35 protein-coding genes and 1 tRNA gene are annotated in these 44,455 nt (G+C 69.1%); 19 read left to right on the top strand and 17 right to left on the bottom strand.

The features are described from left to right. Both F1599_RS18250 and F1599_RS18245 read right to left on the bottom strand, forming a co-directional pair. On the bottom strand, window positions 1-1,016 hold a 1,016-nt coding region (locus tag F1599_RS18250; RefSeq protein WP_150084053.1), incomplete at its 3' end, for an AAA family ATPase. After that, window positions 1,013-2,317 (bottom strand): exonuclease SbcCD subunit D C-terminal domain-containing protein, encoded by a 1,305-nt coding sequence (locus tag F1599_RS18245; RefSeq protein WP_150084052.1) that lies wholly within the window; start codon window positions 2,315-2,317, stop codon window positions 1,013-1,015. The genes F1599_RS18250 and F1599_RS18245, both read right to left, overlap by 4 nt. Window positions 2,318-2,530: 213 nt before the next feature. Between F1599_RS18245 and F1599_RS18240 the strand changes: the two genes are divergently transcribed. Beyond that, a tRNA-Cys gene (locus F1599_RS18240) sits at window positions 2,531-2,604 on the top strand. 43 nt (window positions 2,605-2,647) lie between these two features. Here the strand turns inward: F1599_RS18240 and dmeF are convergent. Continuing rightward, window positions 2,648-3,697, bottom strand: a complete 1,050-nt coding sequence (gene dmeF, locus F1599_RS18235; RefSeq protein ID WP_150084051.1) for a CDF family Co(II)/Ni(II) efflux transporter DmeF — start codon at window positions 3,695-3,697, stop codon at window positions 2,648-2,650. 520 nt (window positions 3,698-4,217) lie between these two features. On the opposite strand from dmeF, the gene F1599_RS18230 reads away from it, so the two are divergent. Further along, window positions 4,218-4,790 (top strand): acyloxyacyl hydrolase, encoded by a 573-nt coding sequence (locus F1599_RS18230; RefSeq protein WP_150084050.1) that lies wholly within the window; start codon window positions 4,218-4,220, stop codon window positions 4,788-4,790. Window positions 4,791-4,952: 162 nt separating this feature from the next. Here F1599_RS18230 and F1599_RS18225 read toward each other — a convergent pair whose 3' ends face one another. Continuing rightward, window positions 4,953-6,395 (bottom strand): aminotransferase-like domain-containing protein, encoded by a 1,443-nt coding sequence (locus F1599_RS18225; RefSeq protein WP_150084049.1) that lies wholly within the window; start codon window positions 6,393-6,395, stop codon window positions 4,953-4,955. A 362-nt stretch (window positions 6,396-6,757) separates the two neighbouring features. Here F1599_RS18225 and F1599_RS18220 point away from each other — a divergent pair, with 362 nt between their 5' ends. The 3 genes from F1599_RS18220 to F1599_RS18210 all read left to right on the top strand — a co-directional run bounded on the left by F1599_RS18220 (window position 6,758) and on the right by F1599_RS18210 (window position 10,619). Further along, entirely contained in the window at window positions 6,758-8,089 is a 1,332-nt protein-coding gene (locus tag F1599_RS18220; protein WP_150084048.1) for an aspartate aminotransferase family protein, read from the top strand. 340 nt (window positions 8,090-8,429) lie between these two features. Then, entirely contained in the window at window positions 8,430-9,818 is a 1,389-nt protein-coding gene (locus F1599_RS18215; protein WP_149317179.1) for an amino acid permease, read from the top strand. Between the two features lie 453 nt (window positions 9,819-10,271). Next, complete coding sequence (locus F1599_RS18210) at window positions 10,272-10,619, top strand: DUF2917 domain-containing protein (RefSeq protein ID WP_149317178.1); 348 nt, start codon at window positions 10,272-10,274, stop codon at window positions 10,617-10,619. Window positions 10,620-10,816: 197 nt separating this feature from the next. Here the strand turns inward: F1599_RS18210 and F1599_RS18205 are convergent, their stop codons facing one another. After that, entirely contained in the window at window positions 10,817-11,881 is a 1,065-nt protein-coding gene (locus F1599_RS18205; protein ID WP_150084047.1) for a hypothetical protein, read from the bottom strand. A gap of 281 nt (window positions 11,882-12,162) precedes the next feature. Between F1599_RS18205 and icmF the strand changes: the two genes are divergently transcribed. The 4 genes from icmF to F1599_RS25945 all read left to right on the top strand — a co-directional run bounded on the left by icmF (window position 12,163) and on the right by F1599_RS25945 (window position 19,663). Then, window positions 12,163-15,495: a fused isobutyryl-CoA mutase/GTPase IcmF gene (gene icmF / locus F1599_RS18200; RefSeq protein ID WP_150084046.1), complete on the top strand. Its 3,333-nt coding sequence runs from the start codon at window positions 12,163-12,165 to the stop codon at window positions 15,493-15,495. Window positions 15,496-15,745: 250 nt separating this feature from the next. Next, on the top strand, window positions 15,746-16,162 hold the full coding sequence (locus tag F1599_RS18195; RefSeq protein ID WP_223819740.1) for an HIT family protein: 417 nt from the start codon (window positions 15,746-15,748) through the stop codon (window positions 16,160-16,162). An 88-nt stretch (window positions 16,163-16,250) separates the two neighbouring features. Beyond that, complete coding sequence (locus F1599_RS18190; RefSeq protein ID WP_150084045.1) at window positions 16,251-17,111, top strand: 3-hydroxybutyryl-CoA dehydrogenase; 861 nt, start codon at window positions 16,251-16,253, stop codon at window positions 17,109-17,111. 404 nt (window positions 17,112-17,515) lie between these two features. Continuing rightward, window positions 17,516-19,663 (top strand): hypothetical protein, encoded by a 2,148-nt coding sequence (locus F1599_RS25945; protein WP_190286401.1) that lies wholly within the window; start codon window positions 17,516-17,518, stop codon window positions 19,661-19,663. Window positions 19,664-19,673: 10 nt separating this feature from the next. On the opposite strand, the gene F1599_RS18180 is transcribed toward F1599_RS25945, so the two are convergent. After that, window positions 19,674-20,342 (bottom strand): Crp/Fnr family transcriptional regulator, encoded by a 669-nt coding sequence (locus F1599_RS18180; RefSeq protein ID WP_006578248.1) that lies wholly within the window; start codon window positions 20,340-20,342, stop codon window positions 19,674-19,676. A 258-nt stretch (window positions 20,343-20,600) separates the two neighbouring features. On the opposite strand from F1599_RS18180, the gene F1599_RS18175 reads away from it, so the two are divergent. The 7 genes from F1599_RS18175 (at window position 20,601) to F1599_RS18145 (ending at window position 29,405) form a co-directional block, all read left to right on the top strand. Further along, complete coding sequence (locus F1599_RS18175; protein ID WP_150084043.1) at window positions 20,601-22,610, top strand: AMP-dependent synthetase/ligase; 2,010 nt, start codon at window positions 20,601-20,603, stop codon at window positions 22,608-22,610. A gap of 13 nt (window positions 22,611-22,623) precedes the next feature. Continuing rightward, the gene (locus F1599_RS18170) at window positions 22,624-23,574 is read left to right on the top strand and encodes an ABC transporter ATP-binding protein (RefSeq protein ID WP_149317173.1); all 951 of its coding nucleotides are present in this window, start codon (window positions 22,624-22,626) and stop codon (window positions 23,572-23,574) included. Window positions 23,575-23,640: 66 nt separating this feature from the next. Next, window positions 23,641-24,555: a branched-chain amino acid ABC transporter permease gene (locus F1599_RS18165; RefSeq protein ID WP_149317172.1), complete on the top strand. Its 915-nt coding sequence runs from the start codon at window positions 23,641-23,643 to the stop codon at window positions 24,553-24,555. A 36-nt stretch (window positions 24,556-24,591) separates the two neighbouring features. After that, a complete protein-coding gene (locus tag F1599_RS18160) occupies window positions 24,592-25,668 on the top strand; it encodes a branched-chain amino acid ABC transporter permease (RefSeq protein ID WP_149317171.1) in 1,077 nt (358 codons plus the stop codon). 94 nt (window positions 25,669-25,762) lie between these two features. Continuing rightward, window positions 25,763-27,100 carry an ABC transporter substrate-binding protein gene (locus tag F1599_RS18155; RefSeq protein WP_149317170.1) on the top strand — a complete coding sequence of 446 codons (1,338 nt, stop codon included), beginning with the start codon at window positions 25,763-25,765 and terminating at the stop codon, window positions 27,098-27,100. 116 nt (window positions 27,101-27,216) lie between these two features. Then, a complete protein-coding gene (locus F1599_RS18150) occupies window positions 27,217-28,032 on the top strand; it encodes an ABC transporter ATP-binding protein (protein WP_149317169.1) in 816 nt (271 codons plus the stop codon). Window positions 28,033-28,157: 125 nt separating this feature from the next. Beyond that, on the top strand, window positions 28,158-29,405 hold the full coding sequence (locus F1599_RS18145; RefSeq protein WP_150084042.1) for a phenylacetate--CoA ligase family protein: 1,248 nt from the start codon (window positions 28,158-28,160) through the stop codon (window positions 29,403-29,405). 123 nt (window positions 29,406-29,528) lie between these two features. On the opposite strand, the gene F1599_RS18140 is transcribed toward F1599_RS18145, so the two are convergent. The 10 genes from F1599_RS18140 to F1599_RS18090 all read right to left on the bottom strand — a co-directional run bounded on the left by F1599_RS18140 (window position 29,529) and on the right by F1599_RS18090 (window position 39,639). After that, window positions 29,529-29,951, bottom strand: coding sequence for a YbaN family protein (locus tag F1599_RS18140; RefSeq protein WP_149317167.1), 423 nt, complete (start codon window positions 29,949-29,951; stop codon window positions 29,529-29,531). A 132-nt stretch (window positions 29,952-30,083) separates the two neighbouring features. Beyond that, window positions 30,084-31,061, bottom strand: a complete 978-nt coding sequence (locus F1599_RS18135) for an NAD(P)H-dependent flavin oxidoreductase (protein WP_149317166.1) — start codon at window positions 31,059-31,061, stop codon at window positions 30,084-30,086. Between the two features lie 483 nt (window positions 31,062-31,544). Further along, window positions 31,545-32,753, bottom strand: a complete 1,209-nt coding sequence (locus F1599_RS18130; RefSeq protein ID WP_150084041.1) for a class I SAM-dependent rRNA methyltransferase — start codon at window positions 32,751-32,753, stop codon at window positions 31,545-31,547. 169 nt (window positions 32,754-32,922) lie between these two features. Then, window positions 32,923-33,213, bottom strand: a complete 291-nt coding sequence (locus tag F1599_RS18125; protein WP_053820987.1) for a DUF493 family protein — start codon at window positions 33,211-33,213, stop codon at window positions 32,923-32,925. A 23-nt stretch (window positions 33,214-33,236) separates the two neighbouring features. Next, complete coding sequence (locus F1599_RS18120) at window positions 33,237-34,442, bottom strand: D-alanyl-D-alanine carboxypeptidase family protein (protein ID WP_149317164.1); 1,206 nt, start codon at window positions 34,440-34,442, stop codon at window positions 33,237-33,239. Between the two features lie 114 nt (window positions 34,443-34,556). Further along, window positions 34,557-35,201 carry an alpha/beta hydrolase gene (locus F1599_RS18115; RefSeq protein WP_149317163.1) on the bottom strand — a complete coding sequence of 215 codons (645 nt, stop codon included), beginning with the start codon at window positions 35,199-35,201 and terminating at the stop codon, window positions 34,557-34,559. 83 nt (window positions 35,202-35,284) lie between these two features. Beyond that, complete coding sequence (locus tag F1599_RS18110) at window positions 35,285-35,605, bottom strand: (2Fe-2S) ferredoxin domain-containing protein (protein ID WP_006578238.1); 321 nt, start codon at window positions 35,603-35,605, stop codon at window positions 35,285-35,287. Between the two features lie 328 nt (window positions 35,606-35,933). Continuing rightward, window positions 35,934-38,078 (bottom strand): ATP-dependent helicase, encoded by a 2,145-nt coding sequence (locus tag F1599_RS18105; protein ID WP_150084040.1) that lies wholly within the window; start codon window positions 38,076-38,078, stop codon window positions 35,934-35,936. A 259-nt stretch (window positions 38,079-38,337) separates the two neighbouring features. Continuing rightward, a complete protein-coding gene (locus F1599_RS18100; RefSeq protein WP_149317161.1) occupies window positions 38,338-38,883 on the bottom strand; it encodes a TlpA disulfide reductase family protein in 546 nt (181 codons plus the stop codon). A 282-nt stretch (window positions 38,884-39,165) separates the two neighbouring features. Continuing rightward, a complete protein-coding gene (locus tag F1599_RS18090; RefSeq protein WP_395896359.1) occupies window positions 39,166-39,639 on the bottom strand; it encodes a thioredoxin fold domain-containing protein in 474 nt (157 codons plus the stop codon). Window positions 39,640-39,949: 310 nt separating this feature from the next. On the opposite strand from F1599_RS18090, the gene F1599_RS18085 reads away from it, so the two are divergent. From F1599_RS18085 to F1599_RS18075, 3 genes are all read left to right on the top strand, one after another. Next, the gene (locus tag F1599_RS18085) at window positions 39,950-40,534 is read left to right on the top strand and encodes a hypothetical protein (protein WP_150084039.1); all 585 of its coding nucleotides are present in this window, start codon (window positions 39,950-39,952) and stop codon (window positions 40,532-40,534) included. After that, window positions 40,534-42,012 (top strand): MFS transporter, encoded by a 1,479-nt coding sequence (locus F1599_RS18080; RefSeq protein WP_150084038.1) that lies wholly within the window; start codon window positions 40,534-40,536, stop codon window positions 42,010-42,012. The genes F1599_RS18085 and F1599_RS18080 overlap by 1 nt, the downstream gene beginning before the upstream one ends. A gap of 241 nt (window positions 42,013-42,253) precedes the next feature. Beyond that, window positions 42,254-42,913, top strand: coding sequence for a LysE family transporter (locus F1599_RS18075; protein ID WP_150084037.1), 660 nt, complete (start codon window positions 42,254-42,256; stop codon window positions 42,911-42,913). A gap of 435 nt (window positions 42,914-43,348) precedes the next feature. On the opposite strand, the gene F1599_RS18070 is transcribed toward F1599_RS18075, so the two are convergent. Then, on the bottom strand, window positions 43,349-44,455 hold a 1,107-nt coding region (locus F1599_RS18070), incomplete at its 5' end, for a YifB family Mg chelatase-like AAA ATPase (RefSeq protein WP_150084036.1).

The following is a 44,455-nucleotide window of genomic DNA, read 5'->3' as shown; positions in this document are numbered from 1 at the left end:
GCCTGCGCCTCGGCGGCGCGCGCGAGTTCCTGGCGCTGTGCCTCGCGCTGAGCGGCCAGGCGGTCGATCTCGGCCACCAGCGGCCGCGCGGCCTGGGCCGCATGTGCGTCCGCCAGCCGGGCTCGCCGCGGTGCGGCGGCATCGTGCGCGGCGACGGCCACCCGATGCTGCTCAATCGCCTGCTGTTCGAGCTTGGCGAGTTCCGCCGCGTCGGCGTGCCAGCGCAACTGCGCCTCGTGTTGCCGCAGCCGTTCGTCCAGCGCCGTCACCGCGTCGTGCTGCTGCTGGCGTTGCAGTTCGTATTGCGCGCGCGTCTCGGCTTCCAGCGGCTGGTGCTGCGCGGCCTGCTCGCGCAGCTGGCGCAACGCTTCCTGCTCGGCCTTGTTGCGTTCGAAGGCGCGCCGCGAAATCGCCTCGAAGCGGCCGGTGCCGGTCAGCGCCTGCAGAAGTGCCGCGCGTTCGTCGTCGCCGGCCTTCAGGAAGGCAAAGAACTCGTTCTGCGCCAGCAGCACCGCGCGCGTGAACTGCTCGAAGGTCAGCCCGACGCGCTCGACGATCGCGGCCTGGACCTCGGTCTTCAGCCCGCCGCCGACCGGCTCCTCGCCGGGCAGCCGCGCCAGCGACATCTGCGTCTGCTGCAGCTTGCCGCCGGCCTTGGAGCGCGCGCGGCGCACGCTCCAGCGGGCGCGGTAGGCCTGCCCGTCGCCGCCGACGAAGTCGACCTCGGCGTGGCCCTCGGCGGCGCCGCGGCGCAGCAGCGTGCGCGTGTCGTGCGCGCCGATGGTCTCGCCCGCGACGTCGGGCAGCACCGTGGCGCGGCCACCGACGCGGGCCACGCGCGGGGTCTCGTCGTACAGCGCGAGGCACAGGGCATCGAGCAGCGTGCTCTTGCCCGCGCCGGTGGGGCCGCAGATCGCGAACAGGCCGGCCGAGGCCAGCGGTTCGGCGGTGAGGTCGATGGCGAACTCGCCCGACAGCGAGGCCAGGTTGCGGCCGCGAATGGCGAGGATCTTCATGGCGCTGCCACCTCGTCCGGCGCGTGCAGCAGTTCGGCCAGCGCGGCCGCCAGCGTGGCGGGCGCCTCGGCGCCATGCCGCTCGCGGTACAGCGAGGCGAACACCGCGGCCGGGTCGAGCCGGTTCAGGTCGTCGAGCGACAGCATCGGCGCGGGCGCCTCGCCGGCCGCGGCGGCGGTGCTGACCTCGATGCGCGCGAGGCGCACCGGCTTGCCGTCGAGCGCGGCTTCCACCTTGGCGCGCAGCGTCGGCTCGGGGCCGTCCAGCGCGACGCGCACCTGCAGATAGGGCTGCAGCGCGTCGGGAAACGGCGGCAGGTCGAGCGCGCGCAGCGCGTCCAGCGCCTGTTCGAGCGGCCGGGGCGTCAGGGGCACGCGCATCAGGTCGACGGGTCTGGGCACCGGGATCGCGCGCCACTCGGCCAGCGTCTCGCCCTCGAGCCTGGCGCTGACGACCTGGTGCGGATAGTGGATCTCGGAGAACGACATCGGCAGCGGGCTGCCGCTGTAGCGGATGTGCTCGTGGCAGCCGACCTTCTGCGGCCGATGCAGGTGGCCCAGCGCGACATAGGCGATGGCCGGGTCGAAGATGCCGGCCGGCAGCGCTTCGGCGCCGCCGATCACGATGCGCCGTTCGGAGTCCTCCGAGACCTCGCCGTCGCGCATATGGCAGTGGCCCAGCGCGACGATGGGCTGGCCGGGTTGCCGGCGGGACAGCGCCAGTTCGAGCGCGCTGCGATAGAGCGCGGCGACGCCGGCCTGGTAGGGGTCGGTGCCGGTCTCGGTATCGATGCCGGTATCGAAGCCGGTATGGATGCCGGTATCCGTGTTGTCCCGCGCGGCCTCGACCCGCGGCACGTCGCTGGGGCGCAGGAACGGGATGGCCAGGCACCACGCCGCGATCCGGCCGCCCGCATCGCGCACGGGCACCACCAGCTTCTCCACGTCGATCGTGCCGTCCGGCAAGCGATGGACCTGGCCGACGCAGGCCGCGCCGAACCAGTCGAGGAAGGGCGCCGGGGCCTCCAGCCGCGCCGGCGAGTCGTGGTTGCCGGCGATCATCACGATCGCCAGATGGGGGCGCCGGCGCCGTGCCTCGGTCAGGAAGCGGTACAGCTGGCGCTGCGCCGCGGCCGACGGGTTGGCGGTGTCGAAGATGTCGCCGGCGACCAGCAGCAGGTCGGTGGCCTCGGCGTCCAGCGTATCGAGCAGCCAGTCGAGGAAGTGCTGATGTTCGTGGGTACGGTCGTAGTGATGCAGGGTCTGGCCGAGATGCCAGTCCGAGGTGTGCAGCAGTCGCATGCTGGGGGAGGGCCTTTCAACGTTGGCCGAGACGATAGCAGAGATCGGTGGGGGGCCGGCTCGGCCGCACGTTGGCTCGGGCTCGGGCTCGGCTCAAGCTCAGGCTCAGGCTCAGGCTCGGGCTCGGCCGCGATGCGGCGGCCTTCTGCACGAGCGGGCGAATCGGGCTACACTTCGGCCCGCGCTGTTCGCAGCGCACCGCTTCAAGACAGCGGCGGGGTGGCAGAGTGGCATGCCACGGCCTGCAAAGCCGTGTACGACGGTTCGATTCCGTTCCCCCGCCTCCAGCTTTCCTGCCCGCGCCAATGCAATCGGCGCGAGCGGCGTGGTTCAGCCGGCCTTCTTCATCGCGCCATCGTCGCAGCGCGCGATTTCCACCGTGACATGCGCCAGTTCCTCGTGCACGCCGAGGGCGGTACGCACGCGCGCCGGCGTCAGCGTCGGGTCGTGCGTGACCAGCGCGACGATGCAGGCGAACTTGTCCTTGCCGACCCGCCAGACATGCAGGTCGGTCACGCGGGTGCCGTCGCGGCCCTGGTCGAAGCCGGCCAGCACCTCGCGCACCTCGTCGACCACCGGATGGTCCATCTCGCGATCGAGCAGCACCGCGGAGGTCTGGCGGATCAGGCCGAGCGCCCAGTGTCCGACCAGCACCGCGCCGACGATGCCCATCACCGGATCGAGCCAGTTCCAGCCGAGCCACCAGCCGCCCGCGAGCGCCAGCAGCGCCAGCACCGAGGTGGCGGCGTCGGCCAGCACGTGCAGGTAGGCCGAACGCAGGTTCAGGTCGTGGCCATGGGCGTGGCCATGCGCGTGGTCATGCGCGTGGTCATGGCCGTGCCCGTGGTGGTGGCCGTGATGGCCGTGATGATGATCGTCGTGGTGATGGTGGTGGTGATCGTGCCCGTGCCCGTGGTGATGGTGGTGCGCGCCGCCCAGCAGCCAGGCGCTGGCCAGATTGACCAGCAGGCCCAGGCAGGTGACCGCCATCGCTTCCGGATAGCGGATCGCCGCCGGGGCGAACAGCCGCTCGATCGAGGCGAAGCCCATCAGCGCGGCCACCCCCATCAGGAAGACCGCGCTGGCGAAGCCGGCCAGCACCTCGATCTTCCAGGTGCCGAAGGCGAAGCGGCGGTCGTTGGCGAAGCGGCGGGCGGCCGCATACGCGAACACCGACAGGCCGATCGCCAGCGCGTGCGAACTCATGTGCCAGCCGTCGGCCAGCAGCGCCATCGAGCCGAACCACCAGCCGGCGGCGATCTCCGCCACCATCGCCGCGGCCGTCAGCAGCAGCACCAGGCGCGTACCGCGTTCGCCGGCGGCGTTGCCACGGTCGAAGACATGCGAGTGGGTCCAGGGGGAGAGATCGTGGGTATGCATGGCTTGGCCTCTTTTCGATGGCCGCAAGGGTAGCAGCATGCATGCGTGGGCAGGCGCAAATCCCTGCTGCAAGTGCGCCGACTCCCGGTCGGCAGTGGCAGTCGGGACCCGGTCAGGACTCGCAGTCTGGCCTCGCCGCCGCGGCTTGGGGCGGCACCCGCGGTTGGAACCGCCAGCAGCCGGCGCCCTCAAGTTTCCCGGATGGCCGATCGTTTACCCCCAGGCGCAAAATGGATTTGTCGCCGCTTAACATACATTCATGAATGCATGTATCATCGCGATCACGATTTTGCGTAATTTCGCTCTTTGCTTGCCAAAAGTACGATGACTTATCGATTCATTGCCGGTTGCATGGCGGCGTGGCTCGGCTTGTGCGCCACCGCCGGTTGGCTGATCGAACGGCTCTGGGCCTGACCTCCAGCCCGTTCGCGCGGCGCCGATGAGGGTGGCCTTTCCTGCCTGGCACGGACTGTGCCAGTGCCTTCGCCGGCATCTTTCAACTCCTCCTCTCCCCTCGACCATGACACAACAACAAGAACGCACGGCGCGTTCGCTGCGCCGCTCGGCCGCCCTTTGCTGCGCCGCAGCAACGCTGATCGCCGCGGCGCCCGCCCAGGCCGACCCCGCCGTCCATGTGGCCTACGGCCGCGACCCCGGCCACGGCCTGAACAAGTACGAGGTGGGCCTGAACTGGGATTCGGGCTTCGCCTACGGCAATCCGCAGGGCTGGCTGGCCAAGCTGCAATGGGAAGTCGAACTGGCGCGCTGGAACGCGCGCAGCGGCAACAACCGCCGCGACGTGACCGAACTCGGCTTCTCGCCGATCCTGCGCGTCGAGAAGCACGGCTGGAGCGTGGTGCCGTTCGCCGAGCTGTCGGTGGGCCTGCGCCTGATGAGCGCCACCTCGACCTCGGACTCGCACGACTACAGCACCGCCTTCCAGTTCTCGGACATGGTCGGCGTGGGCGTGGCCTTCGGTCCGCAGAAGCGTGCCGAGGCGGGTTTCCGCTTCCAGCACATCTCGAATGCCAGCATCAAGCGGCCGAACCCGGGTACCAACTTCTACACCGGTTACGTGCGTTACCGCTTCTGAGCGCTGCCTCCGGGCGCGCGCGTCCGGGCCCCGGCCTCTCCGCGGGCCCATTCCCGGCCGGACTCTGCCGGTCCCGGCCTCTCCCGGGCCCACTGCCTGGGGCTTGCTTGGAGACCCGCTTCGGGGCCGCTCCGGGCCTGCCGGGCGCCAAAGCGTGCGCGGCTAGCTGCCGCCGCGCACGCCATCGATGAACTCCCACAGCGCCGGCGCATCGCTGGTCGCGACATTGAAACGGATCCACGGCGAATCGGTCTCGTCCGGCGCGAAATAGCTGCCGGGCGCCAGCCATACGCCGTGCGACAGCGCGCGCGTCGCCAGCTGGCCGCCGGACAGCCCCTGCGCGGCCGCGGCCGCGCCGTCGGGCGCCCCACGTACCCGTGCCCAGGCGAACATGCCGCCTTCCGGGCGCAGCAGCACTTCGAGGCCGTGCGCCTCCATCTTCTCGGTGACGCGGTCCTGCTGCGCGCGCAGCCGCGCGGCCAGCGCGTCGACGTGGCGCGCGTAGTGGCCGCCCGTCAGCACCGCATAGACCAGCCGCTCGGTGACCTCGGACGAGGTCAGCCCCACCGCCATCTTGGTGCGGGCGAAGGCCTTGGCCAATTCCGGGCTGGCCGCCAGATAGCCGACCCGCAGCGACGGCGTGATGGTCTTCGAGAAGCCGTTGACGTAGACCACATGCGACAGCCCGTCCATCGCCGCCAGCATCGGCGCGCCGGCGGGAGCCAGCTCGCGATAGATATCGTCCTCGACCACCAGCAGCCGGTGCTGCTCGGCCAGCTGCAGCACGCGGTGCGCGTTCATGCTGGTCAGCGTGCCGCCGGTCGGGTTCTGCAGCACCGTGTTGACGAACAGCGCGCGCGGCCCGTGCCGGCGGATGGCCGCGTCGAGCGCGTCCGTATCCAGCCCCGCCGCGCCACGCGGCACACCCACCACCTTCAGCCCGGCCAGTCGCAGGATCTGCAGCAGATTGCAGTAGCACGGGTCCTCGACCAGCACCGTATCGCCGGCGCGCAGCAGCGTGCGCACCACCAGGTCCAGCGCCTGGGTCGCGCCCTGCGTCAGCACCACCTGCTGCGCCTGCATCGGCATGCCGTACTGCGCGAGCCGCGTGGCGATGTGCTCGCGCAGCGCGGCGAAGCCGTAGGGATGGCCGTAGCCCGACACTTGGCCGGCCGGCACGCGGGCGGCGGCGCGGATGGCCTGGTGCAGCCCTTCCTCGTTGAGCCAGTCGCCGGGCAGCCAGCCGGCGCCGGCCTTGATCGGCACCGAATGGTCGGCGAACACGTCCGACAGCAGCCACGCGGCGTTCAGGGCAGGGGTCTCCCAGCGTGGGCTCGGCGCCTGCTCGGTGCTGGCCTGGCGATGCGCGACCGTATAGCCCGAGCCCGCGCGCGCGGCCAGGTAGCCGAGAGCGGTCAGCCGGCCGTAGGCTTCGGCCACCGTAAAGGTGCTGACGCCATGCTGGGCGGCGAAACGCCGCACCGAGGGCACCGCGATGCCGGGGCGCAGCGCGCGCCGGTCGACCAGCGCCGCGATGCCGGCGACGATCTGTTCGGTCAGCGTGTCGCCGCCGCGGCGGCTGCGGGTCAATTCGAGCTGGATCATGCGACCGCATTGTGCGGGGGATGCCTGTACAGTTCAAGCGCGGCGAGGGGCGCTGCCGGCCACCCCGGCCATGCCGCGATGCCGCATGCTTCCGGCGGATACGGGCGCATCGCGATGATGCCGCGGCGCCGGGACTGGGATTGACCTGTACGGTTCGAGCCGCAAAATCAGTACGGTAAGGCGAGCATTTCACAACCGTATATTTTTAGGGAGCGCCGGGCTCGCTACAGTGGCCGGATCGCTATCCCGCGCCATCGGCCGCTGTTGCCCGGCGGCGCGACACCCCGAACCGACCGGACCAGGCCCTGCACAAGGCCCCGGACCCAGCCCGACCAAGCCAGGACGAACCCAAGGAGGAAGTAATGGACGCCGCCAAGACCGTGATTCCCGATCTCGATGCGCTGTGGATGCCGTTCACCGCGAACCGCCAGTACAAGGCGGCGCCGCGGCTGCTGGCCTCGGCCAGCGGCATGTATTACACGACCCACGACGGCCGCAAGATCCTCGACGGCTGCGCCGGCCTGTGGTGCGTGGCGGCCGGGCACTGCCGCAAGGAGATCGCCGACGCGATCGCGCACCAGGTGCAGACGCTGGACTATGCGCCGCCGTTCCAGATGGGCCATCCGCTGTCGTTCGAGGCGGCCAGCAAGGTCGCGGCGATCATGCCCTCGGGCCTGGACCGCATCTTCTTCACCAACTCGGGCTCCGAATCGGTCGATACCGCGCTGAAGATCGCGCTGGCCTATCACCGCGCCCGCGGCGAGGGGCAGCGCACCCGCTTCATCGGCCGCGAGCGCGGCTATCACGGCGTCGGCTTCGGCGGCATGGCGGTCGGCGGCATCGGCCCGAACCGCAAGGCCTTCTCGGCCAACCTGATGCCGGGCACCGACCATCTGCCGGCCACGCTCAATATCGCCGAGGCGCCCTTCTCCAAGGGCCAGCCGACCTGGGGCGCGCATCTGGCCGACGATCTCGAGCGGATCATCGCGCTGCACGATCCGTCCAACGTCGCCGCCGTCATTGTCGAGCCGCTGGCGGGCTCGGCCGGCGTGCTGGTGCCGCCGGTCGGCTACCTGGAGCGGCTGCGCGAGATCACCAGCAAGCATGGCATCCTGCTGATCTTCGACGAGGTGATCACCGCCTTCGGCCGGCTGGGCGCGGCCACCGCGGCTGAGCGCTTCAAGGTCACGCCGGACCTGATCACGATGGCCAAGGCGATCAACAACGCGGCCGTGCCGATGGGCGCGGTGGCGGTCCGGCGCGAGGTCCACGACACGGTGATCGACGCCGCCGCCGCCGGCGCGATCGAGCTGCCGCACGGCTATACCTATTCGGGCCACCCGCTGGCGGCCGCCGCGGCGATCGCCACGCTGGACCTGTATCGCAGCGAGGACCTGTTCGGGCGCGCCGCGAAGCTGGCGCCGCTGTTCGAGGAGGCCGCGCACGGCGTGCGCGGCGCTCCGCACGTCAAGGACATCCGCAACCTGGGCCTGGTGGCCGGCATCGAGCTCGAGCCGCGGCCGGGACAGCCGGGCGCGCGCGGCTACGAGGTCTTCCTCAAGTGCCTGGAGCGCGGCGTGCTGGTGCGGTACACCGGCGACATCCTGGCCTTCTCGCCGCCGCTGATCGTCACCGAGGCGCAGATCGCCGAGCTGTTCGACACGGTGCGGCAGGTGCTGAAGGACGTGCAGTAAGGCAGCGCCGGCGCGGACGCCCCGCGCCGATCCCTCTCCTCTCCCCGCTGCGGGAGAGGGGAGCGAAAACTCCCACCCCACCTCCCGCTCCCTTCTTCTGCTCCGAACCCCGAAGCCCGCCTCCATAAGTGACGGTTTGGCCAGAGCGGTTCGATAAACTAGGCGCCTTTTTTGCCCCGGCCGGCCCACCTTGCCGAGCCGCGGGCGGCCCTGCGCGTCCACCCAGGCGGTGGCGCCCGCGGGCATTGGCGACCGGTCATCCACGGGCCGGCCAAACTCGATCCTGGCGACACCGCCCGGCCGACCCCGGGCGGATGCCGCCAATGCAGGAGATCCCTTCATGAGCTTGTTCCGCACCAAGGACATCGAAACGATGCTGGCCGCGAGCCGCGACGATGGCTTGAAAAAGGTGCTCGGCCCGGTCGACCTGGTGATGATGGGCATCGGCGCCATCATCGGCACCGGCATCTTCGTGCTGACCGGTACCGGCGCGCTGACCGCGGGCCCGGCGCTGACGCTGTCCTTCGTGATCGCCGCGCTCGCCTGCGGTTTCGCCGCGCTGTGCTACGCCGAATTCGCGACCGCGATCCCGGTGTCCGGCTCGATCTACACCTACAGCTACGCCACGCTGGGCGAGATCGTCGCCTGGATGATCGGCTGGGACCTGCTGCTCGAATACGGGCTGGCGACCTCGGCGGTGTCGGTCGGCTGGTCGGGCTACTTCCAGTCCCTGCTGTCGGGCTTCGGCGTGCAACTGCCGGCGGCGCTGACCGCCGCGCCCGGCGCGGTGCCGGGCGTGCAGACCGTGCTGAACCTGCCGGCGGTGCTGATCATGCTGGCGATCACCTGGGTGGTGTCGTATGGCGTGCGGGAGTCGGCACGGGTCAACAACATCATGGTGGCGATCAAGGTCGCGGTGGTGCTGCTGTTCATCGCGGTCGGCGTCTGGCACGTCAAGCCGGTCAACTGGCAACCCTACGCGCCGTTCGGCTTCGCCGGCATCGTCAATGCCGCCGCGCTGGTGTTCTTCGCCTTCATCGGCTTCGATGCGGTGACCTCGGCGGCCGAGGAGGTGCGCAATCCGCGCCGCGACCTGCCGATCGGCATCATTGGGTCGCTGGCGGTCTGCACGCTGCTGTATGTCGCGGTGGCGGCGATCATGACCGGCATCGTGCCGTTCCCGAAGTTCGAGGGCATCGACCATCCGGTCTCGCTGGCGCTGCAGTACGCGGGCGAGAACTGGGTCGCGGGTTTTGTCGACCTCGGCGCGATCCTCGGCATGACCACGGTGATCCTGGTGATGACCTACGGCCAGACCCGCATCCTGTTCGCGATGTCGCGCGACGGGCTGCTGCCGGCCCGGCTGTCGCGGGTGCATCCGGTGCACGCGACGCCGTTCCAGGCGACGTGGGCGGTCGGCATCGTTTTCTCGTCGATCGCCGGCCTGGTGCCGCTGAACGTGCTGGCCGAGCTGATCAATATCGGCACGCTGTCGGCGTTCGCGCTGATCTCGATCGCGGTGCTGGTGCTGCGCAAGACCCGGCCGGACCTGCCGCGCACCTTCCGCTGCCCGGGCGTGCCGGTGGTACCGCTGCTGTCGGTCGGCTTCTGCCTGTTCCTGATGGCGCATCTGCAGCCGTTCACCTGGGTAGCCTTCCTGCTGTGGCTGGCGCTGGGCCTGGTGATCTATTTCGGCTATGCGCGGCGCAACGCCGTGCTGCATCGGTAGGGCTCGCCAGGGCCTCGTCGGCCGGGCGTCGTCAGGGGCTCGTCAGGGCGTCGTGGGTCCGGCCTCGTCGGGGCCTCGACAGGGCGTCGCGGGTCCAGCCTCGTCACCGCCTCGTCGGCAGGGCCTCCGCCGCCCAGCGCCCCAACTGTCAGAAAAAACGCCGGAACAGTACCTGGGAAACTGTTCGGAACTGTCCCTTTGATGGCCGCGCCGGCCGTCCATAATGAAATCGTGCATCGAAGCACGCCGTGGCGAGGCCGTCCGTGCGGTCGCCCACATTGGCAAGAGGCCCGGCGCAGCGGGCAAAAACCGCCGCGAAATACCGAAAGGCTTCAGGACCATCGGCGCCGACCATGCCCGCCTGGACAACATCCGGTCCCGCCGTTGCGCGACCGGCAGGCGGCGGGCCGGACGAGCCGGCTCCGCTCGATGCCCATCGACAGGAGCAGCACCATGCAGGAACTCAGGGATTACGAACTGGACCAGGCCGGCACGCCGGTCAGCTGGCGCGCGCGGCCGGGGCAGCGCATCGTCGCGCGCGACGGCAACATCTGGTTGACGGTGGAAGGGCAGCGCGGCGATATCTGGCTGGCACCGGGCCAATCGTTCGACCTGCCCGAGGGCGCCTGGGTATGGATCTCGGCCGACGCGCCGGGGGCGCGCTTCACGGTGGCCCAGCAGTCGGCGCCGCTGTCATGGCGCGGGCTGCTCGCCCTGCTGCGCCCGCGGCCGCGGCCCGACCCGATACGGCTGCCGGAGCCGTCCGCCGGCTGGTGGCCGGCACGGCATCTGTCGCGCTAGCGGGAATGGCTCGAAGGGATTGAAGCGTTCAAAGCGTTCCAAGCGCTCGAAGCCCTCGAAGCCCTCGAAGCCCTCGAAGCCCTCGAAGCCCTCGAAGCCCTTGAAGCCCTTGAAGCGCTCGAAGCCCTCGCAGCGTTTGGAACGTTGGACGTTTGGAGCGTATGGGCCGGAAGGATGGAGCGCGGCGCCGGCGGCGCTCAGCGCGCCGGCGTCGCGGTCGACAGCGTGGCGGCGACCGCCTGCCACAACGGCTCCAGCCGCTGCCGCTCGTTGTCGGCGGCCTGCGGCGCCAGCGACGGCGTGCGGCACAGCAGCACTGCGGTCTGGCCGGCCTCCGGCAGCGGTACCCACCAGACGCGGCCGTACTGCAGGCGGCCACCGTCGCTGGCGATGGAAAAGCTGGCCCAGTTGGCGCGGTGATTCGCCAACCGTACGGTGCCCTGGGCGATCACCTTGGCGCTGGCGCCGGTCAGCGCCTTCAGTTCCTCGGCCGCGCGCGCGGCGGCCACAGCGCCCGAGCCTTCCTTCCCGCCTTCCTTTGCGCCTTCCTTCGATCCTTCCCTGGCCGCGTCCTTCGGCAGCGGGCGCGCCAGCAGATCGATGGTCGACAGGCCGTTGCCGCCCTGGCTGGTGAAGGCAAAGATGGCGTTGTCCGGCAGCAGCTTTTCCCGGGCCGCATCGCGCTCCCAGGACAGCGGCATGCGCAGCATCAGGTCGATCGCGCCGGCCTGCCGGACGCCCCTGGTGGTGTAGGTCCTGGCCATCGGCGAGGCCAGTTCGGCGGCGGGTTTGTCCTCGTAGACCGCGGCCAGCAGCAGTTGCAGCGAGGCCTTTTCCATGTCGCCCTGGGCGCTTTCGCGCACGCGCTGCAGATAGGCCTGCATCGCGGGCTCGGAGGCCAGCGCCGACTGCATCGCCTCGCGGTCCATTTCCAGCACCTTGGTCGCCAGCCGGGCACGGTCTGTGGCGGGCAGCGGAATGTCCTGGAACAGCCGGGTCACCGTGGCCAGCGCATCGGGATACTGGCGGTCGAACGCGTTGCGCACCTGCTGGATGTCGTTGCGCAGCGACGGGTATTTGGCCGCGGCGCGCTCGAGCGTGGCGTTCTGGTTGGTCAGGTAGCCGTACAGGCTGGTCAGACCCGAGATGGCCGCGGGCGTGTAGTCCCACGCGATGGCACTGGCGGGCAGGCCGATCAGACCTGCGAGCAGCGCAAGGCGCGGCAGCCACGGCACGCAATGCCGCATAGGAATCCCCTTCAATAGGTCGACACGGCCGGCTGTGCGTGTCCTTTGTTGTGCCGACCGGAGGTCCGAGTCCCGGCGGATGTTCTCGATTGTAGCCGAAGGCAGGGGGCGTCACGTGCCGTTTGCTGCCCGCTGGTCACGCCCGGCGGGATGGGCCTACAATCGACTGGCCCACCGGCGGCACCGCCGGCGCGGGCAACCCCAGACAATATGGCCAGCAATGGCCGCACAACGCGATGGCCGGTGCTTCGGCGGCGCAGTCTGTCCGCCGCTCCCGGCCTCACCGGGTGGAGACCATGACCGATCTGTCCGACCTGCGCAAGGCAGGCGCCGAAGCCGAAGCCGCCACCGTGGCGCTGGCACCCGCGCCCGCCGGCGCGCCGACCCACAAGGTCCGTTTCGTGACGGCCGCATCCTTGTTCGACGGCCACGATGCTTCGATCAACATCATGCGCCGCATCCTGCAGGCGCAGGGCTGCGAGGTGATCCACCTCGGCCACAACCGCTCCGTCGAGGAAGTCGTCGCCGCCGCGCTGCAGGAGGACGTGCAGGGCATCGCCGTCTCGAGCTACCAGGGCGGCCACGTCGAATACTTCAAGTACATGGTCGACCTGCTGCGCGAGCGCGGCGGCGCCCATATCCAGGTGTTCGGAGGCGGCGGCGGCGTGATCGTGCCGGCGGAGATCCGCGAGCTGCAGGACTACGGCGTGGCGCGCATCTACAGCCCTGAGGACGGCCAGCGCCTGGGCCTGGCCGGCATGATCGCCGACATGGTGCGGCGCTGCGACTTCGACCTGTCGCGCCATGCGCCCGCGACGCTGGACTCGCTGCGCGCGGGCGATCGCCGCGCGCTGGCGCAATGGATCACCGTGCTGGAGAACGGCAAGGCCGATCCGGCCCTGGCCGCCGCGCTGCATGCGGATGCCGCCCGCATCGCGACCCCGGTGCTCGGCGTGACCGGCACCGGCGGCGCCGGCAAATCGTCGCTGACCGACGAGCTGATCCGCCGCTTCCGGCTCGACCAGCAGGACAGCCTGCGCATCGCCGTGATCTCGATCGACCCGTCGCGCCGGCGTACCGGCGGCGCGCTGCTGGGGGACCGGATCCGCATGAACGCGATCCACCATCCGCAGATCTACATGCGCTCGCTGGCCACGCGCGATGCCGCCAGCGAGGTGTCGCGCGCCCTGCCGGACGCGCTGGCGGCCTGCAAGGTCGCCGGCTTCGACCTGATCGTCGTCGAGACCTCGGGCATCGGTCAGGGCGACGCGGCGATCGTCCCCCATGTCGACCTGTCGCTGTACGTGATGACGCCCGAGTTCGGCGCCGCCAGCCAGCTCGAGAAGATCGACATGCTGGACTTCGCCGACTTCGTCGCGATCAACAAGTTCGACCGCAAGGGCGCGCAGGACGCGTGGCGCGACGTCGCCAAGCAGATGCAGCGCAACCGCGAGCAATGGCACGCGCGCGCCGAGGACATGCCGGTCTACGGCACCCAGGCCTCGCGCTTCAACGACGACGGCGTGACGATGCTGTACCTGGGCCTGCGCGAGGCGCTGGCCCAGCGCGGCCTGGTGCTGCGCGACGGCACGCTGCCGCGGCTGGCGGGACGGCAGAGCACCGGCCGCAACGCGATCGTGCCGCCGGCGCGCAGCCGCTATCTGGCCGAGCTGGCTGATACCGTGCGGGCGTATCACAAGCGGGTTGCGGCGCAGAGCGCGATCGCGCGCGAGCGGCAGCAGTTGCGCGAGGCACGGCGGATGCTGGCGGAGGCCTCGGCTGCCGCGGGCGCCGATGCGCGGCAGGCACCGCAGGCCTTGCAGGCATTGGAGACGCTCGAAGCCGCGCGCGACGGCGCGCTGGGCGAGACCGAGCGCGCGCTGCTGGCCGGCTGGCCCGCGCTGCGCGAAGCCTACAGCGGCGACGAGCACGTGGTGACGATCCGCGGCAAGGACCTGCGCACCGGGCTCGTCACCACCACGCTGTCGGGCACGCGGCTGCGCAAGGTCGTGCTGCCGCGCTTTACCGACGAGGGCGAGCTGCTGCGCTGGCTGATGCGCGAGAACCTGCCGGGCTATTTCCCCTACACCGCGGGCGTGTTCCCCTTCAAGCGCGAGAACGAGGACCCGACGCGGATGTTCGCCGGCGAGGGCGATGCCTTCCGCACCAACCGCCGCTTCAAGCTGGTTTCCGAGGGCATGCCGGCCAAGCGGCTGTCGACGGCCTTCGATTCGGTCACGCTGTACGGCGAGGACCCGGACCTGCGACCCGACATCTACGGCAAGGTCGGCAATTCGGGCGTCTCGATCGCGACGCTCGACGACATGAAGGTGCTGTACGACGGCTTCGACCTGATCGATCCGCAGACCTCGGTGTCGATGACGATCAACGGCCCGGCGCCGGCGATCCTGGCGATGTTCATGAACACCGCGATCGATCAGCAGCTCGACCGCTTCCGCCGCGAGCAGGGCCGCGAGCCCGATGCCGGCGAGGCGGCGAAGATCCGCGCGATGGTGCTGCAGAACGTGCGCGGCACCGTGCAGGCCGACATCCTGAAGGAGGACCAGGGCCAGAACACCTGCATCTTCTCGACCGAGTTCTCGCTGAAGGTGATGGGCGACATCCAGCAGTACTTCGTCGATCATCAGGTGCGCAACTTCTACTCGGTGTCGATCTCCGGCTATCACATCGCCGAGGCCGGCGCGAATCCGATCTCGCAGCTGGCCTTCACGCTGGCCAACGGCTTCACCTATGTCGAGGCCTATCTGGCGCGCGGCATGCATATCGACGACTTCGCGCCCAACCTGTCGTTCTTCTTCTCGAACGGCATGGACCCCGAGTACAGCGTGCTGGGCCGCGTCGCGCGCCGCATCTGGGCCGTCACGCTGCGCGACAAGTACGGCGCCAACGAGCGCAGCCAGAAGCTGAAGTACCACATCCAGACCTCGGGCCGCTCGCTGCATGCGCAGGAGATCGACTTCAACGACATCCGCACCACGCTGCAGGCGCTGATCGCGATCTACGACAACTGCAATTCGCTGCACACCAACGCCTACGACGAGGCGATCACCACGCCGACGGCGGAGTCGGTGCGGCGCGCGCTGGCGATCCAGCTGATCATCAATCGCGAATGGGGCGTCGCCAAGTGCGAGAACCCGAACCAGGGCAGTTTCCTGATCGAGGAACTGACCGACCTGGTGGAGGAGGCGATGCTGCAGGAGTTCGAGCGGATCGCCGAGCGCGGCGGCGTGCTCGGCGCGATGGAGACCGGCTACCAGCGCGCCAAGATCCAGGAAGAGTCGATGCTCTACGAGCAGCGCAAGCACGATGGCTCGCTGCCGATCATCGGCGTCAATACCTTCCGCAATCCCGACGGCGATCCGACCCCGGCCACGCTCGAACTGGCACGCTCCAGCGAGGACGAGAAGCAGAGCCAGCTGCGGCGGCTGCAGGCATTCCACGCCCGCCACGCCGACGCGGCGCCGGCGATGCTGGCGCGGCTGCGCCAGGCGGTGATCGACGACGAGAACGTGTTCGCGGTGCTGATGGACGCGGTGCGGGTCTGCTCGCTCGGGCAGATCACGCATGCGCTGTTCGAGGTTGGCGGACAGTATCGGCGGAACATGTAGCGTCCGCCGAACAGGCGGCGACTGCGGGGAGCGACCGCGCGGGACCGCCACGTCCCGCGCGGTCGTTTGCTTCGGCCGCTTGCTGCGGTGGCCTGCTGTTGCCTCGCCCTTGGACGGCGAATTCGCACGACCGTGCGTTAAACTCGCAAGCGGCGCTGCCTTGCCGCCGGGCTGTCGATCCATCGCTGCCAGTCCAGCGGCCCCCGGCGCGATTCCGGCGCAGTCGCGCATTCCCGAACCGGAGCTCACGGTGTACGACCCGAACAATATCTTTGCCCGAATCCTGCGAGGCGAGCTGCCTTGCCACAAGGTCTACGAAGACGCCGACACGCTGGCCTTCATGGACATCATGCCGCAGTCGGACGGCCACGTGCTGGTGCTGCCCAAGGAGGCCGCCGCCGAGCTGTTCGACCTGTCCGAAGCCGCCGCGCAGGCCGCGATCCGCACCACCCAGCGCATCGCCCGCGCGGTGCGCGACGCGTTCGGCCCGGACGGCCTGTCGATCGGCCAGTTCAATGGCGCCGCCGCCGGCCAGACCGTACCGCACGTGCACTTCCATATCGTGCCGCGCTACGCCGACCGCCCGCTGCGCGGCCACGCCAGCGAGCCGCAGGACCCGGCGGTGCTGCAGCAGCATGCGGCGCGCATCGTCGCGGCGCTGGGCTGACGCCCGTCCGCATTCACGCGATCCGCATTCACGCGATCCGCATCCATACCCATTCCATTTCCATTCCATCCGCAAGCAGGGAGACAGCATGACAATCCACACCGTCGGCATCATCGGCGCAGGCACCATGGGCAACGGCATCGCGCAGGCGTGCGCGGTGGTCGGGCTCGATGTCGTGATGGTCGATATCAGCCAGGCCGCGGTCGACAAGGGCATCGCCACCATCGCCGGCAGCCTGGACCGCCTGATCAGGAAGGACAAGATCACCGAGGCCGACAAGAACGCGGCGCTCGCGCGCGTGCGGGGCTCGACCGCCTACGAGGACCTGAAGGCCGCCCAGATCGTGATCGAGGCCGCCACCGAGAACTACGAGCTCAAGCTCAAGATCCTGAAGCAGATCGATGCGCTGGTCGGCGAGGACACCATCGTCGCGTCCAACACCTCGTCGATCTCGATCACCAAGCTGGCCGCGGCGATCAGCCGCCCCGAACGCTTCATCGGCATGCACTTCTTCAACCCGGTGCCGATGATGGCGCTGGTCGAGCTGATCCGCGGCCTGCAGACCAGCGACGCCACGCACGCGGCGGTCGAGCAGCTGTCGAAGCAGCTCGGCAAGTATCCGATCACGGTGAAGAACAGCCCGGGCTTCGTCGTCAACCGCATCCTCTGCCCGATGATCAACGAGGCCTTCTGCGTGCTCGGCGAGGGCCTGGCCTCGCCGGAGGAAATCGACGAAGGGATGAAGCTCGGCTGCAATCATCCGATCGGCCCGCTGGCGCTGGCGGACATGATCGGGCTCGACACCATGCTGGCCGTGATGGAGGTGCTGTACGCCGAGTTCGCCGATCCGAAGTACCGCCCCGCCATGCTGATGCGCGAGATGGTGGCCGCCGGCTACCTCGGCCGCAAGACGGGCAGGGGAGTCTACGTCTACAGCGCGGCGAAATAGCGATCCGCTGCCGGCATGACGGACACCGCGCCGTGTGACGGAATGCGTAACGGAGTGCGTAACGGAGTGCGTAACGGAACGCGTAAGCGGCCGCCGACTCCGACGCGGGGCAGGTCCTTCATGCCGGCGAAACCCGATACCTTCGCAACGCCGCCTCGGGCGACCTGTTCCAGCGCCATGCGGTGATGTTGCGACAACCACATGCACACCGCGGTGGTGCCGGCCGTGCGGCATGCCGTCGATGATGGACGCATGACGCACGGCGCAAGCCGAATGCGAAGGTCGCGCGACGACGCGTTCGGCGAGGCCGGACGGCATGGGAAAGGATCGTTCGCTTTCCGAAAAGTGGTCTGGCCTTGATCCGTACGATGACCGCCTCATTCACTCTATGAGGATTGAAAGTCATGGCGACCTTTATCGGAACGGTGAAGAAGACGGACTACGAGCAGTTCTACAACGAGGTGCGGAACAATCCAGGCGACTTCGTGAAGCGCGTCCTGGGGCAGAACGCCGCCGGGGCGGAGCCGAGTGGCAGGTTTCAGATCGGCGAGAACATCTTCACGCTGACGTGGGCCACAAAGGGGAAAACACGGCAACTGTGCATCCGGCGCGAGTTCGAGAACGGCGAGTCGTTGGTGCAGACGCGACTGATGCAGTTGATGGACTTTCTGTTCTTCCGCAGCAGCACGCGCACCATGGAGCGGGCGCTGCGCAGCGGGTCCACCATCACGACTGGCCTGGTCAAGGACATGCGCGCGCATGTCGATCGCATCGTCGACGAACTGTGGCCCGACATCGAGGCGCGGAACGCCGAAGCCGGCCAGGGCCCCTCCGACCGGCGCGGCAACGCGGTGCCGACGAACCGCGCGATATCGGAACGCACGCTGGGATCACTGGCGCCGCTGAACCCCGGGGAAATCGATGCGTGGATCCGCTGTGCCGAGGGCGGTCCGGTGGGCCTGGCGCATATCGACCGAAGCAAGACCAGGATCGAGGGCGACATCCTGGTGCTGTCCTTCAAGAGCGGGGGCGATGCCATCGAGTTTCGCCTTCACGCGCCGAGCGTCGCAACGCACGGGAAGGAGCGCGTCCAGCGCGACATGGAGCGGTTGCTGCGTATTGCCAAGGGCCAGAGACAGGGCTGCGATTATCGGAACATGGCCGAATTGATGGGTCGTTTCATGGTGGCGACGATCGAAGACGAAGCGCCCCGGCTGCTGGAAGCGTCGGCCAGCGCGATCGTCCGGGATGACCAGGATAACGACGTCAGGCCGCTGATGATCTGCACGGTGAAGAAGGGCAGGCCGGAGCCGACCCGGACAACGCGGCGCGCCCTTGCCCGCGCGGTCGACAAAGCCATGGCATCCTGCCGTGCGTCCGCGGCACAGCGCTTTCAGACCATCCTGAATGGCGTGTGTCGCGACAAGGGCGATCCCGTGGTATCGACGGTGCTGGATGCGCGCGAGAGGCTGATCGAGAAAATCCAGCAGAAGGTCAAGCCCCATCTCGCCGGAAAGCGGCTCGCCGCCTTCGTGCGCGAGGTCGTGCGGCAATGCGGTCTGAATGGCGAGGCGGCGCAGGCCCTGCATGCCGATCGCGCGGCGGGCTCCGCCTTGCCGGCGCGCGTACGGCTGGTGCACTTCACACGCAAGCCGGGACTGCTGGAGCGCCTGTCCGGCGACGCGCCTGGCGAGGAAGTGCTTGCGGTCGCATCGCGCGAGGATGGCGAGGCATTGCGCTTCGTGCCGCTGGGACAGCGCAACATGGCGAAGTGGGCCTGGAAGACCATCAAGCTGGCCGAGGTGCCGAAGGATGTCGAAAGCGATGCCAGGGCACTGCATCAGACGGTTTTCGACAGCTCGCTCGGGCGGTTCTACCAGAACGAAATCCTGCCGCTTGTCATGGAAAGCGTCCAGGCGCTCCGCGAGGATTTGCGTTTCCAGGACACGCCCGAAGGCGACGCGGCGAAAGATCTGTTGCTCAAGCTGACCGGCAATCTGCGGATCGGCAATACGACCTTCGCCTACCTCCATCGCTGGGCAGGCGAGGCGGACCGGGCAGCCCGTGTCGCCCCGGGCCAGAACGACTTCTCCGCGGACCGCGTCATCATGCGGGACGAGGACGCGGCGCGTTCGGGCCCGGTGGCGGCGGATCCGGTCTCGCAGCGCCAGGCTGCGGCGTACGCGCTCAGGCAGGATCTCAAGAACGTGTTCCCGCGGCTTGCCAACGTGACGGAGGCCGACTGCAACAAGCCCGTCACCCTCTATAAGGACGGCAAATTCGAATCCTTGCCCGTGTTTCACCCGACCGGGCCAAACCAGCAGGGCGATCAGCGGCAGTGGCGTTCGCTCGGCAACGGCAGCGCACCGAACCAGCAGTCGGAGCCGTCCTCCTCCGCAAGCAAGGTGCCGGCCGAAAAGGTGCCGGCCGAAAAGGTGCCGGCCGAAAAGGTGCCGACCGAAAAGGTGCCAACGGAAAAGGTGCCCACCGAAAAGGTGCCGACCGAAAAGGTGCCAACGGAAAAGGTGCCCACCGAAAAGGTGCCGGTCTGAATCCGATGCCTCATTCGCCGTACTGGCGCAGTCCCTCGAGATCGAGCACTTCGATCTCGCCATAGTCGACCCGAACCAGGCCCTGCTGCTCCAGCACCTTCAGGGCCTGGTTCGCCCGCTGGCGCGAAATGCCGGCCAGCAGTCCGATCTCCTCCTGCGAAATCTCCAGCTTGGTGCCGATGCCCGGATAGAGGTGCTCGTTGAACAGCGACGACACCGCGCGCGCCACGCGCGAGTCGATATCGAGCAGCCGCTCGTATTCGACCGCGGCAATGAACTGGCCGAGCCGCTCGTTCAGCTGGGTCAGCAGAAAGCGCGTGAAGGGCAGGCTGGTATCGAGCAGCCATTGGAAGGTCTCGCGCGGCAGGAAGGCGATGCGCGAATGGCGCAGCGCCATCACGTCGTACTTGCGGATCTCCTGCTTCAGCGCGGCCCCTTCGCCGAACCATCCGCCGGTCGGCACGCCGGTGAAGGTCACCGACTTGCCCGATGGCGACACCGTGGTGATCTTGACGATCCCCTCCAGCACGCCCAGCCAGTGCTCGGCCATTTCGCCCTTGTGGCAGACGTAATCGCCGGGGTTGTATTCGCGCACGAACATGGCCTGCCGCACCCGCTGGCGCTGTTCGTCGCTGAGGTCGGCGGCCCAGATGCACCGGTCGAGAAAGTCGTTGAGCATGCCTGCTTGGCTCCGGTCGGGAGTCCGGCGGGGACTCCGCTAGGGATTAACCCGGAATTGTCACCGACGTGACAACCGGGGGGAGGGGCATCGGCTATCTTACGTTCACCACGGACCGACCCGCGCTCAAGGCGCGGCCACGATATCCCTGGCGCGCGGCGGCCTGCCGGCCTTCGGACGACCAGGGGCAAGTATAACGATCGGCACCGGCGCTTGGCACCGGCGGGAACCCACCCGTCGGAGGGACAGGAGACAGCGATGCAGGACAGGTCGGCAACGACCTTCCCGCGACTGCTGCTGGCGCACGCGCAGCAGCGGCCGGATCATCCGGCCTATCGCGAGAAGGATCTCGGTATCTGGCAGACGAGCAGCTGGTCGCAGGCGGCGCAAGAGGTACGTGCGTTGGCCTGCGGACTGGCCGCGCTCGGCTTCGGCCGCGGCATGAACCTGGCGGTGGTCGGCGACAACCGTCCCCGGCTGTACTGGGCCATGACCGCCGCGCAGGCGCTGGGCGGCGTGCCGGTGCCGCTGTACCAGGACGCGATCGCCAGCGAGATGGTCTACGTGCTGCGCGATGCCGAAATCGCCTTCGCGGTGGTCGAGGACCAGGAGCAGGTCGACAAGCTGCTCGAGGTCGAGGAAGAGCTGGCAGCCCAGGGTGGCGCGGTGCGCCATCTGGTCTACGAAGACCCGCGCGGGCTGCGCGATTACGACCATCCGTCGCTGATGTCGTACGAGCGCCTGCAGGAGATCGGCCGCGAATTCGACCGCGCGCATCCGGGCTTCTTCGACGAGGCCGTGGCGGCCGGCGACCCGGACGATACCGCGATCATCCTGTACACCTCGGGCACCACCGGCAAGCCCAAGGGCGTCTGCCATTCGCACCGCGGCCTGATCGGCGCGGCGATGCACGGCTGCGAGTTCGACGGGCTCGGTCCCGACGACGACGTACTGTCGTACCTGCCGATGGCCTGGGTCGGCGACAACCTGTTCTCGTACGCGCAGGCGCTGGCCGCCGGCTTCACCGTCAACTGCCCCGAGTCGCGCGAGACCGTGATGACCGATCTGCGCGAGATCGGCCCGACCTACTACTTCGCGCCGCCGCGCATCTACGAAAGCCTGCTGACGCAGGTGATGATCCGCATGGAGGACGCCGGCTGGCTCAAGCGCAAGCTGTTCGGCTGGGCCATGGACGTGGCGCGCCGCTGCGGCGCCGACATCCTCGATCGCCGCCCGGTGCCGCTGCTCGAGCGCATGTGCTACGCGCTGGGCGAATCGCTGGTCTACGGCCCGCTGCGCAACGTGCTCGGCATGAGCCGCATCCGCGTGGCCTATACCGCGGGCGAGGCGATCGGTCCGGACCTGTTCCGCTTCTATCGCTCGATCGGCATCAACCTGAAGCAGTTCTACGGCCAGACCGAGACCTGCGCCTATGTCTGCCTGCAGCCCGACGGCCAGGTCAAGTTCGATTCGGTCGGCCCGGCCGCGCCCGGCATGGAGATCCGCATCGCCGAGAACGGCGAGGTGCTGGTGCGCGGCGTCGGCCTGCTGAAGGCGTATTACAAGCGCGACGACGCGACACGGGAGGCGATCAACGACGAGGGCTATTTCATGACCGGCGACGCCGGCGTGATCGACGCCGACGGCCATCTGAAGATCATCGATCGCGCCAAGGACGTCGGCAAGCTGGTGGACGGCTCGATGTTCGCGCCCAAGTACATCGAAAACAAGCTCAAGTTCTTCCCGTACATCAAGGAAGCGGTGGCCTTCGGCACCGGCCGCGACCGCGTCTGCGCCTTCGTCAACATCGACTTCGAGGCGGTCGGCAACTGGGCCGAACGGCGCCACCTGCCCTACGCCGGCTATATCGACCTGGCCGCGCAGCCGCAGGTGATCGACCTGATCGCCGAATGCGTGGAGCAGGTCAATGCCGATCTGGCCAAGGATCCGGCGCTGTCCGGCTCGCAGATCGCGCGTTTCCTGATCCTGCACAAGGAGCTCGATCCCGACGACGACGAGCTGACCCGCACCCGCAAGGTGCGCCGCGGCTTCATCGCGGAGAAGTACGGGGTGCTGATCGACGCGCTGTACGCCGGACGCCCGGAGCAGTTCATCGAGACGCGCGTCAAGTTCGAGGACGGGCGCGAAGGCAGGGTCAGCGCGACGCTGAAGCTGGTGGATGCCAAACGCTTCCCGCCGGCCGGATCGGCGCAGGCCGCGCAGGCAACGCAGGCCGGCGCGGCAACGCCCGCCGAGCAAGCGGCATAGCAGGGGCAGGAGGATGACACAGATGGCGTGGCAAGGCGTGGAGCGGCGGGCCGACGGCTCACCGGAGTGGGCGGGCGCAGGGACCAGCGCAGGCACGAGCGCCGGCACCGGCGCGGCCGGCGAGCCGCTGGCCGAGGGCGGCGTGGCGATCGCGGCGGAGTCGGTGCCGGGCCGGCGCGCGGCATCGACGCGGCATGGCGAGGTGATTCTCGATCTGCAGCATATCTCGCTGGCGTTCGGCGGCGTCAAGGCGCTGACCGATATCTCGTTCGATGTGCGCGAGCACGAGATCCGCGCGATCATCGGCCCGAACGGCGCCGGCAAGAGTTCGATGCTGAACGTGATCAACGGCGTCTATCACCCGCAGCAGGGACGCATCGTGTTCCGCGGCGAGGAACGGCGCAAGATGAATCCGACCGCCGCCGCGCGCCAGGGCATCGCCCGCACCTTCCAGAACATCGCGCTGTTCAAGGGCATGACCGTGCTCGACAACATCATGACCGGTCGCAACACGCGCTTCCGCTCCGGCCTGCTGGCCAATGCGCTGTGGTGGGGACCGGCCCGCAACGAGGAGATCGCGCACCGGCGCAAGGTCGAGGAGGTGATCGACTTCCTGGAGATCCAGTCGATCCGCAAGACGCCGGTGGGGCGCCTGCCCTACGGGCTGCAGAAGCGCGTCGAGCTGGCGCGCGCGCTGGCCGCCGAGCCCTCGCTGCTGCTGCTCGACGAGCCGATGGCCGGCATGAACGTCGAGGAAAAGCAGGACATGTGCCGCTTCATCCTCGACGTCAACCAGCAGTTCGGCACCACCATCGTGCTGATCGAGCACGACATGGGCGTGGTGATGGACATCTCCGACCGCGTGGTGGTGCTCGACTACGGCAAGAAGATCGGCGACGGCACGCCCGAGCAGGTCAAGTCCAACCCCGAGGTGATCCGCGCCTACCTGGGCGCGTCGCACTGAACGGCCCGCCCGCCAGCTCGCTCGCTTGCCCAACGCCGACCCCCGTCCTTCACCGAGGCCACGCCGATGACCTTCTTCTTCGAAATCCTGCTCGGCGGACTGCTGTCCGGGCTGATGTACTCGCTGGTAGCGCTCGGCTTCGTGCTGATCTACAAGGCCTCCGGCGTGTTCAACTTCGCGCAGGGCGCGATGGTCTATTTCGCCGCGCTGGCCGTGGTGGGCCTGATGGACAAGGGCATGCCGATGTGGGCGGCCGTGATCGGCGCCTTCTTCGTGATGACGCTGGTCGGCATCGGCACCGAACGCTTCGTGCTGCGCAAGCTGGTCAACCAGCCGCCGATCACGCTGTTCATGGCGACCATCGGCCTGTCGTTCTTCCTCGAAGGGCTGGGGCCGCTGCTGTTCGGCAACGAGGTGCGCCCGATCCAGCTGGGCATCGTCGACGAACCGATCGAGGCGATCCTGACCCGCTTCAATATCGTGATCTCGAAGTTCGACCTGGCCGCGGCGGCGATCGCCGGCGTGCTGGTCGCCACGCTGGCGCTGTTCTTCCAGTACACCAAGGTCGGCCGGGCGCTGCGCGCGGTCGCCGACGACCACCAGGCCGCGCTGTCGCTGGGCATTCCGCTGCAGCATATCTGGGCGATCGTCTGGGGCGTCGCCGGCTTCGTCGCGCTGGTGGCCGGCATGCTGTGGGGCTCGCGCAATGGCGTGCAGTTCGCGCTGACGCTGACCGCGCTGAAGGCGCTGCCGGTGCTGATCCTCGGCGGCTTCACCTCGGTGCCGGGCGCGATCGTCGGCGGGCTGATCATCGGCGCCTCGGAGAAGCTGGCGGAGATCTACATCCCGCCGGTGTTCCAGTCGATGTTCGGCGGCAACTTCGGCGGCATCGAAGGCTGGTTCCCCTATGTGTTCGCGCTGCTGTTCCTGCTGGTGCGGCCCGAGGGGCTGTTCGGCGAAAAACATATCGACCGCGTGTGACGGTCCGTCAGGTGGCACGACGCCAAGGAGTCGCCCATGTTCTATCGTGAAGCCGGCCAGTTCAAGACCGACTATGTCGCCGACAGCCAGATCTTTCCAATCCGGCAGGACCGCATCGGCTTCGCCGTGCTGCTCGCGCTGGCCTTCGTCGGCGTGCCGCTGATCGGCAGCGAGTACTGGTTCTCGGCGATCCTGATCCCGTTCCTGATCTTCTCGCTCGCCGCGCTCGGGCTCAATATCCTGACCGGCTACGCGGGGCAGCTGTCGCTGGGCACCGCGGCCTTCATGGCGGTGGGCGCCTACGCGGCCTACAACTTCCAGCTGCGGATCGACGGGCTGCCGGTGCTGCTGACCTTCGTGCTGGCCGGGCTGTCGGCCGCGGTGGTCGGCGTCGCCTTCGGTCTGCCCTCGCTGCGGATCAAGGGCTTCTACCTGGCGGTGGCGACGCTGGCGGCGCAGTTCTTCGTGGTGTGGGCGCTGACCAAGTTCCCCTGGTTCTCGAACAACAGCTCGTCGGGCGTGATCACCGCGCAGCAGCTGGACCTGTTCGGCCTGCCGATCGACACGCCGATGCGCAAGTACCTGTTCGTGCTGGCGATCGTCACGGTGCTGGCGCTGGTCGCCAAGAACCTGGTGCGCTCGTCGACCGGACGCGCGTGGATGTCGGTGCGCGACATGGACGTGGCCGCCGAGGTGATCGGCATTCCGCTGATGCGCACCAAGCTGCTGGCGTTTGCCGTCAGCTCGTTCTACTGCGGCGTGGCCGGCGCGCTGTATGCGTTCTGCTACCTGGGCTCGGTCGAGCCGGACGGCTTCTCGCTGGACCTGTCGTTCCGCGTGCTGTTCATGATCATCATCGGCGGGGTCGGCAGCATCCTCGGCTCCTTCCTCGGCGCCGCGTTCATCCTGCTGCTGCCGATCCTGCTCGACAACATGCTGCCGCCGCTGGCCGCGCTGCTGCATCTGCCGTTCACCAACGCGACGGTGTCGCACATCCAGATGATGGTGTTCGGCGGCCTGATCATCTTCTTCCTGATCGTCGAGCCGCACGGCCTGGCTCGGCTTTGGCAGATCGGCAAGGAGAAGCTGCGGCTGTGGCCGTTCCCGCATTGACGCCGTGTCGACGGGGCACGCGCCGATGTCATGCAAACGGGTCGTTGGACAACAACGCCATAACAATGCACCTGCCAAGGTGAAGGAGACAGTGATGAGCAACCTGATTCGCAATGCCCAGCGCGTCGCGCTGGCAGTCGGCGCGGCCGCCGCGCTGCTGGTGCCGGCGCTGCCGGCGCAGGCCCAGAGCGGCGAGCAGTTCATCGCGCTGCCCAGCTACCGGGTCGGGCCGTATGGCGCCAACGGGCAGTCCTGGTACGGCGGCTTTATCGACTATCTGAACTACGTCAATCTGAAGGAAGGCGGGGTCAACGGCGTCAAGCTGACCTGGGAAGAGTGCGAGACCGAGTACAACAACGCCAAGGGCGTCGAGTGCTACGAGCGCCTGAAGGGCAAGAACCCGACCACCAGGGGCACCGCCTACCATTCGATGTCGACCGGCATCTCGTACGCGCTGGTCGACAAGACGGCGGCCGACAAGGTGCCGCTGGTGATGATGGGCTATGGCCGCACCGACGCGGTGGACGGCTCGGTGTTCCCCTACGCCTTTCCGCTGGTGACCACCTACCAGATGCAGGTGTCGGCGATCGTCAAGTACCTGGCCGGCAAGAGCGGCGGTTCGCTGGCCGGCAAGAAGATCGTCTACCTGTACCACGACTCGGCCTACGGCAAGGAGCCCATCGTCGCGCTGCAGGCCGAGGCCAAGCTGAACAAGTTCGACCTGATCGAGATCCCGGTCGCGCATCCCGGCAACGAGCAGGGCGCGCAGTGGTTGCGGATCCGGCAGGAGCGTCCCGACTACGTGATCTTCTGGGGCTGGGGCGTGATGAACCAGACCGCGCTGAAGGCCGCGCAGAAGGTCGGCTATCCGCGCGACAAGATGATCGGCTCGTGGTGGGCCGGCTCCGAGGAGGACACCGTGCCCGCCGGCGACGCCGCCAAGGGCTACATGAGCGCGACCTGGAACGTGGCCGGCAAGGGCGTGCCGCTGATCGCCGATATCGAGAAGGTGGTCTACGGCGGCGGCAAGGGCAATATGCAGGACCGCAACAAGATCGGCTCGGTGCTGTACAACCGCGGCGTGTCGGCGGCGGTGGTCACGGTCGAGGCGATCCGCGTGGCGCAGAACAAGTTCGGCAAGGGCAAGCCGATGAGCGGCGAGCAGATGCGCTGGGCCTTCGAGAACCTGAACCTGACCAATGCGCGGCTGCAGCAGCTGGGCGCCACCGGCCTGCTGCCGGAGATCAAGACCAGCTGCGAAAACCACGAGGGCTCGGGCAAGGTCAAGATCCAGCAATGGGACGGCGCCAAGTGGACCGTGGTGTCGGACTGGATCGAAGGCAACAAGAGCCTGATCCACCCGCTGTTCAAGGCCAACGCGGCGCAGTACGCGAAGGAGAAGGGCATCACGCCGGCCTGCGCGAAGTCGTGATGCGCATATTGATGCTTGCGTAAGGCGTTCTCCCTCTCCCCGGCCTCTCCCCCGCTTTCCCCCGGACGGGAGAGGGAGAACACCACCGCGCCCCGCTATCCCTACCGAGGTCCACCATGACCCTGCTGTCCATCAACAACATCGAAGTGATCTACGACCACGTGATCCTGGTGCTCAAGGGCGTGTCGCTCGACGTGCCCGAGGGCGGCATCGTGGCGCTGCTGGGGGCCAACGGAGCGGGCAAGACCACCACGCTGAAGGCGATCTCGAACCTGCTGCGCGCCGAGCGCGGCGACGTGACCAAGGGTTCGATCGAATACCGCGGCGCGCGCGTCGACCAGCTGACGCCGAACGATCTGGTCAAGCGCGGCGTGATCCAGGTGATGGAAGGCCGCCACTGCTTCGCCCACCTGACCATCGAGGAAAACCTGCTGACCGGCGCCTATACGCGCGGACTCTCGCGCCGCGAGACCCGCGACGAGCTCGACAAGATCTACACCTACTTTCCGCGCCTGAAGACCCGGCGCAAGTCGCAGGCCGGCTATACCTCCGGCGGCGAGCAGCAGATGTGCGCGATCGGCCGGGCCATGATGGCCAAGCCCAGCATGGTGCTGCTCGACGAACCGTCGATGGGACTGGCGCCGCAGATTGTCGAGGAGATCTTCGAGATCGTGCGCGACCTGAACCAGCGCGAGCGCGTCAGCTTCCTGCTGGCCGAGCAGAACACGATGGTCGCGCTGCGCTATGCCGACTACGGCTACATCCTCGAGAACGGCCGCGTGGTGATGGATGGTGCCGCCGAGGCGCTGCGCACCAACGAGGACGTCAAGGAGTTCTACCTCGGCGTGGCGGCCAACGATGCCGACGGCGGCGGCCGCAAGTCGTTCCGCGACGTCAAGAGCTACCGCCGGCGCAAACGCTGGCTCGCCTGAGCGGCGCACGGACCAGCGCGCGGACCGGCCGGCCCGCGCGGCGATCGGCGCCGACATCATGCCTTGGCCCGCCGCGGCCGTGACCCGTATCGCCCGGCACCCCATCCTCACCGACATCCGTCATCATGTCCGAATACTTCGACGCTCTCGAGACGCGCGACCCCGCCGCGCGCGAACAGGCCCTGCTGGCCGCGCTGTCGCGCCAGGTCGCGCATGCCAGGACGCACGCGCCTTACTTTGCCCAGGCGCTGCGCGATGTCGATCCGCAGGCGCTGACCTCGCGCGAGGCGCTGGCCGCGTTGCCGGTCACGCGCAAGGCGCAGCTGAGCGCGCTGCAGCAGGCCAATGCCCCGCTCGGCGGGCTGAACGCGACGCCGCTGGGCGCGCTGCGCCATATCTTCCAGTCGCCCGGACCGCTGCACGAGCCCGACGGCCACGGGCCGGACTGGTGGCGCACCGCACGCGCGATGTACGCGGCGGGCTTTCGCCGCGGCGAGCTGGTCTACAACACCTTCTCCTACCACTTCACGCCGGCCGGCATGATGATGGAAACCGGCGCGCACCGGCTGGGCTGCTGCGTGTTTCCGGCCGGCGTCGGCCAGACCGAATCGCAGGTGCAGGCGCTGTCGATGCTGCGGCCGGCCGCCTACGCCGGCACGCCGTCCTTCCTGAAGATCCTGCTCGAACGCGGTGCCGAGCTCGGCCAGCCGTGCAGCCTGGCCAAGGCGCTGGTGTCGGGCGAGGCCATGCCGCCTTCGCTGCGCGCCTGGTTCGTCGAGCGCGGCATCAAGGTGCACCAGATGTACGGCACCGCCGATGTCGGCCTGATCGCCTATGAGAGCGAGGGTGCCGACGGCTGGGTGGTCGACGAGGGCGTGCTGGTCGAGATCGTCGAACCGGGCGGCACGCGCCCGATGCCGGAGGGCGAGGTCGGCGAGGTGGTGGTCACGGTGCTGGGCAACGAGGACTATCCGCTGATCCGCTTCGGCACCGGCGACCTGTCCGCCGTCGTGCCGGGCTCGTCGTCGACGCCCAGCCCCTGCGGGCGCACCAATATCCGGCTGCGCGGCTGGCTCGGCCGCGCCGACCAGACCACCAAGGTCAAGGGGATGTTCGTCCATCCGGGCCAGATCGGCGAGGTGATGCGCCGCCATCCCGAGCTGCGCGCGGCGCGCCTGGTCGTGACCGGCGCGCCGGGCGCCGACGTGATGACGCTGCATTGCGACGCCACGCGGCAGGACGCGGGGCTGGCCGATGCGATCGCGGTGTCGATGCGCGACGTGATGCGGCTCAAGGGCGAGGTCCGGTTCGTGCCGGCCGGTTCGTTGCCGCAGGACGGCAAGGTCATCGAGGACGCGCGCAGCTACGACTGAGCGCGTTCACGAGCGCGTTCACAGGGCGCGTTCACAGGGCGCGTTCACAGGGCGCGTTCACAGGGCGCGTTCGCAGGGCGCGTTCACAGGGCGGGTTCGCAGGGCGTTCGCGACAGCGCGCGTTCAGCCCTGCCGCGGCGGCTCCGGCTCGGACGGCGGCGCGGTGCTTGCCGGTCCGTGGCCGCCGCGCGGCCGCGTCGGCAGGTACAGCAGATAGGCGGTGGCCACGGCGCCCAGCACCAGCAGCGCGATCGACAGCGCGGGCCGGGCGCGCAGCACCCAGGCGGTGGTCGGCAGCGAGATCCACATCGTCGCGATCGCCACGATCTTGGCGCGCAGCGGGATGCTGCGATGGCGCTGCCAGTCGTGCACGATCGGGCCGAGCCGGGGATGGCGCATCAGCCAGTCATGGAAGCGTTCGGAGCCGCGCGCGAAGCAGGCCGCCGCGAGCAGCACGAAGGGCGTGGCCGGCAGCACCGGCAGGAAGACGCCGAGCACCGCCAGCACCATGCAGACGATGCCGAGCGTGGCCCAGGCCGCGCGCACCAGGCGTTCGCGGCGGCTGCGCCGGACCTCGGCAATGACGACAGGGGGCTTATCCAGCGGGGAATCTCCAGCGGTCTGCAGCGGCGACCGCGGCGGCTATGGCAGCGGCTACGGCGGTTGCTGCGGCTGCGGTCAGTTGACGGCGCACAGGCGCGCCTTGGCCGCATCGTACTCGGCCTTCATGCGCGCGACAATCTCGCCGGCCGACTGGATCGCGTCGATCTGCCCCACGCCCTGGCCCGCGCCCCAGATGTCCTTCCACGCCTTGGCCTTGGAGCTGCCGCTGGAGAAATCCATCTTGCTCTTGTCGGCCTGCGGCAGGTTCTCCGGATCGAGCCCCGAATTGAGGATGCTCTCGCGGATGTAGTTGCCGTGCACGCCGGTGAACAGGTTGGTGTAGACGATGTCGGCGGCCGCCGCATCGGTGATCGAGCGCTTGTAGGCTTCGCTGGCATGCGCTTCCTGCGAGGCGATGAAGCGCGTGCCGACATAGGCGAAATCCGCGCCCATCGCCTGCGCCGCCAGCACGGCGTCACCGGTGGCGATCGAGCCCGACAGCGCGATCGGGCCATCGAAGATGCGGCGCACCTCGCCGACCAGCGCGAACGGCGACAGCGTGCCGGCATGGCCGCCGGCGCCCGCGGCGACCAGGATCAGGCCGTCGACGCCGGCCTCGAGGGCCTTCTCGGCATGGCGCAGGTTGATCACATCGTGCAGCACGATGCCGCCGTAGCTGTGCACCGCGTCGATCATCTCCTTGACCGGCGCGCGCAGCGAGGTGATGAAGATCGGCACCTTGTGTTCGACGCAGACGCGCACGTCCTGCTCCAGCCGCGCGTTCGACGCGTGCACGATCTGGTTGACCGCGATCGGGCCAATCGTGGCATCGGGATTGGCGGCGCGGAAGGCCGCCAGCTCCTGCTGCATCTGCGTCAGCCATTCGTCGAGCAGTTCGGCGGGGCGCGCGTTCAGCGCCGGAAACGAACCGACGATGCCGGCCTTGCATTGCGCCAGCACCAGTTCCGGATAGCTGACGATGAACATCGGCGACGCGATCACGGGCAGCGTCAGCTTCTGCAGGGCGGCGGGGATATGTTTGGCGGCGGGCATGGTGTCTCCTTGACCCACGGCAAGCGTGGCGCTGCGTGGCATCGATGTTCTGAACGATCGTTCGATTATAGGGACTTCCCTTGTTGGGGCGTTATCGCGGCATTAGAAGCGCGGGTCTAGCCGAAGTGCAATTCCGATCCAGCCCCACCAATCTAGCGCGAATCCGGCCCTGCCCCGCGGTCGGCGCCCTTGCGGAACACGCGAGGCAAAAAAAAGCCCCGCGTCCGGGGCGGGGCAATTACCACGAAGACTGATACATCGACGGCGGGCACCTGCCAATGCCGAAGCCGTCAACGGCATGGTAGAGGGGCAATATGACGATCCGGGGACGAGGCGGTGACGTCTCGATGAAGCGGCCGGCGGCGCGCGCAACGCGGCGCGCTCCTATGCGCTGGTACGCGGTCCCATGCGTTCCTGCACGGCTCCTGCGCGGCGCATGCGTGCCCATGCGTGCCCATGCGCGCCCATTGCGTCCGTCGGTGCTTACACACGCTGCAGCAGCAGCCCCTTCAGATATTCGCCCTCGGGGAAGGCCGCCAGCATCGGATGGTCGGTGCCGGCCGACAGCCGCCGCAGGATGCGCGCATCGACGCGGGCGTCGGTGGCCGCGCCGGCCACGATCTTGTGGAACAGCTCCATGCCGATCGCGCCCGAGCACGAGTAGGTGAACAGCAGCCCGCCCGGGCGCAGCAGCTGCATGCCGACCAGGTTGATTTCCTTGTAGGCGCGCGCGGCGCGGTCGATATGCTGGGCCGACGGCGCGAACTTCGGCGGGTCCAGCACGATCAGGTCGAACTGCCGGCCCTCGGCGCGGAACTGGCGCAACGACTTGAACACGTCCGCGTCGAGCCAGGTCGCACGTCCCGCATCGAAGCCGTTCAGCGCGACATTGCCCTCGGCAATCTTCAGCGCCTCGCCCGACGAATCGATCGACACCACCGAGGCCGCGCCGCCGCGCAGCGCCGCCAGCGAAAAGCCGCCGGTATAGCAGAAGCAGTTCAGCACCTCGCGCCCTTCGGCGAGATCGCCGACCAGCTTGCGGTTGTCGCGCTGGTCGACATAGAAGCCGGTCTTGTGGCCGTTGCGCACGTCGACGTAGTAGCGCACGCCGTGTTCGGTGACCGAGAGCTCGGGGTCGGGCTCGGCGCCGGCCAGCACGCCGGTCACCAGCGCCAGCCCCTCGCGCTCGCGCACCGCGGCGTCGGAGCGCTCGTAGACGTTGGGGCAGCCGGTCTCCCGGATCAGCGCCTGCACGATCGCGTCCTTCCACTGCTCGACGCCGGCGGCGTTGAACTGGCAGACCAGCTGGGCGTGCTCGGCGCCGCGGCCGGCGCCGTAGTAATCGACCACCAGCCCGGGCAGCCGGTCGGCCTCGCCGAACACCAGCCGCACCGCGTCGCTGTCGCTGTCGCTGACCCATTGGCGGCGATGCGCCACCGCGGTGGCGACGCGGCGCTTGATCAGCGCATGGTCGACCGGCTCGTTCTCGTCAAAGGTCCACACGCGCGCGCGGATCTGCGAGTGCGGGCTGTAGGCCGCCTTGGCGAGGAAGCGGCCGTCGGCGGCGCGCACCGTGATGGTGGCGCCGGGCTCGGCACGGCCCTCGACGCGGTCGATGCCGGTCGCATAGATCCAGGGATGGCGGCGCAGCAGGGACTTTTCCTTGCCGGGCTTCAGGGTCAGGGTATTCATGATTCAGGGAAGGGAGGCCGCGCAGCGGCGGCCTTCTGGTTCACCGCGCGGTTCGCTTTCCTCCCCGGCCTGCGGGACAGGGCCTGGAGGGAACGGTAAAGCGGCGCGGTAAGAGCGGCGCGGTGGAAAGGGACAGGCACCGCCGGCCGAAGCCGGCGCCATCGTCGCGTTACAGCACCACCTTGACCATCGGATGCGCGGTCAGCGCGCGATACAGGTCGTCCAGCTGCTCGCGGCTGGTGACCCAGACCGTCACGGTCAGGCCCAGGTAGTTGCCGTTGCGCGAGGGGCGCATCTCCATCTTGCCGGCATGAAAGCCGGGGTCGAATTCCTGCACCAGCGTGACGATGGCCTCGGCAAAGCCGTCCTGCATCGCGCCCATCACCTTGATGGGGAAATCGCTCGGGTATTCGATCAGCGAAGGCTGGTCGCGCCCGTTGTCGGTGTTGTCGGCGCTCATGGCGGCGGCCTCCTTGTTGCGTGTTACTTGCGCTTGAACCACAGGCGGATGGTGTCCCAGATGCGGCCGAAGAAGCCGGCTTCCTGCACCTCCTCCAGCGCGACCACCGGGAACTCGGCCACCTTGGTGGTGCCGTCCATCAGCTTGACGGTGCCGACCTGCTGGCCGGCCGTGATCGGCGCCACCAGCAGCTCCTGGCGCTCCAGCACCGGCTTCAGACGGCCCGCGGTGCCCTTGGGCACGGTCACGTAGGTCTCGTCGCGGACGCCGATCTTGATGGTGTCGTTGCTGCCCTTGTAGATGTCCGGCGTGGCCAGCACCTGGCCCTTGTCGTAGAGGCGCAGCGTGTCGAAGAACTGGAAGCCGTAGTTCAGCACCTTCAGGCTTTCCTGCGTGCGGACCTGTTCGCTGGTGGTGCCGATCACGATCGAGATCAGGCGGCGCGAGCCGTTCGGCACGTTGGCCAGCGGGCGCTTGGCCGAGGAAATCAGGCAGTAGCCCGCGGACCGGGTGTGGCCGGTCTTGACGCCGTCCACGGTCGAATCGATGTACAACAGGCGGTTGCGGTTGGGCTGCTTGATCTTGTTATAGGTGAACTCCTTTTGCGAGTACATGCCGTAGTACTCGGGGAAGTCCTGGATCAGGCGCGTGGTCAGGATCGCCAGGTCCGCCGCGGTGGTGTAGTGGTTCGGGTCGGGAATGCCGTCGGTATTCGTGAAGTGCGTGCTCTTCATGCCCATGCGCTGGGCCTCGCGGTTCATCATCGCGACGAAGCCTTCCTCCGAGCCGCCGACCGCCTCGGCCAGCGCCAGCGCGGCATCGTTGCCCGACTGCACGATCAGGCCCATCAGCAGGTCCTGCACCGTGACCGGCTTGTTCGGCTCGATGAACATGCGCGACTCGTCGCTCTTGACCTTCAGCACCAGATTGGTCGGCACCACGGCCTGGTCCAGCGTCAGGCGCTTTTCCTTCAGCGCCTGGAAGGCCAGGTAGGCGGTCATGATCTTGGTCAGCGAAGCCGGCTCGATGCGGGCATCGGCATTCTGCGAGCCGAGCGCCTGGCCGCTGGTGACGTCGTAGAGCATCCACGCCTTGGCCGCCACCTGCGGCATCGGCACGGCCTGCGCGCGCACCGTCAGCGGTGCGCTGGCGAGCGCGAGCACGGCGGCGCTGGCCAGCAGGGTGTGGGCGATGCGGTGGGAGAACAGCGGCGAAGCTTGATTGAACATGTTTTCAGGTTCCGACAAGAGAGAAAGGGCAGCGTCGCGCCGCCACGCGGGCGTGGCGGCAGGGCAAGGAACGGCGGCCACGGATTGCCATGGCCACCCGCTCAATGCCCGGGCTCAGCGCTGCCACGCATTGACGACGAGCTGCTTGATCAGATGCAGCTTGCGATGGAAGAAATGGTCGGCGCCCGGAATCACCGTGACTGGCAGTTCCTGCGGCCGCGCCCAGTCGAGCACGCTGGCGAGCGGCACGGTCTCGTCCTGCTCGCCGTGGATCACGATGGTGTCGGCCGGCACCGGCGCGACCTGCCAGCGCGAGGCCGCGGTGCCGACCATCGCCAAGCGCTCGGCGGGCGTGCCGGCCTCGGCCAGGCGCCGCGCCACATGGCTGACGACGAAGCTGCCGAACGAGAAGCCGGCCAGCGCCAGCGGCAGCGTTGCCGCGTCGGCGGACCAGTCGCGCTGCTGGCGCATCCAGTCGATCACCGCCAGCAGATCGTCCTGCTCGCCCTGGCCGTTGTCATGCTCGCCGGCGGTGCCGCCGACCCCGCGGAAGTTCGGCCGCACGGTGGCGTAGCCCAGCTGCACGAAGGCGCGCGCCAGCGTCTGCGCGACCTTGTTGTCCTTGGTGCCGCCGAACAGCGGATGCGGATGGCCGACCAGCGCGAGGCCGCGCACCGGGGCGGCCTGCGGCAGGTCGACCGAGACGTCGATCGCGCCGGCGGGACCGGCAACGGTGAGTACCTGGGTATGCGCGTTCATGGCAGGAAGGGCGGAAATCCGGGGTCGAAACGAAAGTGGGCGTGGGCGGCGGATGGATGCGGATGCGCCTGCGCGCGCGGCGCTCAGCGATCCACCATCAGGCGTTCGACCGGCTTGCCGTGGATCAGATGGCTGTCGATGATCTCGTCGATGTCCTGCTCGTCGACGAATGTGTACCAAACGGCCTCCGGGTAGACCACCAGTACCGGACCGAGTTCACAGCGGTTCAGGCAGCCCGCCTTGTTGATCCGCACCCGTCCCTCGCCGCCGGCGATGCCCAGCTCCTTGCAACGCTTCTTGGCGTATTCCTGCATCGCCTTCGCGTTGTGGTTGGCGCAGCAGTTTTCGCCCGGCTCGCGCTGATTCAGGCAGAAGAAGACGTGGTGCTGGTAGTAGCTGCTCATGCGTGGGAGGGCGCGGCGCGCTCGGCTGGGCCGCGCGCGCGGCTTGGCGCCGGTCGGAACGGTGGGAAGCTCGGAATTATACGGCGAGCCGGGGGCCGTTTCGACCGCATGGCGGCGTCTGCAGCGCCACGCCGCGGTGGGTGTTAGCTATGGCGCACAGGAGGCGCTGGTTTGAGGCCCTCGTCGCGAGCGCAGCATAACGGGCACGGCGGCTACGGCCTACGGCCCCTATGGTTGCTGCGGACGCCATGGCGGCTACGTCGCCTATGGCAACTACGGCCGGCGCGGCAACGACGGCTGCTACGGCCCTACGACCACTACGCCCGGCTCACCGCCACATATTGCGCATCCGCGCGGCCAGGTCGACCGCCGGCAGCGACGCGCGCTGCGGCGCCGCGTCGACCGGCGGAGGCGGCGGCCACGCGCGGCTGTGGAAATGCGGCATCACGCGATTGGGCAGGAAGCGCGTGCGCGACGCGTACACGTGGCGGTCGCCCATGCCGGGCTGCTGATGCACGTAGAAGCGCTGCGGCACGACGATGTCGAGATGGTCGCGTGCGCGCGTCATCGCGACATAGAGCAGCCGGCGCTCCTCCTCGATCTCCTCGGTGGTGCCGGTGGCCAGGTCGGACGGCAGGCAGCCGTCCACGGCGTTCAGCACGTAGACCGCCTTCCATTCCTGGCCCTTGGCCGAATGGATGGTCGACAGGATCAGGTAGTCCTCGTCGCGCAGCGGCACGCCCGATTCGTCGCTGGAGGCGTCCGGCGGATCCAGCGTCAGCTCGGTCAGGAAGCGTTCGCGCGAGCCGTAGGTCGCGGCGATGCGCGCCAGCTGCTGCAGGTCGGCGGCGCGCGCGGCGGCATCGTCGTGCAGGCGTTCCAGATGCGGCTCGTACCAGCGCAGCACGCGCTCGAAGTCGACCGGCCATGCCGCCGCGGGCGCCATCGCCTCGCGCGCCAGCGCGACCAGTTCCGCCCATGCCTCGGCCGCGGCCGGCGGCGCCTCGAACGATTCGAGCGCGAACAGCGGATCGCTGGCGAGCTCCAGGCCGTCGAGCACGCGGGCGGCGGTCTTGGGCCCGACGCCCGGCATCAGCTGCAGCGTGCGGAAGCCCGCCATGCGGTCGCGCGGATTCTCCAGCCAGCGCAGCGCCGCCAGCATGTCCTTGACGTGGGTCGACTCGAGGAATTTGAGCCCGCCGAACTTGACGAAGGGGATGTTGCGGCGGACCAGTTCCAGTTCGAGCTGCGCGCTGTGGTCGGCGGCGCGGAACAGCACCGCCTGCGCCATCAGCGCCAGCCCTTCCTCGCGCCGCGCGAGGATGCGCTCGACCACGAAGCGCGCCTGCTCGGTCTCGTCTCCCACCACCACCACGCCGGGCTTCTCGGCACTGGCGCGGTCGGACCACAGGTCCTTGGTGAAGCGCTCGGCCGCCAGCCCGATCACCGCGTTGGCGGCGGCCAGGATCGGCTGCGTCGAGCGATAGTTGCGCGACAGCGTGACCTGTCCCGCCGGCGGCGAGAAGCGGTGCGGGAAGTCGAGGATGTTGCGCACGGTGGCGCCACGGAACGCGTAGATCGACTGCGCGTCGTCGCCGACCACGGTCAGGCCGCGGCCGTCGGGCTTGAGCGACAGCAGGACCGCGGCCTGCAGCGCATTGGTGTCCTGGTATTCGTCGACCAGCACATGGTCGAAGCGCTCGCCCATGTCGCGCGCCAGCGCCGGCTCGGCCAGCGCCTGCGCCCAGTACAGCAGCAGGTCGTCGTAGTCGAGCACCTGCTGCTTCTGCTTGGCCTCGACATAGCCGGCAAACAGCGCCCGCAGCGCGTCCACCCACATCGCGTAGCGCGGAAACTGGCGCTGCAGCACCTCTTCGAGCGGCAACTGGGTGTTGACCACGCGCGAATAGATCGCCAGGCACGTTTCCTTGCGCGGGAAGCGCGCGTTCTGCGCCGACAGGCCGAGGTCGTGCCGCACCACGTTCATCAGGTCGGCCGAGTCGCCGCGGTCGCTGATGGTGAAGGAGGGCGACAGCCCCAGCGTCTCCGCGTATTCGCGCAGCAGGCGCGCGCCGATCGCGTGGAAGGTGCCGGCCCATTGCAGCGCGGCGCGGCCCGGGTTGGCCGACGAGGTGGTGCCGTTGCGGGCCGCGAAGGCCTGGTCGACGATGCGCTCGACGCGCCGGCCCATCTCGACCGCGGCGCGCCGCGAGAACGTCAGCAGCAGGATGCGCCGCGGATCGGCACCGCCCAGCAGCAGATGCGCGACGCGGTGCGCCAGCGTATTGGTCTTGCCAGAGCCTGCGCCGGCGATGATCAGCAGCGGCCGGTCGGTGGCGTGCTCGACCGCTTCACGCTGCTCGGGGTTGAGCGCGGCGAGATAGTCGGCCGGAGCGGCCGGGTCGGCCGGAACGCTCGGAGCGATCGGATCGGACAGTGCTGCGGCGGGAGCGAGGGCGAGATCGGCGGACACAGGGGCGGGCGAGGGCGAAAACCGGAAATGTTCGCCGCAGACTGTATATCCATACAGATGTGTTGGGCAAGCGGGGGATGGTTGAAGGGACTTGAAGGGCGCTTTTGGTGGAGCTTGCGCCGGGAATGCCTTCTCCCCGATCCTCTTCCGCCCGCGGGAGAGGGCGAACCCAATCGCCGTTGGGACGCTGCGGGTTTGCGCCCCTCTCCCGCTTGCGGGAGGGGCTGGGCGAGAGGGCAGCCCCTCCCCCGTCAGCGCATCAGACCGCCTTGGCCAGCGCCTCGTCCAGCAGCCGGTGCAGACTGTCCCATTCCGGCTCGCCGACGTAGCGCTTCAGGATGCGGCCGTCCTTGTCCACCACGAAGGTGGTCGGCGTCAGTTGCACGTCGCCGAAGGCCTTGGCCGCCGAGCCGTCCGAATCGAGCGCGACCTTGAACGGCAGCTTGCGCGTCTCGGTGAAATTGGTCACGTACATCGGCGGGTCGTAGCTCATCGCCACCGCGACGAACTCCAGGCCCTTGTCCTTGAACTGCTGGTAGGTGCGCACCATGTCCGGCATCTCCTTGACGCAGGTGGTGCAGCTGGTGGCCCAGAAATTGACCATATAGACCTTGCCCTGCAGCTGCGCGGTGCTGACGCGCTCGCCGGACAGCAGCACGAAGGTCGCCTGCGGCGCATGCTGGGCCGGCGTCAGCGCCCGGTAGCCAAACCAGCCGAGCAGGACCAGCACCAGCAGGCCCACGATCAGCGGCCAGCGCTTGCGGGGGGAGGCGGGACGTTCCGGTTGGGAGGCGGACGAAGTCATGATGGGCCGACCGAAGGAGGGGAAAACGTCATTCTAGCGCCGAGGTGGCCGATGGCGCCGATCCCGAGCTCTAGCCCGAACTCGAGGCTGAGCGCGCGCCCGAACCCGAACCCCAGCCCGAGCCCGAGCCCCAGCCCCAGCCCCAGCCCCAGCCCCAGCCCCAGCCCCAGCCGAGCCGAGCCGAGCCGAGCCGAGCCGAGCCCGAGGACGGGCACGGGCACGGGCTCGGGCGTGGCGTGGCGTGGCGTGGCGTGGCGGGGCCGCGTGGTGGCCCCCGGCGGGTCAGCGCCCGCCGGCCCCGGCCGCCATCGCGGCTCGCGCGGTGTCGAGCGACTGTTCCAGATAGGCGCCGTAGAAGTCCGGCTGCATGCCGCGCAGCGGCGGCGCGGCCGGGCGCCCCTTGCCGTCGAGAAACAGCACCGTCGGCGCGAAGCGGATGCCATGCTCGCGCGCCCAGGCGCGTGCGGTGGTGGCACGGCCGTCGGCATCGCGGATCGGCGTGGCGGCGCTCATGTCGAGCTCGCGCGCCGTGAGCTGCCCGGCGGTGGCCTGCGGGCCCAGGTAGTTGCGCCGTACCGCTTCGCAATAGCCGCAGTTCGGCAGCGTCACCAGCACCACCAGCGGTTCGCCGCGCAGGCTGGCCGAGCGCGTCTCCGCCGCCAGGTCGGCGACCGCCGGCAGGTGCGCGGGGCTGGCCGCCTGGACCGATGGCGCGGCAAGGGCGAGCGACAGGCCGGCGACGGGCAGGGCGACCAACGGGGCGACGAACAGCGCGGCAGATCGCGCGACCGATAGCGCGGCAGATCGCGTGGCAGATCGCGTGGCAGATCGCGCGGCCGTCAGGGCAGCCGACAGGGCGGCCGGCAGCGCCAGGGCGGCGCCCTGGAGCCATGCCGAACCCATGCGGCGACCTGCGAAGTCCAAAACCATAATGAAATATCGAGATCAGAAAGACACTGCGTCAGTGCCTGATCCCCGATAATAGCGGCTTGGCCGCACCCCTGCCGGTGCGGCGCTTCGTTCCCTTTATCGGCCGTCTTCTTCCACCCGTCGTTCAGGCTTCCCGATGTCTCGCCTTTCGTTCCTCCGCCGGCCGGCCCGGTATTGCGCCGGCCTGGCGGTGGCCGCGCTGCTCGCCTGCTCGCCGCGTTACGACTGGCGGACCATCCAGTCCAACGAGGGCGGCTATGCCGCGCTCTATCCTGGCAAGCCGACCAGCGCCGCGCGTGATGTCGCGATCGCGGGCCGCAAGCTGCCGATGACGATGGAGGCGGCCCGCGTCGACGAGACGCTGTTCGCGGTCGGCGTGGTCAGCCTGCCCAGCGACGATGCCGCGCTGCGCGCCGAGGCGCTGTCGGCGATGCAGTCCGGCCTGCTGGCCAATCTGGGCAACGCGCCGACCGAGCCGGTGCAGACGCGCGCGGTCACGGTGATGTCGTCGGCCCAGCCGCCGGTGGCGCTGCAGGGCATCGAGATCCGCGTGGCTGGCGTCTCGCCGCAGGACAAGGCGCCGCGCCGGCTGACCGCGCGGCTGGTCGCCAGGGGGACCAAGGTCTACCAGGCGGTCGTGCTCGAGGCCGGCGATGCCGCGCGCGACCACCGCCAGGCCGAGCAGGTCGAGCAGTTCCTGGCCGGCTTCCACCCGTTCTGATGCGTTCCCGTACCGGCTCGCGCAGCAACCGCATCGGACTGTCCATGCGGCCGTCCTCGCTGCTGCGGCGTAGCGAGGGCGCGCTGGTGTTCGCCTGCTTCGCCGCGGCCTATGTGCTGTCGTACGCGCTGCGCACCATCAACGCGGTGATCGCGCCCGAGCTGATCGCCGACATGCGGCTGTCGAACGCCGACCTGGGCCTGCTGTCGTCAGCCTATTTCCTCGCCTTCGCCGCGATGCAGCTGCCGGTCGGCCAGTGGCTGGACCGGCGCGGCGTGCGGCGCGTCGAAACCGTGCTGCTGCTGATCGCCGCGGCGGGCGCGCTGGTGTTCGCGCTGGCCGGCTCGGCGGCGACCTTGTGGCTGGGGCGGGCGCTGATCGGCGCCGGCGTCTCGGCCTGCCTGATGGCGTCCTACACCGCCTATCGCCGCTGGTTTCCGACCGCGCGGCAAAGCCAGCTGTCGGTCTGGATGCTGGTCGCCGGCAGCGGCGGCGCGCTGATGACGACGCTGCCGGTGCAGGCGGTGCTGCCGTGGCTGGGCTGGCGCGGCGTCTTCCTGGTGATGGCGGGCCTGCTGCTGCTGTCGGCGCTGGCGCTGTATCGGGGGCTGGCGCGGGTCGAGCGGCGCAGTGCGCGGCTGGCGCGCGGGGCGGAGCGGAGGAGTGCGCTCGCCGATCCTGTCGATATCGCGGCCGATATCGCTGCTGCTAGCGCGACCGTTAGTGCAACTGGCAGCGGGGCAGGAAGCGCGACGGACGGCATGACGGACGGCGCGACGAATAGCGTGGGCAGCCCGACGAACGGCGTGGATCGCGCGACCGCCGCTGCGCAGGTCCCGGCGGCCACGATGGCCGGCGGTTATCGGGCGCTGCTGCGCCACCCGGCCTTCGTTCGCGTGCTGCCCTTCGGCCTGCTGAACCAGGCCGGCTTCATGGCGGTGCAGACGCTGTGGGTCGGTCCCTGGCTGGTCGACGTGCTGGGCTTCGGGCCGGACCGCACCGCGCAGATCCTGTTCCTGTTCAATATCGCGCTGCTGGCCGGCTATCTGCTGCTGGGCTGGCTGGCGCCGCGGCGCGCGCGCGATCCGGTCGAGTCGGCGCGGCTGGTGATGGTCGGCGCCGGGCTGACGCTGGTGCTGCAGGCGGCGATCGTCGCTTGGACCGCGCCGGCGGCGTGGCTGCTGTGGCCGCTGCTGGCGATGTGCGCGAGCACGCTGTCGCTGATCCTCAGCACGCTGAGCCTGTCGTTTCCGGCGGCGGTCGCCGGGCGCGCCAATACCACCTACAACCTGCTGGTGTTCGGCGGCAGCTTCCTGATCCAGTGGGGGCTAGGGGTCGCGATCGATCTGTTCCGCGACGCCGGGCTGCCGCAGGCCGACGCGTTCCGCGCGGCGCTTGGCGGACTGCTGGGGCTGCAGCTCGTCGGCTATCTCTGGTATGCGCTGGTGCCGCGGCTTTGGCGGCGGGTGGCGGGTTGAACGCCACCGGGGTTTGGAACGATCCGGGGGGCTGAAAAGGTCCGGGGGTTTGGATACGTCCGCGGAAACGTCCGGGGATCTGAAAACGTCCGGGGTTTGGATACGTCCGCGGATTGGAAAGGTCCGGGGATTGGAAAAGTCCGCGGATTGGAGAAGTCCGGGGAATGGAAGGTCCCAGGGTCCGGCAAGGTTCCGGGGTTGAAAAGGTTCGAGCTTAGGCAAAAACAAGAAGGAGCAAATCATGCGTTGGGAAATCTGGCTCGCCTATTTCGCGGCCTGCTGGGCGATCGCCGTCTCGCCGGGCTCGGGGGCCGTGCTGTCGATGAGCCACGGGCTGTCCTATGGGCTGCGCAAGACCACCACCACGATTCTCGGCCTGCAGACCGGGCTGGTGATCGTGCTGCTGGTCGCCGGCGGCGGACTCGGTGCTCTGCTGATTGCATCCGAGCATGCGTTCGCGGCGGTCAAGACGGTCGGCGCGCTGTACCTGATCTATCTGGGCGTGCAGCAGTGGCGGGCGCGGGTCGAGCAGGAGCCGAGCGATGCAAATGGCGAGGGCAAGTCCCAGGGCGGCATCCGCGTGGCCGCGATGAGTCCGCGCCGGCGTTTCGCCACCGGCCTGCTGACCAATGTCACCAATCCCAAGGGCATCGTCTTCATGGTGGCGGTGCTGCCGCAGTTCATCGATGCGGCGCGGCCCCTGGTGCCGCAGCTGGCGATCCTGGCCGTAACGATGTGCGCGGTCGACCTGATCGTGATGCACGGCTACGCGCTGCTGGCCTCGCGCATGCAGGGGCTGTTTCGCGACGCGCGCGCGATGCGCTGGCAGAACCGCGTGTTCGGCAGCGTGCTGATGGCGGTCGGCGCCGCGCTGTTCTTCGTGCGGCGGCAGCCGGGCTGAGCGCGATCGGACCGGACCGGACAGGACCACGCTGGCTGGCGATCCCCCGGCCGGTTTGCTTCAATGGTGGTTACCCGCCCCTTGGAGCCGACCGATGCCGCGCCGCGCCGACCACACCGTTCCGCCGATAGAAGACCCGCCGCCGCCCGGCGTGCCGCCCGATCATCCGCCGATCGAGGAGGAGCCGGAACCGCCGGGCGAGCCGCCCGAAGCCCGCCGTCCGGCTTGATTAACGGCCTGCACCGCTACCGCGCCCGGTTTGCTCCCCTCGCGCACTGGTGGGAGAGGGGCGGGGGAGAGGGCAGGGGCGATTGAACGGCCGGCACCGTCGGTGTGGCGAGCGCCGTTCCCCTCCTCCAACCCTTCCCGCCAGCGGAAGAAGTGACGCGGAGCGATAAGCCGATCAGCCGATCAGCCGATGAACGCAGCGCATCGCTAAACCGGCCGCAACACCCGCCGATACTGCACCGCCTCGGCCGCATGCGCCGCGCCGATGGTGTCGGCGCCGCCCAGATCCGCGATGGTCCGCGCGACCTTCAGCACGCGAAAGTACGAGCGCGCCGACCAGCCCAGGCGCGCCATCGCCGCGCGCAACAGCCCCTGCGCCTGCTCGTCCAGCGGGCAATGCCGGTCGATCTCCTCCCCCGCCAGTTCTCCATTGGGTTTGCCCTGCCGCTCGAGCTGCCGCGCCCGGGCCGCCAGCACGCGCACGCGGATCGCCGCGCTGTCCTCGCCGGGCGGGCCGTCCAGCGTCTCCTGCTGGCTTTGCGCCGGCACCTCGATCTGCAGGTCGATGCGGTCCAGCAGCGGCCCGGACAATCGCGCCTGGTAGCGCAGCACCTGGTCGGGCGTGCAGCGGCAGGCCCGGGCCGGATGTCCCTGGTAGCCGCACGGACAGGGGTTCATCGCCGCGACGAACTGGAAGCGCGCCGGGAAATCGGCCTGCCGGCCCGCACGCGAGATCGTGATGTGGCCGGATTCGAGCGGCTCGCGCAGGACCTCCAGCACGCGCCGGTCGAACTCGGGCAACTCGTCGAGGAACAGCACGCCGTGATGCGCCAGCGAGATCTCGCCCGGGCGCGGATCGCCGCCACCGCCGACCATCGCGGCCGCCGAGGCGGTATGGTGCGGCGCCCGGAACGGCCGGCGGCCCCAGCGCTCGCTCTGGAAGCCGGCGCCGGTCAGGCTCAGCACCGCGGCGGACTCGAGCGCCTCCTGCAGCGTCATCGGCGGCAGCAGCCCGGGAAAGCGCTGCGCCAGCATCGACTTGCCGGTGCCTGGCGGGCCGATCAGCAGGGCCGAGTGCTGCCCGGCCGCCGCCACCTCCATCGCGCGGCGCGCCTGCCCCTGGCCGCGCACGTCGCGCATGTCCGGCATGCCCGCGGACGAGCCATCGACGGGTGCCGCCGTCACGGGCCTGGCCCGCGCCAGCGGCGGGCCGGTGCGGGCAAGGTGCGCGCAGACCTCGGGCAGCGAAGCGGCCGCCAGCACGGTGATCGACTCCACCAGCGCGGCCTCGGCGCCGTTGCCCGCCGCGACCAC

Origin of the sequence: Cupriavidus cauae, assembly GCF_008632125.1 — a bacterium.
Classification (GTDB): domain Bacteria; phylum Pseudomonadota; class Gammaproteobacteria; order Burkholderiales; family Burkholderiaceae; genus Cupriavidus; species Cupriavidus cauae.
Note: the sequence above shows the minus strand (reverse complement) of the source record. Positions and strands in the feature narration are given on the sequence as shown.

Bases quoted from the DNA above. Each gene is read 5' to 3' on its own strand.
- F1599_RS18245 (WP_150084052.1), bottom strand. From the start codon at position 2,317: ATGCGACTGCTGCACACCTCGGACTGGCATCTCGGCCAGACCCTGCAT.
- dmeF (WP_150084051.1), bottom strand. From the start codon at position 3,697: ATGCATACCCACGATCTCTCCCCCTGGACCCACTCGCATGTCTTCGAC.
- F1599_RS18230 (WP_150084050.1), top strand. From the start codon at position 4,218: ATGACACAACAACAAGAACGCACGGCGCGTTCGCTGCGCCGCTCGGCC.
- F1599_RS18225 (WP_150084049.1), bottom strand. From the start codon at position 6,395: ATGATCCAGCTCGAATTGACCCGCAGCCGCCGCGGCGGCGACACGCTG.
- F1599_RS18220 (WP_150084048.1), top strand. From the start codon at position 6,758: ATGGACGCCGCCAAGACCGTGATTCCCGATCTCGATGCGCTGTGGATG.
- F1599_RS18215 (WP_149317179.1), top strand. From the start codon at position 8,430: ATGAGCTTGTTCCGCACCAAGGACATCGAAACGATGCTGGCCGCGAGC.
- F1599_RS18210 (WP_149317178.1), top strand. From the start codon at position 10,272: ATGCAGGAACTCAGGGATTACGAACTGGACCAGGCCGGCACGCCGGTC.
- icmF (WP_150084046.1), top strand. From the start codon at position 12,163: ATGACCGATCTGTCCGACCTGCGCAAGGCAGGCGCCGAAGCCGAAGCC.
- F1599_RS18190 (WP_150084045.1), top strand. From the start codon at position 16,251: ATGACAATCCACACCGTCGGCATCATCGGCGCAGGCACCATGGGCAAC.
- F1599_RS25945 (WP_190286401.1), top strand. From the start codon at position 17,516: ATGGCGACCTTTATCGGAACGGTGAAGAAGACGGACTACGAGCAGTTC.
- F1599_RS18180 (WP_006578248.1), bottom strand. From the start codon at position 20,342: ATGCTCAACGACTTTCTCGACCGGTGCATCTGGGCCGCCGACCTCAGC.
- F1599_RS18175 (WP_150084043.1), top strand. From the start codon at position 20,601: ATGCAGGACAGGTCGGCAACGACCTTCCCGCGACTGCTGCTGGCGCAC.
- F1599_RS18170 (WP_149317173.1), top strand. From the start codon at position 22,624: ATGACACAGATGGCGTGGCAAGGCGTGGAGCGGCGGGCCGACGGCTCA.
- F1599_RS18165 (WP_149317172.1), top strand. From the start codon at position 23,641: ATGACCTTCTTCTTCGAAATCCTGCTCGGCGGACTGCTGTCCGGGCTG.
- F1599_RS18160 (WP_149317171.1), top strand. From the start codon at position 24,592: ATGTTCTATCGTGAAGCCGGCCAGTTCAAGACCGACTATGTCGCCGAC.
- F1599_RS18155 (WP_149317170.1), top strand. From the start codon at position 25,763: ATGAGCAACCTGATTCGCAATGCCCAGCGCGTCGCGCTGGCAGTCGGC.
- F1599_RS18150 (WP_149317169.1), top strand. From the start codon at position 27,217: ATGACCCTGCTGTCCATCAACAACATCGAAGTGATCTACGACCACGTG.
- F1599_RS18145 (WP_150084042.1), top strand. From the start codon at position 28,158: ATGTCCGAATACTTCGACGCTCTCGAGACGCGCGACCCCGCCGCGCGC.
- F1599_RS18135 (WP_149317166.1), bottom strand. From the start codon at position 31,061: ATGCCCGCCGCCAAACATATCCCCGCCGCCCTGCAGAAGCTGACGCTG.
- F1599_RS18130 (WP_150084041.1), bottom strand. From the start codon at position 32,753: ATGAATACCCTGACCCTGAAGCCCGGCAAGGAAAAGTCCCTGCTGCGC.
- F1599_RS18125 (WP_053820987.1), bottom strand. From the start codon at position 33,213: ATGAGCGCCGACAACACCGACAACGGGCGCGACCAGCCTTCGCTGATC.
- F1599_RS18120 (WP_149317164.1), bottom strand. From the start codon at position 34,442: ATGTTCAATCAAGCTTCGCCGCTGTTCTCCCACCGCATCGCCCACACC.
- F1599_RS18115 (WP_149317163.1), bottom strand. From the start codon at position 35,201: ATGAACGCGCATACCCAGGTACTCACCGTTGCCGGTCCCGCCGGCGCG.
- F1599_RS18110 (WP_006578238.1), bottom strand. From the start codon at position 35,605: ATGAGCAGCTACTACCAGCACCACGTCTTCTTCTGCCTGAATCAGCGC.
- F1599_RS18100 (WP_149317161.1), bottom strand. From the start codon at position 38,883: ATGACTTCGTCCGCCTCCCAACCGGAACGTCCCGCCTCCCCCCGCAAG.
- F1599_RS18085 (WP_150084039.1), top strand. From the start codon at position 39,950: ATGTCTCGCCTTTCGTTCCTCCGCCGGCCGGCCCGGTATTGCGCCGGC.
- F1599_RS18080 (WP_150084038.1), top strand. From the start codon at position 40,534: ATGCGTTCCCGTACCGGCTCGCGCAGCAACCGCATCGGACTGTCCATG.
- F1599_RS18075 (WP_150084037.1), top strand. From the start codon at position 42,254: ATGCGTTGGGAAATCTGGCTCGCCTATTTCGCGGCCTGCTGGGCGATC.